The 57,671-nt window shown below is 43.6% G+C and carries 37 protein-coding genes and 3 tRNA genes (2 of these 40 cut by a window edge); 16 read left to right on the top strand and 24 right to left on the bottom strand.

Features of this window, described 5'->3' with window-relative positions:
• On the bottom strand, positions 1–879 hold the 5' portion of the coding sequence (locus tag IEY67_RS15680; RefSeq protein WP_183668625.1) for a sugar phosphate isomerase/epimerase family protein. Its footprint begins 114 nt before the window's first position; only the first 879 of its 993 coding nucleotides appear in the window; its start codon is at positions 877–879; the stop codon falls past the left edge of the window.
• Between the two features lie 155 nt (positions 880–1,034).
• Between IEY67_RS15680 and IEY67_RS15675 the strand changes: the two genes are divergently transcribed.
• The 8 genes from IEY67_RS15675 to IEY67_RS15640 all read left to right on the top strand — a co-directional run bounded on the left by IEY67_RS15675 (position 1,035) and on the right by IEY67_RS15640 (position 11,502).
• Positions 1,035–1,982: a FimB/Mfa2 family fimbrial subunit gene (locus IEY67_RS15675; RefSeq protein WP_183668623.1), complete on the top strand. Its 948-nt coding sequence runs from the start codon at positions 1,035–1,037 to the stop codon at positions 1,980–1,982.
• Positions 1,983–2,373: 391 nt separating this feature from the next.
• Positions 2,374–2,790: a hypothetical protein gene (locus tag IEY67_RS15670; protein WP_122356447.1), complete on the top strand. Its 417-nt coding sequence runs from the start codon at positions 2,374–2,376 to the stop codon at positions 2,788–2,790.
• A 197-nt stretch (positions 2,791–2,987) separates the two neighbouring features.
• Positions 2,988–3,569: a DUF3575 domain-containing protein gene (locus IEY67_RS15665; protein WP_122373655.1), complete on the top strand. Its 582-nt coding sequence runs from the start codon at positions 2,988–2,990 to the stop codon at positions 3,567–3,569.
• A gap of 153 nt (positions 3,570–3,722) precedes the next feature.
• Entirely contained in the window at positions 3,723–4,943 is a 1,221-nt protein-coding gene (locus IEY67_RS15660; protein WP_183668621.1) for a hypothetical protein, read from the top strand.
• Positions 4,944–4,979: 36 nt separating this feature from the next.
• Positions 4,980–5,858, top strand: a complete 879-nt coding sequence (locus IEY67_RS15655; RefSeq protein ID WP_229801090.1) for a FimB/Mfa2 family fimbrial subunit — start codon at positions 4,980–4,982, stop codon at positions 5,856–5,858.
• Positions 5,859–5,871: 13 nt separating this feature from the next.
• The gene (locus IEY67_RS15650) at positions 5,872–7,341 is read left to right on the top strand and encodes a DUF4906 domain-containing protein (RefSeq protein ID WP_122373657.1); all 1,470 of its coding nucleotides are present in this window, start codon (positions 5,872–5,874) and stop codon (positions 7,339–7,341) included.
• Positions 7,342–7,356: 15 nt separating this feature from the next.
• Positions 7,357–9,342, top strand: a complete 1,986-nt coding sequence (gene fimD / locus IEY67_RS15645; RefSeq protein WP_183668619.1) for a fimbrial tip adhesin FimD — start codon at positions 7,357–7,359, stop codon at positions 9,340–9,342.
• 15 nt (positions 9,343–9,357) lie between these two features.
• Positions 9,358–11,502 (top strand): FimE-like fimbrial tip protein, encoded by a 2,145-nt coding sequence (locus IEY67_RS15640; protein ID WP_183668612.1) that lies wholly within the window; start codon positions 9,358–9,360, stop codon positions 11,500–11,502.
• Positions 11,503–11,594: 92 nt separating this feature from the next.
• On the opposite strand, the gene IEY67_RS15635 is transcribed toward IEY67_RS15640, so the two are convergent.
• Positions 11,595–11,669 (bottom strand) — tRNA-Arg (locus IEY67_RS15635).
• Positions 11,670–11,740: 71 nt separating this feature from the next.
• Positions 11,741–12,466: a DNA repair protein RecO gene (recO, locus tag IEY67_RS15630; protein WP_122373659.1), complete on the bottom strand. Its 726-nt coding sequence runs from the start codon at positions 12,464–12,466 to the stop codon at positions 11,741–11,743.
• Positions 12,467–12,555: 89 nt separating this feature from the next.
• Between recO and IEY67_RS15625 the strand changes: the two genes are divergently transcribed.
• The 8 genes from IEY67_RS15625 to IEY67_RS15590 all read left to right on the top strand — a co-directional run bounded on the left by IEY67_RS15625 (position 12,556) and on the right by IEY67_RS15590 (position 19,035).
• Positions 12,556–12,945 (top strand): DUF2721 domain-containing protein, encoded by a 390-nt coding sequence (locus tag IEY67_RS15625; RefSeq protein WP_122356459.1) that lies wholly within the window; start codon positions 12,556–12,558, stop codon positions 12,943–12,945.
• Between the two features lie 132 nt (positions 12,946–13,077).
• Positions 13,078–13,149 (top strand) — tRNA-Glu (locus tag IEY67_RS15620).
• A 41-nt stretch (positions 13,150–13,190) separates the two neighbouring features.
• On the top strand, positions 13,191–13,445 hold the full coding sequence (rpsT, locus tag IEY67_RS15615; protein ID WP_122356461.1) for a 30S ribosomal protein S20: 255 nt from the start codon (positions 13,191–13,193) through the stop codon (positions 13,443–13,445).
• Between the two features lie 63 nt (positions 13,446–13,508).
• Positions 13,509–13,580 (top strand) — tRNA-Glu (locus IEY67_RS15610).
• 172 nt (positions 13,581–13,752) lie between these two features.
• Positions 13,753–15,708: a DNA topoisomerase (ATP-hydrolyzing) subunit B gene (gene gyrB / locus IEY67_RS15605; protein WP_122373660.1), complete on the top strand. Its 1,956-nt coding sequence runs from the start codon at positions 13,753–13,755 to the stop codon at positions 15,706–15,708.
• A gap of 93 nt (positions 15,709–15,801) precedes the next feature.
• Positions 15,802–17,580 carry a gamma-glutamyl-gamma-aminobutyrate hydrolase family protein gene (locus IEY67_RS15600; protein ID WP_183668609.1) on the top strand — a complete coding sequence of 593 codons (1,779 nt, stop codon included), beginning with the start codon at positions 15,802–15,804 and terminating at the stop codon, positions 17,578–17,580.
• Between the two features lie 19 nt (positions 17,581–17,599).
• Complete coding sequence (locus IEY67_RS15595; RefSeq protein WP_370450058.1) at positions 17,600–18,601, top strand: M20 family metallopeptidase; 1,002 nt, start codon at positions 17,600–17,602, stop codon at positions 18,599–18,601.
• An 8-nt stretch (positions 18,602–18,609) separates the two neighbouring features.
• The gene (locus IEY67_RS15590; RefSeq protein WP_122356467.1) at positions 18,610–19,035 is read left to right on the top strand and encodes a SufE family protein; all 426 of its coding nucleotides are present in this window, start codon (positions 18,610–18,612) and stop codon (positions 19,033–19,035) included.
• 652 nt (positions 19,036–19,687) lie between these two features.
• Here IEY67_RS15590 and IEY67_RS15585 read toward each other — a convergent pair.
• From IEY67_RS15585 to IEY67_RS15485, 21 genes are all read right to left on the bottom strand, one after another.
• Positions 19,688–21,577, bottom strand: a complete 1,890-nt coding sequence (locus IEY67_RS15585) for a RagB/SusD family nutrient uptake outer membrane protein (protein WP_183668607.1) — start codon at positions 21,575–21,577, stop codon at positions 19,688–19,690.
• A gap of 19 nt (positions 21,578–21,596) precedes the next feature.
• Complete coding sequence (locus tag IEY67_RS15580) at positions 21,597–24,923, bottom strand: SusC/RagA family TonB-linked outer membrane protein (protein ID WP_183668605.1); 3,327 nt, start codon at positions 24,921–24,923, stop codon at positions 21,597–21,599.
• A gap of 636 nt (positions 24,924–25,559) precedes the next feature.
• Positions 25,560–27,449 carry a RagB/SusD family nutrient uptake outer membrane protein gene (locus IEY67_RS15575; protein ID WP_122373665.1) on the bottom strand — a complete coding sequence of 630 codons (1,890 nt, stop codon included), beginning with the start codon at positions 27,447–27,449 and terminating at the stop codon, positions 25,560–25,562.
• A gap of 19 nt (positions 27,450–27,468) precedes the next feature.
• Positions 27,469–30,768 (bottom strand): SusC/RagA family TonB-linked outer membrane protein, encoded by a 3,300-nt coding sequence (locus IEY67_RS15570; protein WP_183668603.1) that lies wholly within the window; start codon positions 30,766–30,768, stop codon positions 27,469–27,471.
• A 664-nt stretch (positions 30,769–31,432) separates the two neighbouring features.
• A complete protein-coding gene (gene rnhB, locus IEY67_RS15565; RefSeq protein ID WP_122356529.1) occupies positions 31,433–32,032 on the bottom strand; it encodes a ribonuclease HII in 600 nt (199 codons plus the stop codon).
• Positions 32,033–32,056: 24 nt separating this feature from the next.
• Positions 32,057–32,458, bottom strand: a complete 402-nt coding sequence (locus IEY67_RS15560; RefSeq protein WP_183668601.1) for a VanZ family protein — start codon at positions 32,456–32,458, stop codon at positions 32,057–32,059.
• A 10-nt stretch (positions 32,459–32,468) separates the two neighbouring features.
• Entirely contained in the window at positions 32,469–33,683 is a 1,215-nt protein-coding gene (locus IEY67_RS15555) for an aminotransferase class V-fold PLP-dependent enzyme (protein WP_183668599.1), read from the bottom strand.
• A gap of 147 nt (positions 33,684–33,830) precedes the next feature.
• The gene (locus tag IEY67_RS15550) at positions 33,831–34,166 is read right to left on the bottom strand and encodes a DUF5684 domain-containing protein (RefSeq protein ID WP_122356481.1); all 336 of its coding nucleotides are present in this window, start codon (positions 34,164–34,166) and stop codon (positions 33,831–33,833) included.
• A gap of 101 nt (positions 34,167–34,267) precedes the next feature.
• Complete coding sequence (locus IEY67_RS15545; RefSeq protein WP_183668597.1) at positions 34,268–35,056, bottom strand: glycoside hydrolase family 16 protein; 789 nt, start codon at positions 35,054–35,056, stop codon at positions 34,268–34,270.
• A 24-nt stretch (positions 35,057–35,080) separates the two neighbouring features.
• On the bottom strand, positions 35,081–36,682 hold the full coding sequence (locus IEY67_RS15540; RefSeq protein WP_183668595.1) for a YfcC family protein: 1,602 nt from the start codon (positions 36,680–36,682) through the stop codon (positions 35,081–35,083).
• 85 nt (positions 36,683–36,767) lie between these two features.
• Positions 36,768–39,434: a glycoside hydrolase family 2 protein gene (locus tag IEY67_RS15535; protein ID WP_183668593.1), complete on the bottom strand. Its 2,667-nt coding sequence runs from the start codon at positions 39,432–39,434 to the stop codon at positions 36,768–36,770.
• Positions 39,435–39,453: 19 nt separating this feature from the next.
• On the bottom strand, positions 39,454–40,854 hold the full coding sequence (locus IEY67_RS15530; protein ID WP_183668591.1) for an arylsulfatase: 1,401 nt from the start codon (positions 40,852–40,854) through the stop codon (positions 39,454–39,456).
• 90 nt (positions 40,855–40,944) lie between these two features.
• Complete coding sequence (locus tag IEY67_RS15525) at positions 40,945–42,600, bottom strand: glycoside hydrolase 5 family protein (RefSeq protein ID WP_183668588.1); 1,656 nt, start codon at positions 42,598–42,600, stop codon at positions 40,945–40,947.
• Between the two features lie 111 nt (positions 42,601–42,711).
• Entirely contained in the window at positions 42,712–44,673 is a 1,962-nt protein-coding gene (locus tag IEY67_RS15520; protein ID WP_183668586.1) for a RagB/SusD family nutrient uptake outer membrane protein, read from the bottom strand.
• Between the two features lie 13 nt (positions 44,674–44,686).
• Positions 44,687–48,139, bottom strand: coding sequence for a TonB-dependent receptor (locus tag IEY67_RS15515; RefSeq protein WP_183668584.1), 3,453 nt, complete (start codon positions 48,137–48,139; stop codon positions 44,687–44,689).
• A gap of 111 nt (positions 48,140–48,250) precedes the next feature.
• Positions 48,251–49,240 (bottom strand): FecR family protein, encoded by a 990-nt coding sequence (locus IEY67_RS15510; RefSeq protein WP_183668582.1) that lies wholly within the window; start codon positions 49,238–49,240, stop codon positions 48,251–48,253.
• Positions 49,241–49,318: 78 nt separating this feature from the next.
• Positions 49,319–49,873: an RNA polymerase sigma-70 factor gene (locus IEY67_RS15505; RefSeq protein WP_122373677.1), complete on the bottom strand. Its 555-nt coding sequence runs from the start codon at positions 49,871–49,873 to the stop codon at positions 49,319–49,321.
• Between the two features lie 186 nt (positions 49,874–50,059).
• The gene (locus IEY67_RS15500; protein ID WP_183668580.1) at positions 50,060–51,877 is read right to left on the bottom strand and encodes a DUF4091 domain-containing protein; all 1,818 of its coding nucleotides are present in this window, start codon (positions 51,875–51,877) and stop codon (positions 50,060–50,062) included.
• 84 nt (positions 51,878–51,961) lie between these two features.
• Positions 51,962–53,470: a RagB/SusD family nutrient uptake outer membrane protein gene (locus tag IEY67_RS15495; RefSeq protein ID WP_183668578.1), complete on the bottom strand. Its 1,509-nt coding sequence runs from the start codon at positions 53,468–53,470 to the stop codon at positions 51,962–51,964.
• Positions 53,471–53,484: 14 nt separating this feature from the next.
• Positions 53,485–56,844, bottom strand: a complete 3,360-nt coding sequence (locus IEY67_RS15490) for a TonB-dependent receptor (RefSeq protein ID WP_183668575.1) — start codon at positions 56,842–56,844, stop codon at positions 53,485–53,487.
• Between the two features lie 157 nt (positions 56,845–57,001).
• Positions 57,002–57,671, bottom strand: the 3' portion of a protein-coding gene (locus tag IEY67_RS15485) for a FecR family protein (protein ID WP_183668573.1). The gene runs 275 nt beyond the window's last position; only the last 670 of its 945 coding nucleotides appear in the window; the start codon falls outside the window, past its right edge; the stop codon is at positions 57,002–57,004.

Genomic DNA, 57,671 nt, shown 5'->3' with positions numbered 1-57,671 from the left:
CCATTCAACCGACAGCGGTCCCTGATAACCGATATCGTTCAGAGCACGGATAATCTCTTCGAAACCGATCCGGCCGCGTCCCATACTGCGGAAATTCCAATAACGGCAGGAATCGCCAAAAGTGGAATGACCTCCGAACACCCCGATCTGTTTCGGGGTATCACTCCAATAAACATCTTTCATATGTACATGGAAGATACGGTCGGAGAACTGATAAATAAAATCGACATAATCGACGCCCTGATAACCCATATGGCTCGGGTCGTAATTGAAACCGAAGGCCGGATGGTTGTTCAATGCTTCGAGCGCCTTACGGGCAGAATACGTATCGAAAGCAATTTCCGTCGGATGAACTTCCAGACCATAACGGATACCCAATTTCTGATACTCGTCCATAATTGGTATGAAACGACGGGCAAAATCGGCATAGCCGTCTTCAATCATCTGATCCGTAACAGGAGGAAAAGAGTAAAGCCAGTGCCAGATAGGACTACCTGTAAATCCGGCAACCACATCAATGCCTAATGCTTTAGCGGCATGAGCCGTTTGTACCATATATTCGGCTGCACGCCGGCGTACGCCTTCAGGTTCTCCATCTCCCCAGATACAATCGGGCAGAACTGCTTTATGTCGCTGGTCGATATTATCGCAGACAGCCTGGCTGATCAGATGGATCGATATACAATAAAGTTTCAGGTCATATTTACCCAGCAGTTCTTTTATGCCGTCGTAATAGGCCTGATCCGTACGACGAACATCCAGATGGTTGGGTAATCCCAGTTCCAATCCGTCATATCCGAACGCTTTCGCTTTTTCACAAACTGTTTCAAGGGGTAAATCTCCCCATTGAAGGGTACATAAAGTTACTGGACGTGCCATTTTCTTTTTAATTTTAAGGTTATTACATTGAGTCTGTTTTCTACAAATCTAGAAAAAGTTCTGCTCATAACCGGCAAGTTCTCTCCTTAATATTTTTTAAATTCCGAAATTAGTATTTCCTTTGTGTAGATTTTATCATTAATAACTCCTTTGCTATGAAAAAGAAAGAATTATGTGCAGTTGCCTGCCTGTTTTGGCTCGCAGGTTGTAATGATCCGGCTTCGGACGAGGTTGAAATTGTAAAGAATTTATTTCCCGTACAATTCAGTGTTCAACTTCAAAAAGAGGTACTTCCGTTCCCTTCTACCCGCAGTATGCCGTCCAACGCGTTCCCTGAACCGACAGTCCCGGATAAAGAAAACCCGGATAAAGAACTAAAGGACTTCTGCTCGACAATCGAATATCTGGTTTATGATAAAAACGACCTGGAGGAACCGGTAAAACACCATATATATAATGTAGAGACCGATAATGATTTCAGTATTGTATATGACACATTGCCTGCCGGTAACTATCAGGTCTACTTTTTAGCTCATCAATCAGAGAAGTCTTCATTTGTGAAAAATACGTTTTCGTTCGACAAGCTATCCGATACTTTCTATGGCACAAAAGTCTTCAATGTGGAAAAGACAGAAGAAACGAATATGGATATTGACCTGGAGCGGATTGTAAGCAGGATAGAGTTTAAGGCTATTGATCCTGTACCGGATGTAATAAAACAATTCGATATTTCGGTAAAAAATTATCCGGCCAAGCTGAATATACTGACCAAAGAAGGACTCGCTTCCTCCGAAGAACAAAGTTTCACTTATTTATTTAAATCAGAAGATAAAGGACAAACCGGAAAGACTCATTCCTTCTACACATTCGTAGCATCCGGCAGCAAAAGAATATCTGCCACACTTACCTCAACCGACATAGACGGACAGGTTATGCGTTGTAGGACAGTGACTGATATTCTACCCATCGCTAATAAAGTAATCCGTTATACCGGCATTCTATATACACCACCCAAACCCGATGACTCGGAAAACACCTTCAATCTGATCATTGGAAACAATGGGGAATGGAGCGAATCGGTGGAAAATGAGTTGCCGGAATAAAGGTTGTAAGGTTCAAAACTTATCAATAATGAGCTATCCCTTTATCAAAGTGACTTAGCCATTACAGGTTTATTTGCCGTCAGTTTTAACTGACGGTTTACAAGTTGCTTCTCTTTATTGGCTTCAGCCACATTTCTCTTTACATAGAGAGACTCTTTAAATGGGACTAAAGTCCAAAGAGATAGAGCATTTACTTATCCGTCGGTTAAAACCGACGGCAAATAGACCTGTAACTATACCAGCCCTATTGATGACTGATGGTTTATAGATGAATAGTTCAAATCTTTCTAAATTTGACATATTTATCCTATCATATATTATACTGATCTGCCTACATTTTAATTTTATTAAAACATAAACTATCTTTGTATCTTCACAAAAGAGAATCGTTATGAAAAAGAAAAGCATATTTAGTCTTATTTTATTACTTACCATCCTTTGCGGATTCAACAGTTGTCAGGATAAACCGTTCGATCCTGTTGATGAAAATCCTGAATATCTGTTGTGTAACGGTTCCGGATGGTATGATGAATATATAGACTCCAACGGTTATCCCTGCACGCAACGCCTCATCTTCTATTCCGATGGTAGCGGCAAAGAAACGATCGTACGCTCTTTCAGCGATTTTCCGGGAGACTTTGAAGAACTTCGCAACTCGTTTTATTGGGAATGGGATGATGATTATTACGGATCCATTTATATGGAATATCCGAACGGTGATTATCTGTTTTTCGACCAGTTATTTATAAGTCCGTACGAATTATCCGGTTTGCTGGATGGCGAAGAAGTAGTCTTCGAACCCTTTTAACCTTAAATTGTATCATCAAAAGTAAATATTATGCCAAAATTTCTTATTCTACATACTTTCTAAAACTTATCTGAATTATAGTTGTTTCATTCATAAAGAGAGCAAGAATCTCATAGGGTAAAAATCAGGGCGTAAGGCGTCTGAAACAATAAGGGAGGTTCTTCTTGGATGTTTAACAATTTGTGAGTAAAAGTACGATGAGAAGAGGAATATTGATAATATGCATTATTTATGCATTTGTCAGTGGCATAGCAGCACAAGTAAAAGATAATAGAAACCATTTACCGGCTTATGCAATCAAAACAAATGCATTATATTGGGCAACGACAACCCCGAATCTGGGGTTTGAAATAGGGCTATCCGATAAATTTACACTCGACCTGTCGGGGAATTATAATCCATGGACATTTTCCGACAGCAAGAAACTCAAACACTGGCTGGTTCAACCCGAACTACGCTACTGGACCTGCGAACGATTCAACGGACATTTCTTCGGACTCCATGCACATTATGCCGAGTACAACGTTGGCGGCATCAAGATGCTGGGACTCAAAGACCACCGTTATCAGGGCAACCTCTACGGAGCCGGTGTTTCCTATGGTTATCATTGGATACTCAATAAGCGCCTTAGCATAGAGGCGACGATCGGAGTTGGTTATGCTTATCTGGATTACGATAAATATCCCTGCGGCCAATGTGGTAGTAAAATAAAAGACGGCCACAGGAATTATTTCGGTCCCACCAAAGCTGGTCTGAGCCTCATCTATATCCTCAAATAAACAAAAAAAGAGTATTACAAATTAAGAAACATTTTACATATATTTTTATATGTACAGCCACTCTTATGCCTCATAAACGCATAAGAAACCACTAATGACAGACAGGAGGGAAAGACTTCCACACAGAGTATTAATCATTAATAACAGAGAGTTATGAATTTCAGAAATTTATTTACAGCTTTATTTGCTGTAGCCACTTTATTTGCATGTAGCAATGACGATGAATCCCCGGTTCCCGATGCGGGTGGTCCTAAATCCATTTCCGTATCATTGGCAGGAATGCCGGGAATCCAGACAAGAGCCTCAGAAGCCGGGAATTTCCTGACTAAAGATACTATAAATGTCAACAGCGTACTTATCAATCTGACAGATGCCAGCAACAGTGTCGTTGTATCAAAGACAGTAAATAAAGATGTTGCAGCCGATTCCGATTGGAGCAAACTGACCGGCACAGGAGAAGGATCTGGTTTAAAATTCATCAATGTACCTCAAACCGTTTCCAAAGTATATATCTATGGCAACCCGGGTAGTGCGGTGGTAGATAACCAGGTAACAACTACACTCGACCAGCAGCAGGGATCAGGCGTATTGTATTCCGGTGTCGATGAAGACCTGACACCGATCGTCGCCGAACCGGTCGAACCGGACCCGACTTCAGGACAAACCTATACGGCCAATGTGACCATTAAACCGATCCTTGCCCGTATACAGATTAACAGGATCTATTTCACTGACAAGAAAGAATTTACATTCACACGTCTTGTCGGAGGAAAAACAGAAGAAGCCAAAGTCACCTGGACAGACTTTACTGCAGACCTGAAAGGTATCTACCTGAATAAATTCTTCAACACCTATCATGATTCGACAAATGTAGAAGACCTGTACAGCAACGCTTCAGCCGTGAACAATATCCTGGAAGGCAAATGGTTGTTCAATCAGCCTACTCCCAACGATGCTGCATCGTATGCCAGCTACAACAACTATTCAGGAGGAGCTTATCAAACAATAAATATGGTTCCTGCGACAGGAAAGAGCTATGCATTCAACTTCTTCCCGGGATCAGTGGTACCGACAATACATCTCGACCTGACAAATATCAATGTAGAAGGTATGCAGTCTACCAATACGACAGCATTCAACCCGTCGCTGGCCAACAAGGCACGCTTCGCCAACATCGTGAAGTATTTCAAAGCACCGGATGTTGAAATGACGGCTGCCGACTTCAAACCGGGTACGATCTATAATATGGAGGTCGAACTGATACCGATGCTCGATAATGACCTGGAAAATATCCAGTTTAACGTATTGGTTCATGTAACGATTGCTCCTTGGGCAGAAGAAACGATCACTCCGGGATTCGACCTGGATCAGTAATTTCCAATTTCAATATAATTTCAACATACAGAACAAATGAAACGAATTATATATTTCAGCATCATGTTATGGGTTGTCCTGATGACCGGTTGTATCAAAGAAGATTTGGCTAGTTGTGACACCAACCTGGTCTTCAAATACTTCGGAGACGGGACAAAGGATATATTCCCTGAAAAAATAGAGAAAGTGGATCTGTATGTATATGGCGAAAACGGAGCACTAGTACAAACGATCGGACTGGATCAGGGTGATTTAAGACGCGTTCAGGGAACTCCCCTCAATCTTCCGGCAGGCAAATACCGGATCATTTGCTGGGGTAATTCCCGGAACGACACCCGGATCGACCAGGCTTCAACTTTAAACACAGCTTTGGTTGCAGCCCCTCACTATTTTACAAAAGAATTGATCACCACTAATGACAGCCTGTACATTGGAAGCAGAGACATTGAAATATTTCAGGATAACTCAAGTGAAGATACCGTTTATTTCAGCAGCTCGCACATAAAAATGTATATTGAACTGGTTGGACTGGAAGAGGCTGCTCTGGCAGATGCCACATCACCGATCGACATCGAGATCGGTAATCTGAGCCCGACAGTCGACTTTACGAAAACATTCTCTTCGGAGAATGTTTCGTACAGGCCGGTTGCCCGTAAAGAGGAAAATTCACCCGCTTTCGACACAAAGTTCAATGTTTTGCGATTCAACGACGATAACGGCATCTATATCAATCTGATAAGAAAAGAGACTAATAAAACAATATATACATTGAAGCTAAAGGATTTCATGCAAGATAACCGGATCACGGTCAACGGGATCAACGAAGTGACGGTAGGGATCCGCTTCCGTTTCAATGGGACCTCGGTCACAGTCAAACCCTGGGATGAAGAGGTGATAATACCGGGCCTCGGATAAGCCCCATAAAGATATGAAAATCAAGAACAAATATATAGCGACAATAGGTGTTTTCATTGTCGCCCTGCTGGCTACATCCTGTACTGAAGACCAGGATACGAATCAGACCTCGGCGAAAATGGATGCACGACTGAACATGACTATCTCCACTCGCGCAACAGCAGACAACCTGAGCAAAGGGGGGGACGGTAAGTTTTCAAGCCTGGCTCTCTATGTATTCAACAAAGCCGACGGCAGTCGTGAATACACCGAACTGGTTCCAGTCATAACTCCGCAATATACGGATGAGTTAATCCGGTCGGTCCAGGTTTCACCACAGACAAAGATTATCTATACCATAGGGAATTATAACGATCCGGACAAGGTCTTTTCAATTCCGTCAAAAGGAGAAATCGCTTTACAAGAATTAGGTGACCTGACTTTACAGGAACTGGAAAACCTGACCATTTCGAACCGGAACGGTTTCAGCGATACTAATATCCTGATGGTCGGTAGGAAAGAAACGCCCATAGAAGATTTTCTGACAGAGGTAACCGTGCCAATGGAACGACTGGTTTCACGACTGGACATTTACATGTTCAAAAACAGTAAGTATACGGACAGTGAAGTAGTCGTGAACTCAATCGAGCTGGTCAATCAAGTTACCAATACGCTCGGCAAATATCAAAATGAGGTCATGGTTTCGCCAGTCGAAAAAAGACAGGAGAGCCGGACGATCAGTTCCGATAATACGCTGGAACGTGTACCCGAAGACCTCTCCGTTATCACACCGGATAAGGCGGTGGCTTCTTTCTACAGTTATCAGAACATAGCCGGTCCGGGGGCGCCCGATTCGCTGATCACACCTTATTTACGTATTTCTGTGACAGTAGACGGAGAACTTTATAAATACAAAGGTTACATAACCGACAACGGGCAGACGGATAATAAATACAGCCTGAAACGGAATACGGTATATACGGTCATGGGGATCATCGATCATCCGGACAATATACTGGAGCTTAAAACTATCACTCTCCCCTGGACCAAATCTGTTTCAGAGATCGGTCACGTGGTAAAGGATGGAGATTATGAATTCAGTGCAAACAATACGAGTGCCACTGACGGGATCATACAATATCCTTATGTACAGAATGGGGAGCCACAAAATAAAACGTCCTATGTCAGCTATAACTTCCGCCTGACAGGTCCGGCAGGAGCTATCTGGACAGCGACATTAACGAACGGTTTGGAATTTACTTTCGGGAAAGAAGGATCGACTGCCGGGAAACTGGCTATTTCAAAAGGGATCGCAGGAGATAATATCTACGAAATAAAAGTCGGGGCAACAAAGCCGTGGGGAGGTTCTCAACGCGAAGTACGGTTGTATATCACCGTCGAAGGGGAAAAACTCAAGATCAATCCGCTCCAGAGTAACGGATCACGAAAATTCCCGGGTGACAATGATACAGATATTCTGATCACACAAACAGAATATAAATAAAAGGAGAAAAGGGTTATGAAACGAAATAAGAATTATATCATATTATGCTTATCGGTGCTTACTTTATTGCTTTCTTCCTGTAGCCAGGAAGAGCTAGAGAATAAGCCTTTTGCCGATTCCGGTAAAATAGCGATCCGGTTATCATTGGCGCAACCCGGCATCACAAAAGCAGATACGGAAACCGGTGAAGACAACCTGAATGAAAACCTGGTGAAGACACTGGATGTGTTCATTTACGGGGAAGGAGAAGACGCCTGCTTTTTCTATCAACATATAAACTTAGCCTCCGGAAAAGCGGTAAGCGGAGAATACACAGTGACTCTGAACGCCAAGCAAGAACAGTTCAACCGGGATAAGACATATAATACATATGTTGTAGCAAACTATTCACAAACTGTTCCGGCGAATGGTCTTACCCTTTCCGAACTGAAAGCACAAGCCGTTTCAACCCTGGACCCCGATAAAATACAGGATAGCTTTTTGATGGATGGCACGTCCGCCCAGATCCTGAACGATGGTGTGATAATGAACAAAGAAATTACTGTGCCATTGAAAAGGGCTGCTGCTAAAATACGGGTGTCAACAGCTTATACAAATAGTTTTTCAGCTTTGAAAAGCGAAAATATCAGCAAAAAGCTGTACCGGTATGCAACCAATGCATCCGTACTCGAAACAGCAACACCGGCTACCCCGCAGCTACAGAGCATGTCAGGTTTTACGGATATCGCCTCCGGTGCAGGCTCGGACAAGACGGTCGTCTATTCATATCCGAACGATTGGAGCCAGGATCAACAGAACGAAACATATCTGATCATGAATATTCCGATAACCGGCCCGGATGGAAAAGAATATACGCAGAATTACTATAAGGTGCCTGTCAATTTCCGGTTACCGTCCGATGATACGGCTAATCCGTCCGAAGAACAGGAAGCCGAACGGGACGCTATCTATAAACTGGAACGTAACCATTTATACGATATTACGATCCTGGTAGACAAACCAGGGTCTGAAACACCGGAATCTGCCAAAGAGATCAGTGCCAACTATACGATCAAAGACTGGACAACGAAAGAGGTATTGGTTTCGGTAGAAGGATTCAACTTTCTCTACGTGGAACAGACAACGATCACGTTACCGAACCGTACGAGTTATACAACGACATTCCAGTCATCCACCCCGGACGTCGAAATAACGGATATCACTGTCAACGGAACAACTGTCACAAACGGGGCTAACGGAGTCGATATAACCTGTTCGCAAGGAGTTAAGTCAGGAGACATTGTAATAAACAGTACGCTTCCCGGAAACTTTGTTGCGAAAGAGATCGAATTCACAGTAAAGAACGGAATCGGTTTTACACAGAAGGTCACGGTTACACAGTATCCGGCCTTGTACCTTAGTTCCGATATCTCAGCGGAAACACCAGGCGGCAGCCAGGGACAGAATAATAAAAAGATGTACGTGATCGGTTCTTTTGTTGCCGACTTCTCCTCGTTGCCCGATCCGGATGAATTCGATGAAGATTTCGGTAGCGGATATACACATTATGCTGCCAATCCTGCACTGGGACGATCGTATGCCGAATACATCAGGAATAATGCAGTTCTGGGTTACCCGCTGAGAGATGCAAACAACGAGACGATCGATACGGAGGAAAATAACCGGCGTATCTCTCCCCGCGTGATGCTGGCTTCACAGTTCGGAGTAACGACATCGGACAGTTATCTGAATTCCAGAAATAAATGCTCTACCTATGTTGAAAGAGATGAAACGACCGGTGAGACTTATTCGGACTGGCGTATGCCTACACTGGCAGAAGTATATCTGATCGACGTACTCCAGAACATCAAGGCGGCCGAAGTAAAAAAGATTCTGGAAGGAAGCTGGTACTGGAGTGCCAGAGCCAGTAGTACCGTACAATTTATGGACCCCAGGGTCGGAGGCGGTAACGGTTTCAATCCGCTACGTTCTTCCGTACGTTGCGTGAGAGATGTTAAATAGTAAAAGATGAAAGTTATGAAAAATGTTATCATATATTTAATTGCTTCATTCGCTTTATTCGCCTGCCAGGACGAATATGAAGTGGAGAAGCCCGGTATTCCCGGTAAAGCGACCTTGAAGATTTCCGTGAATATCCCGGAATACAGGATTGCCACACGTGCTGCCTCTTTCGAAAATAATCTTTCGGACGTATGGTTGCTGACTTTCGACATGAACGGACTCTTCATCGGACGTGTCCATGCGACCGACCTCGACAGCCAGGAGACGAATGGCGTCGGCAACGGCTCTTTCAAAGCGGAAGTATCCGAAGAAACCAGGATCGTCCATGTAGTTGCCAATTACGACAACTGGTCTTCATTCGACGACAAGGCTTTCGCCGAAAAAGATGAAAAAGAACTTATGCCTGCTTTATACGGCAGCAAGATGGTTTTCTGGGGAAGAAGTGAAGTTTCTTCCCTGACCTCGCCTTTGAGCGTAACCCTGTTCCGTAACCAGGCAAAGGTGACGGTTCAGAATGAAACAGACAATTTCACTGTCACCGGCTACGCCTTGGCGAATATAGTTTCAACAGGAACAGTAGCTCCTTTCATTCCGAATATGGAACCGAACCCGTTCGCCATCCAGGATGATATCACAACTTTACCTCTGGAAACCCTGTCAAGAACAGACCAAAGCGATACCGATTGTAATCTGGAAGATAAGTATATGTTCGAAAATCCGAACTATTACGAAAATCAGTCTTTCCTTATTATCAAGGGACGCCTGAAAGACGGCTCGGAATTATATTATAAGATACAATTCCTTGACAACAATAAAAGACCTTATACAATCGTCAGGAACTTTCAGTACAAAGTGATCATCAAATCTTTCAGCGAAGATGCAAAGGGTAGTAATTCTTTTGAGGATGCCAAGAAGGCAGAGGTATCCAACAATATCTATGCCGATATATTCAAAGATTCACCCTCCATCTCCGACAGCGATAACAACCGGCTTACCGTCAGCAACCTGAACTTCCTGTACACGCAGGGAGGTACCTTGAACGTGACCGCCCATTATACGGAAAATGAAGTTCCGAACGACAAAGAGATCAGCGTATCTATCCAGGAAGACAGAGGCAACATCATCAGCGGCCTGTCGTACGACGGAAATGGAAATATAACAGCACGTATTGCCCGGGTATATGCCGGACAGAATGAAGCTACAATCTCGGTGAAAGCAGGCAAGCTCTCTCGTACGATCACAGTCACATCGAGTACGTTGTACAGTTTCAGCCCGGCAGCTTTCACTCCGGAGTTATACACAGGCAAGGACCAGGATATCACATTATCTTTCCGGATACCGGATGGAATACCTAATTACCTCTATCCGCTGAAGTGTGAGATCACAACTCAATATTTATATCCGACCGATCCGAATAAAGATCTACAGATCAACTTCATCAACGGAGTATATAAATATGTATACTGGGCAGAAAGTCCGGGTGCCAAAACACTTAATTTCAAAACAAGCCTGGATAACAGCAATGAGACTGTCACCATAGAGAACGACTATTTTAAGACGGCAGAGATCAATCTGGTATCACGCCAGTTTGAAAATGTATCTGTCAATAACAATAACATGATCGTTTATGGTAAAGGAAATACTGCGACACTCAGGTTTACTATTCCCGGATATGCTGATTATCCACCGGAATATCCGCTCACCGTCTTCGTCGCCACAACAAAGCTAACGACGTCGCAAGCCGGATGGACAGCCGTGAATGGCGGTTACAGTTACACCTATAATCAGGTTCCTACCGGAGAACAAACCGTAGCGTTCACTTCTACGCAGGATGATAGCGGCGAGCAGGTAACGGTCAGTGCACCAGGATTCAGTAATGCGACAATAAATGTTGAAAATCTGGTGAATAAAAACACTTCAACATCGGGAGAGATACGCGTTATTATAAACGGAAGGACATATACAATACCGAACTATACGATCTCATCGTCCGACAGAAGTATACTCGATTCATTCAGGGCCAATAATGCCAGCAATTACAATATTTCCGTCAAATCCGGATGCAAATTATCCGACACTGTTTCACTGACAACAAGTTCCTATACAGGTACATTCACCGTCAGGGAGCTACTATCCGGACAACGTCTGAATCTACAATAAGAAATAGAATATTATAAAAGGAGTATTTCCGGTTAAAAAGAAGGACCGTATCTGAAGCTGATGCTTAGATACAGTCCTTCAACACTTTAACCTGGTAGTCTCGCCGGGAATCGAACCCGGATCTAAAGTTTAGGAAACTTCTATTCTATCCATTGAACTACAAGACCAACTTTTGTATAAGGTGTGGCAAAAGTATAATCTTTTCCGCAAACTGGCAAGTATTCAGCCGGTAATCTGATCAATCAAAAAGACTTTGCATCACCGAAAGTGATTTTATTTCGGGAAATTCCGGCAAATGCAACCGATAATATTCAACAATACGATTGATAACCCCTACCCTGTCCTGCCGGGAAAATGAGTATAATGACATATTTTCAAAGCTAATTTTCAGTAACCGGGCAAAAAAGAGGCTCTCTTCACGGGTCAGGTAATGCCGGTGCATAGGGACACGGTCCACAAAGACCCCGTTCTGCATATCAAAATAGCAACCGGCCGAATAAGAATCGGCATTCGGATAGATACCCAGGTAATGAAGCAGACGCAGCAGGAATACCAGATGAAAATTTGCCACCCCTTTATCGGCATATTCCAGCAAACGGATCGATTCATACAGATAATCGAAAAGCCGCTGGTCCGGTTCAGTATCCTTCACCACTCGCAACAACACCTCCGCCAGAAACAGTGCCAGTACATTCTTCACCGGATTGCAGAACACTTCGGTGAGCGGATAACACAGTTTCGTTTCACGTATCCGGTGCAGGTCGCGCTTATTCAGATGCTCCACTTCCATTTCCAACACCGACAGAGGCATGAACAAGGCCCTGGATACGGTCGACTTCTTTCCCCGGCTGCGTGCAACCAGATAAGAAGCGCGTCCGAACGCCTCCGTATACATATATATAATAGAGTACTTATCGTTATATGGAATAGCATGCAGGACGATCCCGCGTGTTTTACATAACATATCTTCACCGCTTTATGGCAGACAAAGATACAAAACAACAAACTATTTACGATATTTGTAGGTTATAATAGTATAAATACATTTGAGTTATGTTAGATCTTACTACCCCGTCGCTTTTGTTTTCAGCCATATCATTGATACTATTGGCCTACACCAACCGTTTTCTTTCATACGCCAGCGTAGTCCGCGCGTTAAAGGAAAAGCACCAGCAGACACACGATCCGAAAGATATTGCCCAGATCGCCAACCTCCGCAAACGGCTTTACCTGACCCGCTCGATGCAGATACTCGGTATACTCAGCCTGTTGCTTTGCGTGATTTCCATGTTCTTCATCTATATTTCATGGCAAATCATCGCCGCCTGGATATTCGGTATCGCCCTGCTGCTCCTGGCAGCTTCGCTATGCGTATGTATCTGGGAAATAAACATTTCCGTGAAGGCTTTAGAAATACATTTGCAGGATATAAGTTCTAAATAGAAGTTAAAACGAGAAATACTATTAAATTTTCCCATGAAATGTTTTGGTAGTTCAGAGAGAACATCTATCTTTGCACTCGCAATCGGGAAATCAACAATCCCAGAGCGCTGAAAGTGAGAACTTTGACATGATGGCCCATTCGTCTATCGGTTAGGACGCAAGATTTTCATTCTTGAAAGAGGGGTTCGATTCCCCTATGGGCTACAATAAACAAGATTAAAAATTCAATAAAGAATAGCTAAGAAATGGCAAATCACAAGTCATCAATCAAAAGAATCAGACAGACAAACACAAAACGTCTGCGCAACAGATATCATGCAAAAACTGCAAGAAATGCAATGCGTGTACTGCGTGCAACTGAAGACAAGAATGAAGCTCAGGTTCTGTTACCTAAGGTGTGCTCTATGCTGGATAAGCTTGCTAAGAAAAACGTTATTCATAAGAATAAAGCTGGCAACCTGAAATCCAAACTGACAAAGCACGTCAACAAACTTGCTTAAGGAATAGGTTATACTATATATAGTATAAGCCGGACTCAACAGCCCGGCTTTTTTAACCCAGATGGCCCATTCGTCTATCGGTTAGGACGCAAGATTTTCATTCTTGAAAGAGGGGTTCGATTCCCCTATGGGCTACTTTACAAGAGGTCGGATTAGTGATAATTCGACCTCTTTTCGTTTATACTCCCACCAGCCGTATTTTTTGCTATTTTCACATCACTTTTACCTTCTAAGTCGATTATTTTCACTACATTTGTTAGCATTTTTAGATATATAGAAATTTAGTGATTTTAAAGGATAGAAACTCATGAGTGAAGAAATGAAGAATACTTCCGGAGAATACTCTGCGGACAGTATTCAGGTACTTGAAGGGTTAGAAGCAGTACGTAAAAGGCCGTCCATGTACATTGGCGACACCAGTGAAAAAGGTCTCCATCATCTCGTATACGAAGTTGTTGACAACTCGATCGATGAAGCGTTAGCCGGATTTTGTTCCCAGATCGATGTGGTAATTAACGAAGACAATTCGATCACAGTATCGGACGATGGTCGTGGTATCCCTGTAGATTTTCATGAGAAAGAAGGTAAATCAGCTCTGGAAGTAGTTTTAACAATCTTACATGCCGGAGGAAAATTCGACAAAGGGACCTACAAAGTATCCGGAGGATTACACGGAGTCGGCGTATCTTGTGTGAACGCCCTTTCCACTTACCTGAAAGCTGAAGTTCGCAAAGGCGGGAAACTATACATGCAGGATTATTCCTGTGGTAAACCGCTCCATGGCGTGGAAGTGATCGGCGAGGCCACTACTACCGGAACAACCATCTCTTTCAAGCCGGATGCAACCATTTTTACTGTAACGGAATATAAATACGAAATACTGGCAACACGTTTACGTGAACTGGCATTCCTGAATGCAGGTATCAATCTGACATTAACAGACAAACGCGTTCAGAAAGAAGACGGAACTTACAAATCGGATCTATTCCATTCGGAAGAAGGTCTGAAGGAGTTCGTTCGTTACGTAGACCGTTCCAAAGAATCCCTGATCCCCGATGTGATCCATATCGTAACGGAAAAACAGGGTATTCCTGTAGAAGTTGCTATGACATACAACACATCTTTCAACGAAAGCGTGTTCTCGTATGTAAATGACATCAACACAATTGAAGGTGGTACGCACCTGGCTGGTTTCCGCCGTGGTCTGACACGTACACTGAAAAAATATGCAGAAGATTCCAAACTACTGGAAAAGGCCAAAGTAGAGATCCAGGGCGATGACTTCCGTGAAGGTCTGACAGCCGTTATCTCTATCAAGGTTGCCGAGCCGCAGTTTGAAGGACAGACCAAGACGAAGCTGGGTAACAGCGAAGTGACGGGTGCTGTAGACCAGGCAATCGGTGAAGCCCTCTCCTATTATCTGGAAGAGCATCCGAAAGAGGCGAAGATTATCGTTGAAAAAGTTGTCCTGGCTGCCCAGGCACGTCAGGCTGCCCGTAAAGCACGCGAACTGGTTCAGCGTAAATCGCCGATGACCGGTGGAGGACTTCCCGGCAAGCTGGCCGACTGTTCATCGAAAGACGCTTCTATCTGCGAGTTGTTCCTGGTCGAAGGGGACTCTGCAGGCGGTACGGCTAAACAGGGCCGCGACCGTGTGTTCCAGGCAATCCTGCCGCTCCGCGGTAAGATCCTGAACGTGGAGAAAGCAATGGACCATAAAGTATTCGAAAGTGAAGAAATCCAGAACATCTTCCGTGCTATGGGTGTTACTATCGGTACAGAAGAAGATCCGAAGGAATTGAACCTGAGCAAGCTCCGCTACCATAAGGTGATCATCATGACCGATGCCGACGTGGACGGAAGCCACATTGCCACTTTGATTCTTACTTTCTTCTTCCGCAGAATGCGTGCCCTGATCGAGAACGGATATGTTTATCTGGCAACCCCTCCTCTCTACCTCTGTAAGAAAGGTAAAGTGGAAGAATATTGCTGGACAGAACAACAACGTCAGGCATTCATCGACAGATTCGGTGGAGGTAATGAAAACCAGATTCACACGCAACGATACAAAGGTTTGGGAGAAATGAACGACCACCAGCTGTGGGATACGACCATGAATCCTGATAACCGTACATTAAAGCAGATCACGATCGACAGCGCAGCAGAAGCTGACCAGATCTTCTCCATGTTGATGGGTGAAGACGTAGGTCCGCGCCGCGAGTTCATCGAAGAAAATGCTACATACGCAAATATTGACGCTTAATAAGTGGACAGGTGACAGATGACAGTGGACAGATAACAAAGAAAAAGAACTGTCAACTGTCACTTGTCAACTATCAACTAAAATAGTTTTGTTATGAATAATCAAGTCCGCCGTCCGAGTTTAGAAGCCTTATTCAGGGAAGTTGACAATTTCAATCCGAAAAAAGAAAAACTTCAGCCCCCCCGCATAGGAATATCTTCAAACCGGAAAGACGGACTTTCCTGTATAGCCGAGACTTATGTACAGTCTGTTCTGATGGCTGGGGGTGCTCCGGTGCTGATCCCGGTTATAACCGACCTGGAAGCTCTCACAGCGATTGTTTCCAGCCTGGACGGATTACTGATGAGTGGCGGTGGAGATATCAATCCGCTCTATATCAGAGAAGAACCGATACCGCAGTTACAGGATGTGGATACCTTCCGCGATGAGTTCGACCTGATCCTGCTCCGGTTGGCTACCAATCGCCAGTTGCCTGTCATGGGTATCTGTCGCGGGCACCAGCTTATCAATGTGGCATTCGGCGGCTCCGTCTATCAGGATATTTATTCGCAACATACAGGCGGCGTATTCAAACACAGTCAGGCAATGCCCCGTGAACAGGCTTCACATTCCGTCCGTATCTCCGATACCTCTTCCCGTCTTTTTGAAATACTGAAAAAGGAACCGGATGTACTGGTCAACTCGGTACACCACCAGGCAGTCAAAGAGGTTGCTCCCGAATTCAAGGAAACAGCCGTTGCTCCCGATGGCATCAACGAGGCGATGGAACATCCCGAAAGAGAGATATTCAGTATTCAATGGCATCCCGAAGCAATGGCATCCAATGGCGACAAGTTGATGCTCGAATTATTCAGGCATCATGTAGAAGCGGCACGTCTGTTCAAAGAAGCCAAACGTATCCACAGCCGGAATGTTATACTCGACTCCCACACCGACACACCGATGATCTTCCCCGGCCAGTTCAATATCGGCCAGAAAGAGGGCGGTAAAGTGAATCTTCCGCTTATGGAGGAAGGCATGGTAGATGCAGCCATCATGGTTGCTTATATCCCTCAGGGAAAACGGGATGACGCATCATTGCAACAGGCAACGGCGTTTGCCATGAACCGATTGAACGAGATACATCGCCAGATGGAAATAAACCGCGGCAGAATGAACATCGCCCATACCCCTCAGGAAGTATGGGTAACGAAAGCTGCCGGCAAGAAAGCAATCATGCTGGGTGTAGAAAACGGTTATGCCATCGGTAAAGATATCAGGAATATAGCCCGTTTCAAAGAACTGGGTGTCAGCTATATCACGCTCTGCCACAATGGTAGCAACGATATCTGCGACTCTGCACGCGGAGAAGCCGAATGGGGCGGCCTTAGCCCGTTCGGAAAAGAAGTGATTGCCGAAATGAACCGGCTGGGTATTCTGGTAGACGTATCGCATGCTGCAGAAAGCACATTCTATGATGCACTGGAAATAAGCACACAGCCGATCATCGCTTCGCATTCTTCGGCACGTGCTTTATGCGACCATCCGCGTAACCTGACCGACGACCAGTTGAAAGCATTGGCCGCCAAACAGGGTGTCGTACAGGTCTGCCTTTATAAGGGATTTATCAATGAAGATGCTGAAAAAGCATCGCTCACCGATGCCGTACGCCACATCAATCATATCGTGGACCTGATCGGCATCGATCATGTAGGCATCGGTTCCGATTTCGACGGCGACGGCGAACTGATCGGATGCCGGGCTAGTAATGAACTGATTAACATCACCGTACGCCTTCTGAAAGACGGATACAGTGAAAATGATATAGCAAAGATATGGGGAGGCAATCTGCTGCGTGTCATGTCACGTGTGCAGTCAGCCTATAATGGATAAACAAAAAACAAAAACAGATATGATGCACATTCTGTATATCGCCCTGCTGGCATGTTCATTAGCAGCATGCAGTCAGGCCAAAAACCAACAAAAAGAGAATACAACGGTGAGCCAGGCAGTACCTCAAACAAATACGCCGACATTCGATGCCGACAGTGCCTACACATACGTAGAGAACCAGGTTAAATTCGGTCCGCGTGTACCTAACACCCAGGCCCATAAAGATTGTGGCAATTACCTGGCTTCCGAACTGAGACGTTTCGGAGCAAAGGTATATGAGCAGGAAGCAACCCTCACTGCTTATGACAATACGGGACTGGAAGCTAAAAATATTATCGGCTCCTATAACCCGGATAGCGACAAGCGCATCCTGTTGTTCGCCCATTGGGATTCCCGTCCTTATTCAGATGAAGATCCTGATCCCGCCAACCATCATAAGCCGATAGACGGTGCCGACGACGGAGGCAGCGGTGTCGGTGTTTTATTGGAGATCGCCCGCCAGCTCAGTATAACCAATCCCGGTATCGGTGTCGATATCATCTTCTTTGATGCGGAAGATTACGGTGTACCCGAATTCAGCAGAAACAAATACAATGAACCGACCAGTACGACCTGGTGCCTGGGTTCGCAGTTCTGGGCAAAGAATCCTCACATACCCAATTACAAAGCAGAATTCGGTATCCTGCTGGATATGGTAGGATCGAAGAATGCCGTATTCTATAAAGAAATGACCTCCATGCGTTATGCAGCACGCTATGTCGATGAAGTATGGAATACTGCGCGTAACCTGGGATACGGAAAGTATTTCATCAATGCGAACGGCGGAGGTGTCACCGATGACCACGAATTTGTAATCGAAGGGCGTAATATTCCATGCCTCGACATTATCAATTACAGTGAGGATGGTTTCGGATGGTACTGGCACACACAGAAAGACAATATGGACAATATCGACCGCGAAACCCTCAAAGCTGTAGGGCAAACGGTTCTGGAAGTAATATATAACCGACAAAAGAAATAATACGAACGATGACTATCAACGAACTTCAGGACAATGTTATTGAAGAGTTCTCAGCCTTCGACGACTGGATGGACAAGTATGCGTTGCTGATCGACTTAGGCAACTCCCTTCCCCCGCTGGAAGAAAAGTATAAAACAGAAAGTAACCTGATCGAAGGTTGCCAGAGCCGTGTATGGCTGCAGGCGGACTATAAAGACGGTAAAATTATATTCAAAGGTGAAAGTGATGCAGTGATCGTGAAAGGTATCGTTTCGCTGCTGATCAATATCATGTCGGACCATACACCGCAGGAGATACTGGACACCGACCTCTATTTCATAGAGAAGATCGGTTTGAAAGAACATCTTTCCCCTACTCGCTCAAACGGTTTGGTGGCTATGGTCAAACAGATGCGTATGTATGCGTTGGCTTTCCGGACAAAAGAACAAGGATAATTTATAAGAGCATTTCAACAAAAGTTTTCAGAAACAAGTCCTTCATTCCTTCATCTGTAATATAACTAACTAATTATTTGTTATTTACAGATGAAGGATTTTTAGTGTAATGAAGGAAACAGTCTTCTTTTCGGATTAATACATCATTATCCTTCCAGATATTGATGTCTGTTTAGGTTTAATTCTTCAGGCAAGAAGTGAAGCTTAGGTAATAAGCAATAACGAATCTTATAACTACTTGTTATCTAAAACATTATCTCTTCTTTCTTATTTGTCAGTTGTCAAACGCTTATATCACAGCTATCGAACAAGCGTTTGACATCTGACAAACAAACGTTCGATAATTGACAAACAGAAAAGAAGAAAGGATAATTGACCTAAGGAGTCACTGGCTATGTACTAAAATAGAATAGGCAAACTGATAGCCTACCGGTGAATACCTAGCCTTTTCATTGTATAGGATGCGATCATTTATGAACTAAAAAATATAAAACACAAGAAAAATCCTTCATATATATAATATTCCTTCATCCATAGAATAACCACAATCAAGCGATTAGTCATACAGATGAAGGAATGAAGGATTTATTTACGAAAACTTTTATTGTATAGAAGTTCTGTCATCCCGGGACAAACCCGTCAGGACAGGCTCTTATTCGGTTATCTCAGTTCCATAATACGGTCGGAAATCATCGTTCGACTTATATACGTAATAAGTCGTCGGATTCGTATACGGATTATTGTAATGGAAAATGGCAGGATTGGCATTCAGCTCTGCCTGATTCCAACCCGGAGTCCAACCGACAAATACACCGTCCATGTCGAGACAATGCTGGTAACGTTCGCAGTTCGTTCCTTTATAAGCACGGTGGATACCCAGTTCCAGACGCTTAGCGTCAAAGTAGTTGACGCCTTCACCCCAGAACTCGACACCTTTCTGGAAAACATACTCATCCAGAAGCGCATCGGCAGTCGTTGCCGTGCAGGTATAAGACGGATTACGGGTCTTCACGATATCCTCCAAAATGGCCGCTGCTGCCGGTACACCCGATGTATGAAGTGCCGCTTCGGCTTTCAGGAAATACATTTCTTCAATACGCATGATCGGGCAATCGACGGCACCACCGATCGAGTGTGTCCGGTAATCACCGTTGTGCGGACGGAACTTCATATTGACGTACAACCATGGCCATGACTGGTAACCGTTGGATGAATTAATACGTGAACGAATCCACGACGCAGAACTGTTATACTTATATTGATACTTATCAGGTCCGAATCCGGAATAGTCGTCATTCCAGTCACTCTGGGTCGTACTTGTGCTTATGTCGTTGACCGACCATTTATTGTTGACGAACTTGCCGTCTGCACTTCTTTCCACCAGATACGGCTCACCTTCTTTCTGGTTCTTCGACTCGTAGAAGAAGTTAGGAGCCAGCCACGATTTCTTGCGGAAGTCGTTGTCTGAAAGACGTTCGTACCATTTACGGTCGAGCGAACGACCGACACGCCAACCATACACACTGAAGGTCGTCTCTGTCCCGAAGATCATGGCGAAAGAGAATGACTGATTATTGCCGGTAGCAGCAGTGGTGTTACCTTCCGAAATGGAAGTTGCCCACATCCATGAGTTCTGCGAGTTACGATTGTTGAAGCCGTTCACCGGATCCGTCCATTCACTTTCCGTCAACGGAGTACAACCGGCTACAGAAATAGCCCTGTCCGCATATTCGCCGGATTTCTGCCAGTAAGAGGCTTCATCCTTATAGGAAGCTGATGTTTTCACACGGGAAGCCAGGTTAGCATATGTACGGGCATACAAACCATAGACAGCCGCCAGATTAGGCTGGGTTTTATCGGTGCGGGTATATCCTTCGAGATAGGTTTCAGCCTGCTGCAAGTCACTCAATATCAAATCATAGGCTGCATCCACCGTCGCACGTGGGTTGTTGGAAGCCTCTTCCGATGTGGTCTTTTCCGTTACGATAGGCACGCCCAGGTTGGTCAGGTCGTTTTCAGGCGCCACATAGTTGTAGCGGCTATCCGTGGGTTTCTTATATTCCATGATCTGTACCAGGTCGAGATAATAAAGGGCACGGTAGGCATAACTGATTCCCAGATAAGACTTCTTCGTATCATCCATATCGTTCACATCGATCATGCCGATGATGTCGTTTACATTCTTTATGTAAGAATAATACAGGTAAGAAGGGTACAGTCCGCGGTTAGATCCGGTAGCACTTATCGCCCCATAACAATAGGCGCCCATCGTGTTATAACCGTTACCTCCGGAACAAACAAACTGGCCTGTACTATGTTCCAGCATGGCACGCATACTGGCGTAGGAGATCATTTCTATACCGCCGTCTTCATTTATATATCCTCCCATCGAGGTATAAATAGAGTTTACCATTCCCTGCAATGCCGATTCCGACGCCTGTATCTGGTCATTCAGCACGTATTGCGTCGGTAATGTTTCTTCAATACAGCTACTTAACCCCAGAAGAGCCGCTGCAGCCAATAAAATCTTATATTTCTTCATGATGTTTTCTTTTTAGTGTTTAGAATGTCAATGAAATACCGCCCGAGATAGTACGTATCGGAGAATAAAGTTCCGGGTTAGTATATCCTTTCAACGTATAGCGAGGGTCGAATCCCTGGCGTGCCGAGAAGTAGAACAGGTTTTCACCCGAGAAGTAAACACGTATGTTCTGTATTTTATACTGTTGTGTCAAACTGGATGGCAATGTATAACCCAGATTGATGTTCTGGATGTTCAGGTAGCTTGCATTGGTGATGAAACGGTCTGAACGCGAATTCTGCGAATATGTTTCTGCAAACTGCAAACGTGGAACACTTGAACCTCTATTCTCCGGCGACCAGGCATTCAGCATGTCTGTATGCCAGGTTGAAGAAGTGGCTGTACTGGTGTGCATCAATGTCGAGTAGGTATAATCGTATGCCTTACCTCCCAACTGATAGTTGAGGTTGATGGAGAAGTCGAAACCGCGATAGCTCAAAGATGTACCCAAACCACCATAGAAAGCCGGAAGCGCATCGCCGATCAGGTAATCGGTAGCCTGGTTGACATCCTTGGTCATTTCTTGTCCCGTCACATTTCCTGCATCGTCGAGGATATCTTTATGGAACAAGGATTCTCCTGTTTCAGGATCAAGACCGGCAAACTTAGGTAAGTACCATGTGTAGAGAGAAAGACCTTCAGCCACGAAATATTTGTACTTGGATACGAACGACTTATCCAGGTTGACGTAACCGTCATGACCGTCCACCTTGGTTGTCTTGATTTCATCCGGTAAAGTCAGTACTTTGTTCTTCACATGGGAGATATTGAAATTAACATCCCACTTGAAGTCCTTATTCCGGATCAGCGTGCCTTGCAATACCAACTCAAGACCAGCATTACGCATATCCCCCATGTTAATGAAATAACTGGTGTAACCGATAGAAGGAGGTGTATTCAGGGAGAAGAGCATATCACTGGTTTTCCGGTAGAAATAATCGAGGCTACCGCTTAGGCGTCCGTTGAACAGGTCGAATTCGGTACCCACATTCCAGTTTGTATTGGTTTCCCAGGTGATATCGCCGGAGCCTTTCTGACGCCATTGGAAAGCAGGCTGGTCATCGTTGTTCACTACCGTATAAGAGTCGGCATACAAATAATCGCCGATATTGTCGTTACCCTGTGAGCCGACAGAAGCCTTCAGTTTCAAAGAATTCACCCAAGGCACATTGAAGAACGACTCCTTCGAGATAAGCCAGGCACCGCCGACCGACCAGAAGTTACCCCAACGGTGGTCTTTCGCGAAACGGGAAGAAGCATCACGACGGTAAGAGACCGAACCGAAATATTTTGCATCGTAGTTGTACATCGCACGGAAGAAATACCCTTCGTTATTATACGTATTGGAATAAGAATTCGGAGTATTGTTCAGATTCAGAAGTGTCGCCAGCTCCCAAGAGTTATCGATACCGAAATTACGTCCGGAAGCGCTCAGTGACTCATATTTGTAATTGTAATATTCATGACCGACCATCGCGCTCACGTCATGCTTGCCGAACTGTTTGCCGTAATTCAGCAACTGTTGCGTATTATAAGTAAAAGTACGGTAAGAGGCCTTATAGAGGGTACCGTTATCGGACGAACTGGTGTAATAATCGACAAAAGGACTTTTTGCCTCCGTATAACGCCGGTCGTAATCATACGCATTGGCATTGAACGTGAATGTCAGGTCCTTGGTCAGATTTACATCTACATAACCACTGGCGATAAACGAGTTACCGGTTGTTTCATTTACATTATACTTGTTATTGAAGATACAGTTGCCACCCACACCACCTGCACGGTTCAAGTCGTAGGCCTGAGCGAAGTCATACATATTCTCTCCCCATTTATCGACCATGATGTTCTTGTTTTCATCACGGAAATAAACAGGATAGACAGGAGCCTGGGTCTTTATCGTACTCCAGATGGTACCGGTACCGATCGTACCTTCGGATGTCTTGCTGTAATCATATTTGGAGTAGTTGAAATTCGCACCGACTTTCAGCCATGTCTTTGCCTGGTAATCCAGTTTTGCACGCGCCGTCAAACGTTTCTGCGTGGAACCTTCCTGGATACCATCCTGATCCAGATAACCGACAGAGGTATAATAATTAACACGTTCGGAAGCACCGGAAACCGACACGTTATATTCCTGGCGGAAACCGTTCTGCAAACCGATATCCTCCCAGTCGTCGGCCTGCAACCAGAATTTCTGTCCGTTATAGTTATAAAGAGACCCCATAGTCGCTCCCGGGTTCATGGTTCCCCCCTGTTGAATGAAATCCTGTCCGTCGGGAACGGTATAGACCATATAACCCGGGCCTACCCCACTGGAAGAGCTGGTCAGATGCTGGTTTGCCAGAGCATGAGCATCGGTAGCCGACATACCTCCACCGCCTTCTGTTATATAATAGTTATACAACATCTTGTAATATGTTTCGTAGAACTGCTGGGAATTCGTCGTCTTATAGTTCCGAAGACCATTGGAGTTCGATCCCCATTTAGCATCTACAGACACTTTGGCTTCTCCGCTTTTCCCTTTCTTGGTCGTGATCATGATCACACCGTTGGCACCACGGGCACCATACAGCGCGTTGGAAGCAGCATCTTTCAAGACAGTCATCGACTCGATATCGTTGGAGTTGATCAGGTTCAGGTCACCGTCGAAAGGCATACCGTCCACTACGATCAGCGGTTCCGTATCCGAAGAAATAGAACCGAAACCACGGATAGTTATAGAGGGCGAACTACCCGGCTGTGAAGAAGCGTTGCTCAACTGAACACCGGCAACACGTCCGGCTAACGCCTGGGCTGGGTTACTTACCTGTGCTTTCAAAAGATCGTCCGCCTTCATTATACCGGCAGAACCGGTAAAGGCTTCTTTTGTACTTTTACCGAAAGCAACCACTACAACTTCATCCAGTGCCTGGCTGTCTTCCTGTAATACGACTTGGATATTGTTCCGGTTCCCCGGCCGGATAGTCTGGGTAACATAACCCACATAAGAGATTTGCAGCGAACTGCCTGACGGGATAGATAACTCGAACTTACCGTCGAGATCTGTCATGATACCGTTGGTAGTACCTACCTCAACAACACTGGCGCCGATCACCGGTTCACCGTTTTCGTCTTTCACTACCCCTGTTACTCTACGGGTATTCTGAGCCGTCGATGTTGCTTCATGCACCGCAATTGCGGAATGGCTACCATTTGCACTTAATTCTGTCATTGCCTGTTTTGCAGAGACATTACTCTCGGCAGCCAACGGCAACCCCAGACAAAATAAAGCCATAGGTACAAAAATGACTTTCTTAGTGTAATTCATAACTTAAATAATTAGTGATTATAACTCATAAATCAAATACGAAGAGAAGATACTAAGCATATATGCATACGGGTATGGCGAATATTGCCGATGCATGTAACTTCATCCATTTAGTGTTTGTCGTCATGTTAAAAATTAATTAATGGTTTTTACTATAAAAAAAAGACCACAAAGGCTATATTTCATAGCCTGCCCAAAAGCACAATCTGACAAATCAGACTGTTTGTTATCCACAATTTCTCCTAACTTCTTAAACCTGTATTCATTAGTGTAATAGATATTTTGAGCATAGTTCACGTAGGACTCTATCTAAATATCAGTATACAAATATACTATTTTTTATAAAACGAGCGCGGTTTAGTATAAAAAATAAATAAAAAAAACATATTGTTGCCAATTTATGTATTAAAAGACTTCGTCTCATCCTTTAATTGCTGGAGTCCTACGTGAACTCCGGTCATAAGAGAAAACCCAACAAAAATATTTATTCCAACTACTCTAAACCCAGGTATCCGGTACCTCTTTTTACTTTACTTCCTGTACTTTTACAACCAAGGATAAGTGAATCTTCTTTTCAGAAATAAAAAAAGGTATGCCGAAAATCGACATACCCTTTTCTATTTCAATCAATTCCGATTACTCGGTGATTTCAGTACCATAATACGGCTTTATCTCATCATTAGACTTATAGACATAATAGGTCGTCGGATTTGTATACGGATTATTATAATGATAAATAGCAGGATTAGCATTCAACTCTGCCTGGTTCCAGCCCGGAGTCCAGCCAACATATACGCCGTCCATATCAATACAATGCTGATAACGTTCACAGTTCGTTCCTTTATAAGCACGATGGATACCTACTTCCAGACGCTTAGCATCAAAATAGTTGATACCTTCACCCCAGAACTCAATACCTTTTTGAAATACATATTCATCCAGGAATGCATCAGTAGTCGTTGCCGTACAGGTATAGGTAGAATTACGTGTCTTCACAATTTCTTCCAAAATTGTAGCAGCTGCCGGAACACCCGATGTATGAAGAGCAGCTTCCGCTTTTAGGAAATACATTTCTTCAATACGCATGATCGGATAATCGACTGCACCACCAACCGTATGAGTCCGGTAATCGCCGTTATGCGGACGGAACTTCATATTAACATATAACCACGGCCATGACAGGAACCCATTAGACGAATTTATACGTGAACGGATCCAGGACGCAGAACTGTTATACTTATACTGATACTTATCAGGTCCGAATCCGGAATAGTCGTCATTCCAGTCACTCTGGGTCGTACTTGTACTTACGTCATTTACCGACCACTTATTATTGATAAACTTACCATCAGCATCTCTTTCCACCAGATATGGCTCTCCTTCTTTCTGATTCTTCGATTCATAGAAGAAGCTAGGATCCAACCATGATTTCTTACGGAAGTCGTTATCCGAAAGACGTTCGTACCATTTACGATCGAGCGAACGGCCGACACGCCAGCCATACACACTAAAAGTCGTTTCTGTTCCGAAGATCATCGCAAAAGAGAACGATTCATTATTTCCCGTGGCAGCCGTAGTATTACCTTCAGAAATAGAAGTTGCCCACATCCATGAATTCTGAGAGTTACGGTTATTGAATCCGTTTACCGGATCGGTCCATTCTGCCTCCGTCAGCGGGGTACAACCGGCTACAGAAATTGCCTTATCCGCATATTCACCGGATTTTTGCCAGTAGGAAGCTTCATCCTTATAGGTTGCCGATATTTTTACACGAGAAGCCAGGTTGGCATACGTACGGGCATACAAACCATACACAGCGGCCAGGTTAGGCTGGGTTTTATCCGTACGGGTATAGCCGTCCAGATAAGTTTCCGCCTGTTGAAGATCGCTCAGAATCAGGTCATAAACAGCATCTACCGTTGCACGCGGATTGTTGGAAGCCTCTTCAGATGTCGTCTTCTCCGTTACAATAGGTACCCCCAAATTAGTAAGATCGTTCTCCGGAGTTACATAGCTGTAACGGCTGTCAGTAGGTTTCTTATATTCCATTATCTGAACCAAGTCCAGATAATAAAGAGCACGATAAGCGTAACTAACTCCCAGATATCCCTTTTTAGTATCATCCAGATCATTCACATCGATCATACCGATGATGTCGTTTACATTCTTAATATAAGAATAGTAGAGATAAGAAGGATACAGTCCGCGATTGGAACCTGTTGCACTGATCGCTCCATAACAATAGGCCCCCATTGTGTTATAACCGTTCGCTCCCGAGCAAACAAACTGGGTCGTACTATGCTCCAGCATGGCACGCATGCCACCATAAGAAATCATTTCTATACCACCATCTTCATTCTTGTATCCACCCATCGAGGTATAAATGGAGTTAACCATTCCTTGCAATGCCGACTCCGATGCCTGGATCTGGTCATTCAGTACATATTCTGTCGGCAATGTTTCTTCAATACAGCTACTAAAACCCACAAGAGTCGCCGCAGCCAATAAAATCTTATATTTCTTCATGATGTTTTCTTTTTAATGTTTAGAATGTCAATGAAATACCACCAGAGATAGTACGTATCGGAGAATAGAGTTCCGGATTACTATATCCCTTCAACGTATAACGAGGATCGAATCCCTGGCGTGCCGAGAAGTAAAACAGGTTTTCACCGGAGAAGTAAACACGTATATTCTGGATATTATACTTCTGTGTCAAGCTTGAGGGCAATGTATATCCCAGGTTGATATTCTGTACATTCAGATAGCTCGCATTAGTAATAAAGCGGTCTGAACGAGGATTCTGTGAATACTTTTCAGCAAATTGCAAACGTGGAATATTTGAACCTGTATTCTCCGGAGACCAGGCATTCAATATGTCCTTATGCCATGTTGTAGACGAAGTTGTACTGGTATGCATCAATGTCTGATAAGTATAATCGTATGCCTTTCCACCCAACTGATAGTTCAGATTGATGGAGAAGTCGAAACCACGATAGGTCAAAGATGTTCCCAAACCGCCATAGAAAGACGGAAGAGCATCGCCAATCAGATAGTCGGTTGCCTGACTCGAATCTTTAGTTGTCTCCTGTCCGGTTACATTTCCTGCATCATCGAGGATATCTTTATAGAACAATGATTCTCCCGTTTCAGGATCCAGACCGGCAAACTTAGGTAAGTACCATGTGTAGAGAGAAAGCCCTTCGGCTACGAAATATTTATATTTGGAAACAAACGACTTATCCAGGTTAACATAACCGTTATGTCCGTCTACCTTTGTCGTTTTTATTGCATCCGGCAAGGTCAGTACCTTATTCTTTACATGAGAGATATTGAAATTAACATCCCACTTGAAATCTTTATTTCTAATCAACGTACCCTGCAATACTAACTCGAGACCGGCATTTCGCATGTCACCCAGATTAATGAAATAACTGGTATAACCGATAGAAGGAGGTGTATTCAGCGAGAACAACATATCACTGGTCTTCCGGTAGAAATAATCCAGGCTACCACTCAGACGTCCATCGAAAAGATCGAATTCGGCACCCACATTCCAGTTCGTATTAGTTTCCCAGGTAATATCACTAGAGCCTTTCTGGCGCCATTGATAAGCAGCTTGGTCGTCATTATTTACCACTTTGTAGGAATCGGCATATAAATAATCCCCGATATTGTCGTTACCTTGTGAGCCGACAGATGCTTTCAGTTTCAAAGAATTCACCCAAGGTGCATTAAAGAAAGCTTCCTTCGAAATAAGCCAAGCACCACCGACCGACCAGAAGTTACCCCAACGGTGGTCTTTTGCGAAGCGTGAAGAAGCATCACGGCGATAAGACACCGAACCGAAATACTTTGCATCATAGTTATACATGGCGCGGAAGAAATAACCTTCGTTATTATAAGAATTGGAATAAGAATACGGATTATTATTCAGATTCAAAAGAGTTGCTAACTCGCGCGTATTATCGATTCCGAAATTACGCCCGGAGGCACTCAACGATTCATATTTGTAATTATAGTATTCATGACCGATCATAGCACCTACATCATGCTTACCAAATTGTTTGTTGTAATTCAATAACTGTTGTGTATTATAAGTAAAGGTACGGTAAGATGCTTTTGACAGATAACCGTTATCGGATGAACTGGTGTAGTAATCGACAAAAGGACTGGTAGCATAGGTATAACGGCGGTCGTAATCATAGGCATTGGCATTAAATGTGAATGTCAAATCATTAGTCAGATTTATATCTGCATAACCACTAGCAATAAACGAGTTACCTGTTGTTTCATCCGATCGGTATTTATTAGAAAAAATACAGTTACCACCAACACCTCCTGCACGACTCAGATCATAAGCTTGTGCGAAGTCATACATTTTCTCTCCCCATTTATCGATCATGATATTCTTATTTTCATCACGGAAATAAACCGGATAAATAGGCGCCTGAGTTTTGATTGTACTCCAAATCGTTCCGGTACCGATCGTACCTTCAGATGTCTGGCTGTAATTGTACTTGGAATAATTGAAGTTTGCACCGACTTTTAACCATTTCTTCGCTTGATAGTCCAGTTTGGCACGTGCTGTCAAACGTTTCTGCGATGAACCTTCCTGGATACCATCCTGATCCAGATACCCCACAGAGGTATAATAATTAATACGTTCAGAGGCACCGGATACCGAGACATTATATTCCTGACGGAAACCGTTTTTCAATCCGATTTCTTCCCAATCGTCGGCTTGCAGCCAAAGTTTCTGACCGTTATAATTATAAAGAGTTCCCATAGTCGCTCCCGGATTCATTGTTCCGCCCTGCTGGATAAAATCTTGTCCCTCCGGAACTGAATAAACCATATATCCCGGACCAACACCACTTGACGAATTTGTCAGATGTTGATTTGCCAATGCATGGGCATCAGTAGCAGACATACCGCCACCAGCTTCCGTTATATAATAGTTATACAGCATTTTATAATAAGTTTCATAAAACTGCTGAGCATTTGTTGTCTTATAATTTTGAAGGCCATTGGAGTTTGCTCCCCATTTAGCATCTACAGACACTTTGGCGTCTCCATTCTTACCTTTCTTTGTTGTGATCATAATCACACCATTGGCTCCACGGGCACCATACAAGGCATTCGAGGCAGCATCCTTCAATACGGTCATCGACTCGATATCGTTGGAGTTGATCAGGTTCAGGTCACCATCGAAAGGCATACCGTCCACTACGATTAAAGGCTCCGTATCCGAAGAAATAGAACCAAAACCACGGATAGTAATAGAGGGCGAACTACCCGGCTGTGAAGAAGCGTTACTCAACTGTACACCGGCAACACGTCCGGCCAAAGCCTGAGCCGGATTCGACACCTGTGCTTTCAGAAGATCGTCTGCCTTCATTATACCGGCAGAACCGGTGAAAGCTTCTTTTGTACTTTTACCGAAAGCTACAACCACAACTTCATCCAAAGCTTGGTTATCTTCCTGTAAAACGATCTGGAGATTATTTTTATTTCCCGGTTTCATTGTCTGGGTAACAAAACCGACATAAGAGATTTGTAATGAGCCATTAGCACTCATGGACAGTTCAAATTTACCATCCATATCTGTCATAATACCATTCGTCGTGCCTACTTCTACAACACTGGCACCAATTACCGGTTCTCCGTTTTCGTCTTTAACAATACCTGTTACTTTGCGGATACTCTGATTAACAGAAGCTGCCTCTACTACTACAGCCTTCTGGACATCAAAATCTGAAATAGTGTTTTCAGCCACCATGGTCAAATTAAGACAAAACAAAGGAATAGCCATGCAGGCAACTTTCTTTGTGCAATTATTCATAACTTAATTATTTAATGATTAGAACTTGAATAAAAAACCATTCACTGATTAGGTTAAAAAAGAAATATTTCTTCTATCCCTTCTACTAGCTGCTATTGTTCCTCATACCTGACCTGAATCAAAAATTAGACTTTTTATAGAAATTATTTAGCGTTTATCTACAGCAGAAATTAGCATTTCTTTTCTAAAATAAATAACGACAGCTTATTAGCTTCCAAAGAGGACAATCCAACAATAAATTATTGAATCGATTTACCTGCATATTTCTTCAAACTAAGTTTTTCAAAATATCAACACTAGTGGAATTATTAACACAGTTCACATAGAACTAATGTTTTGAGGAGGAATTAGTTCACATAGAACTAATGTTTTGAGGAGGAATTAATGGGTATATTCGTATAAAAAGAATAAAATTATAGCGTTATTTTGCTAATTTTAGCGTTAAAGTATCTTGTTTTTGCAAAAAATACTATATTTGCAGACGGATTATTGATATAGTTCTATGTGAACTATGTCAAGTAAAAAAGAAATATCCAAGAAAAGTAAAAGTGTTTTTCATTGAACGACAAATCCAGACTGCCCACCCGAACAGCCAATCATTCACCTAGAAAAAGGTTAACGAACAAAGCCTACAGACCAAGAAATGAAGAATGAAGATAAAAGTCTAAAAATCCAATGTTAGTTGTTCCGGTAATAATGTGAAGGTTTTACGATGATAAGGAGTGATACCGACTGCACGGATCGCTTCGCGATGGGCTTTAGTCGGATAACCTTTATTTTCAGTCCAATGGTAATCCGGATATTCTTTAGCCAGTTCATCCATATAATCGTCACGATATGTTTTAGCCAGGATGGAAGCGGCAGCAATACTCAGGTACTTCCCATCCCCCTTTACAACCGTCGTATGTTTTATATCCCGATAGGGAGTAAAACGATTTCCGTCTATCAGCAGATGTTCCGGTCTTACCGTCAACTGGTCGATGGCACGATGCATAGCCAGGAAAGAAGCTTTCAGTATATTTATTTTATCAATCTCCTCCGGAGTCACAATACCTACAGCCCAGGCAATTGCTTCCCGTTCTATTATCGGACGCAGGGCGTAACGTTTCTTTTCACTGAGTTGTTTACTGTCATTCAAATCATCGTTTTTAAAATCAGGAGGCAGAATAACCGCAGCAGCAAAAACGGATCCGGCAAGACATCCGCGTCCCGCTTCATCACAACCGGCTTCTATCCGGTTCGCTTCTAAATAAGGTAACAACATAGAGTCTGATATGTAAGTTTGTTATCATTCTATTATCTTCTTTCTCAACATCCAGGGACGCAATACGAAATAAGAGAACAAGGTAGCCAATGCTACTCCTGTTATGTTTGCCAGAAAATCGAACCAGTCACCACCCCGGTAAGAGGTACAATATTCCTGCAACAGCTCAATCGCCCCACTCATCAGGATCGGACAAAGTACGGCTCCTACCCAGGCATGCCATAACACCTCGTCATATTTCCGGTGATTACGCAAAAACTCAATCCACAGCATTCCCGATAATCCGGCATACATACAGATATGGGCCACCTTATCTATTCCCGGGATCTTTCCGATCTCCACAGAAGGCGGTTTGAAAAATGACAAGTAAATAACAACCAGAATGATTGTCAGAGATATCGGATATTTTTTCAGATAATACAACATAAGCTACTGATCAAAACATTTTTTTAACACGTTCTATCCCGGCGGCAAAAGTATCGATTTCTTCTTTCGTATTATAGAAAGAAAAAGAAGCACGTACAGTACCTTCAATCCCCAATGCCTGCATCAAAGGCTGTGCACAATGATGCCCGGTACGGACAGCGATCCCCAAACGATCTAACAACATCCCCATATCATAATGATGAATATTTCCCACCAGAAAAGACAGGACAGCGCCTTTATGATCCGCCTGACCGAAAATACGCATACCATCTATATCGTTCAACTTTTCAGTTGCATAGCGCAATAACTCGTCCTCATAAGCAGCAATATTCTGCATGCCCAGCCGATTCACATAACGTAAGGCTTCCGCCAATGCTGTACTACCGATATAATCGGGTGTACCGGCTTCGAACTTAAACGGTAATTCATTAAAAACAGTCTTCTCGAACGAGACAGTCGCAATCATCTCGCCACCACCCTGGTAAGGAGGTAATTTATCCAGCCATTCTTCTTTCCCATATAATACACCGATACCTGTCGGACCATACACCTTATGTCCGGAAAAAACATAAAACTCAGCATCCAGGTCCTGCACATCGACTGTCAGATGAGGAACAGCCTGCGCCCCGTCGATCAATACCGGCACCTCATGGTTATGCGCTTCTTCGATGATCTCTTTCACCGGATTAATAGTCCCCAGCACATTCGATACATGTGTAACGGAAACCAACCTCGTACGTTCAGAAAATAACCCACGGAATGCTTCCATATCCAGTTCTCCCTTTTCATTCATCGGAATGACCTTCAATACAATTCCTTTGCGTGCCGCCTGTATCTGCCAGGGTACGATATTGGAATGATGCTCCATTACCGAAACGATCACTTCATCTCCTGCCGACATACATTCATCAGTAAAACTGGAAGCTATCAGGTTGATCGCTTCTGTTGTACCACGTGTGAAAATGATCTCGTTAGATGAACGTGCGTTCAGGAAAGACTGGACGGTTTTACGTGCATCTTCATGTGCTTCGGTTGCCGCCTGGCTCAAAAAATGTACCCCGCGGTGAATGTTGGCATTTACATTATAATAACCGCTTTCAATCTTTTCCACTACCTGGCGAGGCTTTTGCGTAGTAGCACCGTTATCGAAGTAAATGAGCGGCTTATCGTATATTTTATGTTCCAGTATTGGAAAATCTTTCCGGATAGACTGTATATCTAACATAGCAATTGTATCTTTAGTCGTATAACAAACGCCAAAGATACGATGTTTTATTTAACAACGGCGATTTATTCTTTTATACAGATATAAGAATATAAAAAAAGCCTTTCATCCGAGACGAAAGGCTTTTCTGTACCCTCAAATACTTCTTTACTCTACAGTTTCCGCAATCGGAGTTTCTTTGAACGCCAGTAATGGGAAGAAAATAAACGGTAACAAAAGTAAACCTACAGCGTACGCATTGTCACCTTTACCATACTTTGCAGCTATATCTCTATACAGCAGAAAGGAGAGATAAATGTTATAAATAGGAATCAGGAAAAACCAGAATTTAACCGGTTCCCATTTTACAATACGCAACATCACGATGATGTTGTAGAACGGAATGATGCAAGCCCATCCCTTTTGGCCGAAAGTTTCAAAAATCTTCCACATACTGACAATCATCAGTACACTCAATGCCAATTGAATAATAGATCCAATCATTACAGTAAAATTTTATACATTTAAATATTATTTGCGCACTAAAGGTAAACTTTTTATACAACAATACTGTTGTCTTACGCCAAATAATTAACTAAAAACTTTCACTGCTTTTGATAGAAACGAACCCAATCTATCTCCATTTCTACCGGCAAGTCTTCCGGATCAACGGCACCAACCCAACTTCCGCCAAGCTGCATATCCAACAACAAATAGAACTGACTGTCATTGAACGGATACTGTCCTTCCTTTTCTGTTTCGATCCGCGGATAAGCGAATGTACGGGTATCATTGATAAAAAACACCAGGCTGTCCGCATACATTTCTACCGTGTAGGTATTGAAATCATTCGGGTCGATAACGCCGGTACTTCCTTGTTTGGGATTGTCTTTGATCCCCAGATTAAATGTATAATGAGAATGGACTGTCTGATAAGCGATACTATCATTATTCAGACGTTCCATGATATCGATCTCACCACCTCCGGGCCATTTGGCATCCTGCGGCAATAACCAGAAAGCAGGCCAGGCACCGGTCGCTCCATTCAGTTTGGCATGGATTTCGAGGCGGCCGTTATTGAATCCGACCTTATCTTTTGTATAAACGCCACCGGTCACATACGGTGCCGTATCGGTCGGCAGGCTATAATTGACCAGTCCTCGCAATACCAACTTACCGTCACGCATCGCATAACAGGAATCGAAGTCAGACATATAATTATTCCAGTCGGATGTACCCCGGGGAATCTTACTCCAGGAGGCAGGATCAAAACTATCAGCCTGGTCGAAATTATCTTCCCAAACTAATTTCCATTCGGCAGGCGACGGTTCGCAACACGGTAAGGCAATCATCATGCCCAGGCAGGCTAACAGCCCTAAAAAGCTTTTTTTCATATCGCAGTATTTTAGAATAAGTGATTAGAATCCATCCAAAGGTATCAAAACCGTAGGAATTAACAATAACATTCCCAGCAAAATAAACAGTATAAGAATACGGAAGAACCACTTCACCCATATTTCATAAGGGATGCGAGCCAAACCAAGCGCCCCCATCAAAACACCGGAAGTAGGTGTGATCATATTGGTAAACCCGTCACCGAACTGAAACGCCAGCACTGTTGCCTGACGGGAAATACCGATCACATCCGAGAATGGTGCCATAATCGGCATAGTCAATGCCGCCTTCGCCGAACCGGAAGGAATAATAATATTGATCGTTGTCTGGATCAGATACATAACACCCAGAGAAGCAATCTTTCCAGCCTCCCCCATCAAAGCCGCCATACTATGCAGGATCGGATCGATAATATGCCCATCCTGCAAAATCTGGATAATTCCACCTGCCAGCCCGACTACCAGGGCAGCCGAAAGCATATCTTTGGCTCCGGTAAGAAACTGGCTAATGATCCCGTCAGCTCCCTCGTTATTGGCAAATCCGGATAGAAGTCCCATTGCCAGGAAGATTGCGGATATTTCCATCAGATACCATCCATACCCCATCACACCTACTACCAGAAAGACAATGGTATAACCAAGCAGATTCAAAATAAAGAACTGATTCGATTTGCGCAATCCCAACCAGCCGGTCAAAGCAAAAAAGGCGGTAAACACCGGTACTGCCGGAAAACTAACAGCACTCTCTCCGACTTCAAAGGTGGTAGAAGGATAATATATCGAAAAGCCGATCAATGAAAGTAATAATAACAAGTAGACAATCCAGGCCGAACGGGTTGTCTTTTCCTCCGGAACCTCTTCGGAAGAAACTTCACCTTTCTCCCTCCAGTAAGCATCCGCCTCATACATAGGAGACAATTTCGGGTTCTTTTTCACCCTGGCTGCATAACGAAGAACGATAACGATCAGAATGGAAGTGAGCACCACCCAGCAAAACAACCGGTAACCGAAACCGGAAAACAGCGGCAAGTCCGACAAACCCTGTGCTATACCGATTGTAAACGGATTCAGGATTGCTCCCGAAAACCCCACATGTGCTGCCACATAGACCATACAAAGTCCCGTAATAGAATCATATCCCATCGAAATGGCAAGCGGCACAATAATTATAACAAATGCAAGCGTCTCCTCACTCATGCCGAATACGGCTCCGAACAAACTGAATAGGATTATAATCAAGGATATCACCACATTATTCACTCCGACCATGCGAAACAGCCCATATTTCTCCACTTTACGCGAACTCCGTAAAAAAGATAGTATCCCGGTATCGATTGCCCGGCTACTGTTCATAATCTGGAAAGCTCCTCCGATAATCAACAGAAAAGCTATGATACCTGCCTGTTTCTCGAATCCTTCCAGTAACACACCGAAAACCTGCCAGCTCTGCGGGGCGGGATCGACTGCATGAAAGGAGTTATCTACAATAACCGTACGTTCCGTACCGTTGACCACCCGTATTTCCCGGGAGTATTCACCAGCAGGAATAATCCAGGAAAGGGCGGCACATATCAGGATTACAACAGATATAATTGTATAAGTATGCGGAATCTTATTCAGTTTCATTCGTTCTCTGGTATAAAAAAGTTTGCCTTTATTTGTTGCTACAAAATTAAGGCAAACTTTTGATAAATTTCATACTTTATATCAATTACCTCTTTTCTCCAAATTCGGTCTGCTGTCTTTCAACCTCCTTCAGTTTCAAAGCATTCAGTTCTTTCTGAAGACGTTCTACTTCACGTTCGGCTGATGATTTGCTCATTTGTACATCTGTTTTACCGGTTACAGTCAGAGGTATAAGAACGGCTTCCGATTGATTATAGACTAAGGGATAAACAGCCGGAGTACTTTCCAGTTCAAGCTCTGCGCTGATCGGCATCTGGGAGCCTTCCATCAGAACACTGGCCATCACTTTGATCTTCCCCGGTTTCAAAGTAGACTGTACCAGTACCGGGGCAGTTCCCCATTTCACCGGAGCCGGATTCGCCATAATATCGGCACTTCCCAAAATACGTCCTTCACCTTCGATATGGAACTTGATGAAATAATTGTTCAAACGCTTAATGTTACCTTGTTTATCGGCAATAGCTGCAACTACTGTTACAAAGTCAGAGCCGTTTGCCTCCAGGTTCGTACCCTCGTTATCTACCCAGAGCAACAGTTTCTCCGCGCGGCGGGCAGGCGTTACTTTATGGGTAGCAACCACTTTTCCATCTATCAGACCTTCTGCCAGTAAATAGACATCCTCCTGTTTCCTGTCTCTCGACAGAGCCTTGTCTACCATAAAATCATACATATCGGGGAAAGTGATTACCGGCGACGGCATTCCTTGCCATCCCTTGTCTCTCTTATAAGTGGATGTTTTGCCATCTTTATTAAAGGTCAGACGTACCTCATCACAGTTGGAATAAACCATGACATCTTTACCTGAGAACGGAGTCATTTCATTGGCAATAAATACCATCGGCCCAGTTTCTGCGATCAGGTCGCTTTTAACAGGCGGACGTTGAGCCTTGAACATATAGTATGAATACTTGGGCTGACGAAACACATCCATGATACCTCCGTAAAAAGGATCGGGATGATAACCGCGCTGATGATCGAACGAATGCCAGAGGCAACCGCCTACATGCTGACGGGAAGTCTGAAACAACGCATCATAACTGGTATAAGGATAGGAAGGTGAAGCATAATGCTGCGCCTGTATCAACATCGCCTGTTCACCCCAGTTACGGGCAACACGACTGGGAGAGTTATGCGAATTCCAGTCATCCACATTATCTCCCCATTCGCGGGTAAAATAGGTTTTTGACGGATCCAATTCTTTTATCGCCCATTCCTTATCTGCATTCTGAGGATGAGCAAAAAGTACCGGAAAGACTTCGTGACCACGTGCCTCACTGTCACTACCGCAATAGCAGGATGGGTAAGGATATTCAGCATGTACGATATCGTTAGTATTCTTGGCAAAGTCAGCCGGATACCAGGTCTCATTCAGGATCGGTTCCCACAACCAGACACAAGCATAGTTACGGTCACGGCGCACCAGATTACGGATATCGCTATAGACACGTTGCGCAAATTCGGGTGCATCGTTCCAGAATTGCCAACCCGGCGTATTGACGATCACGAACAATCCCAGCTCGTCGCAGGCATCCATAAAGGCGGGATCTTGCGGGCAATGGGCATTACGGATCACTTCCATGCCGACATCTTTCAGCTTTTTTGCATCCCGCCAATGAATACTGTTGGCAACCGCATTGCCGACAACGGCAAAGTCCTGATGGCGGTTCGCTCCGATCAACGGCTTCTCATACGGTTTACCGTTCAGCCAGAAACCGTCTTTTCCTTTGAACTCGATACTACGGATACCGATACGGCGACGATAACCGTCAATCACATTCCCTTGTTCGTCACGCACACGCACCAATAAGTTATATAAGGTCGGTGTAGAGGGTGTCCATAACATCGGTTGCTGTACCAACAGTTTATCGGAGCTGGTTACAGTTTTGCCCGGTTTGATCTTCACTTTATCATTCAGAAAAGCAACCTGTTTACCGTCCGGTTGCTGCAATTCGTATTCTACCACACCTGTAAACGCTTTCTTCGTCTCGTTACGTACCTGCAATTGCAGCAAAACCTCAGCAGATGTATCTGAAACCTTATCGAAAGCGACAAATAAACCTCCTCCAGCTATTTCATTTTCATAATTCGGATCGGTTATAAAAATATTATTATGAGACACCAGCCAACAATCACGGTAGATCCCTCCGAAATAGGTATAGTCCAATACATCCTGCGCTTTTCCGGGAGGATAGGACGGATCGTCGCTATTGTCTGTCCATACGGCAATCACATTCTCACCGCTCCAGTCTAATGCGTCTGTCACATCGACTATGACCGGCAGGTAACCTCCGAAATGTTCCGTCAGCAGTTTACCGTTTACGAAGACTTTACTTTTCCCCATGATCGCTTCAAAATGCAGGAAAAGTTTCTTTCCTTTCAAAGCTGCATCGGGTGTAAAATGCTTACGATACCACACTTCCCCCTGATAGTTAATGCAACCGCTTGCCTCTGTCGGGAGGTATTCAATACCGTGCGGCAAAGATACGACTGTCCAGTCTTTATCATTAAACTCTTTCGCATCCGCCCCCTCAGCAGCCCCTTTGTAAAATCGCCATGCCGGATTCATGGAATAAACGTCACGTCCGGAGTTTTTCATCCGGAAGAAACCGGCTGTTGAAAACTCAGGTTGATAAGCAGCCAATACCGGCAGGCAGATCAGACTTAATAAAATATAACCAATTAATTTTCTCATTTGTATTTTAGTTTGTTCTTTATTTTCCGAAATTAAATAATGGTGATTCTGTCCGTGCACCGTCCATTAACACTTCCAATTCTTTCACTTTCTCCGGATTCTGCTGAGACAGGTTATTATCCTCATGGATATCTGAACTCAAATCATAGAGTTCCAGGATGGTTTCGCCAACAACCGGTTGACGGATCAGTTTCCAGTTTCCACTGCGTAAAGCTTCGCGCCCATTCAGTTCATGAAATTCCCAATATAAATAATCGTGTTGCTTCTGTTCCCCTTCCGACAATAAGGTTGGCAGGAAAGAGATTCCGTCGCCAGCCTCCGGTAAGGTTACCCCTGTCAGCTCTGCCAAGGTCGGCATTACATCCCAGAATGCACTGATATGCTCACTTTTCACGCCAGCTTTGATCTTTTCAGGCCCCCAGGCTATCATCGGCACCCGGATACCTCCTTCGTAAACATCCCTTTTTACACCTTTCAGCGGACCGTAACTCCGGAAATAATCAGGATTTGCACCACCTTCCCTGTGAGGACCATTATCGCTGGTAAAAATAACAATTGTATTCTTATCCAGCCCCAGTTCTTTCAACTCTGCCATCACATCACCGACATATTTATCCAGTCTCGTGACCATAGCGGCAAAGGAAGCATAAGGTTTTTCCGACGGATGATATCCCATCTTCCCATCATAAGGGACTTCTTCAAATGCATTTTCATACATTTGATAAATAGAATCATGCGGCAAATTCAATTCCGCATGCGGTAAGGTGTAAGTAAGCATTGCATAGAAAGGTTTATCCTTATTATCCCGGATAAACTTTAAAGCCTGTTCATGGATCAAATCCTGTGAATAGATTTTTCTTCCTTCATTATCGTTCTCATGCAGAAATACAGTGTCGTTGTTATGCCACAGATGGTCCGGATAATAAGAATGTGCCTGACGCTGGCAGTTATAACCGAAAAACTCATCGAACCCCATATTTGCCGGAACAGAGGTCGAACCGGGATAGCCCAGTCCCCATTTACCAAAAATCCCGGTCGTATATCCTGCCGACTTCATCAGTTTCCCCAAAGTATAAGTATCTTCAGTCATCGGTTGCTGTCCTTCCGGTTTGATCTCTTTATTACCGCGGATCTGCGAATGGCCGGTATGCAACCCCGTCATCAAGGAACAACGGGAAGGGGCACTAACCGTACAACCGGCATAATGCTGGGTAAACAACATACCTTCCTGTGCCATCCTGTCGATATTAGGAGTCTTGATCTTTTGCTGTCCGTAACAGCCTATATCTCCGTAGCCCAGGTCATCAGCCAGGATATAGATAACATTCACAGGCCTCCCCTCCGCCGGTGCTTCTTTTTTACAGGCAGAAAATCCGGTCAACAAAGTTCCGCCTATGCATAATACGAGTTGTGTTTTCATTTCTTACAGTTATTTTAAATCTAATGTTATTTTTCAACCCAAAGATACGTTATTTAGACCATATAGAATGATATAAGAATTCAAATCCGTCTAGTTCAAAGGAAAATGTTCCCGGACCGAGATAAAAAGAATATCTTCTTTTCTCACATCCTTAATTTCCATCGACTCAGAATCAGCTTCCTGTAACGAAATAGAAAGATCATTTATATTTTCTCCATTCTTATAAACCTGAATCTTATAGGTTCCCGATACTCGGGCCGTACAATCCAGTTTAATTTTCATAGTTTCCATAGATGCCAATTCACTGTCTGCAAAAGATTTTGCTTCCGGGAAATAAACCATCGCCAAAGTCTCCCGACCATCCACATTCAAATGGCTGACCTGTACACCCGGAATACCGACCTCACAACGCACAAATCCCGGCCCCGGTAATCCTTCATAAATAATATCCTCATTCCGGGATATGGCTTCAAACATCCCGACAAGATCATCCCTGACCGGTTTCAATTCCATCAGTTCTTTCCTTACTTCCCCGTAACAGTAGACCCCAAAACCCTGTGCCGCCCTTTCCAGGGAATGAATTACAAAGTGACGAAAATTGACAGATGTATTGAAATGTCCTATACCGATCTCGGAAGGGATCAATATGGGCAGTTTATAATTATACGAATCATTATAGCGATGATCGATCCCAGCTATCGCTTTATACCCCCAGTTTTTATAAAACATCGTACCGATCGCATCCAGGTTTCCGTCCGCATAGGTAGCCGCACTCGTTCCCGTCATTCGAACACGCTCCGGATCACCGGCTTCTGCCTGTCCGGCATCCAGGTTGAAAGATAATATCTTATAGGGATCTCCTTCATGGTAAGCGGAAGTAAACTGTTGCCACCACCAGTCGATGGCCTCCTTTTTAAACTGTACATAATCGGTTTTGTTGGTTTTCAGTTTCCACTCTTCAAATAATTCAGCCGTTACCGGATTGAAATCACTCTCATCCAGAAAACTGAAACCTTCCTCATTCCCCAGTTGTACCCCGATAACCGTCTCATCATCTTTATAATGGACAGCCAGATTATAAAGCATTCTTCTTATCCGGTAAAAAACCTCCTTATGACCATATACATGAAGGGGACGGACACCGTAGGTCAGTATATCCCGGATATTCGAATAAAGTACGCCATCCCGTTTCACCCATTGCATCGTATAATTGGAAGAATCCCTGTCGTCCAGATGAAATGTCCAGGCCGTTTCGGGATTGAGGGTCGGCACTCTCTCCTTCTGTGCATGTAAAAACAATACCCAACCGATTTTCAATTCCTGTCTTTGGGCGGCAGCAACAATTTCATCGGCGAAACGGTAGTCAAACCGATTATCTGCCGGCTCGATGTCTTCCCAATGCAACATCACATAAGCCGTATTAGCTCCCATCTCCTTCATATCAGCGAAGACAGAATCATAATTTGTCTCTTTTTCATAACGGGTATCCCAATACCCGGTCTCTATCGCTTTCAGGAAAAATGGAGCCAACCGACCATTCTGCCGGACCATATAAGCTATTTTCCGGTTCGGCAGACGGATTAATGCTGCCGGAGCGGTCACTGTATCTTTCATCTCATAGTCTACTATTCTCGCTGCTACCGGAGAAGAAGTAGTCATAAATGGCAACGGTTCACTCAATTGAGCCTGCAACGGATAGACCAATGCAAATAACGCGGCAAAAATCAATATCCAATATTTGATCATACACTTTCTATTTTATACAAATTACTCAATAAAAAACCAGTTTGGTAATCCGGCAAATAAATGCTTCTCACCAAACTGGTCTTAATTAAATCCTATTTTTATTCCTATTTATCAATAACCGATTGCACCGGCATTTGCTTTCAACGGCCATCCCGGGTTCTGATAGATCACAGAAGTTTCTCCGTTTTCAGGATCAGTAGCCGTAATGCGGAAATGTTGCATGGCGATCGGGCTCAGGTAATGAGCATCACACCAATTATATCCGTCGTAAACAAGGTTGGACGTTTTAATGATCTGGTAAGGACGTAAATAGAAACTGTTCTTCTGGCTGGAAACATTAGCCGTCTTTCCTTCCGTACCTTCCGGTATCAAAGTCGAATTTCCCTGGTTATCCACATATTCATGCTGCATAGATCCCCACAATTTGAAACCTTCCACCTGATAATTTTTTACCTGGTCTAATGCTCTCCAGCGTTTCAAATCGTTCATACGGAAGCCTTCTTCCATTAATTCACAACGACGTTCACGACGGATATTGTACAGCAATTTAGAAACAGGCTGACCACCGGAATATACAGCCCAGTCCTTTTCCTTTACCAGGTCAGTAGCTGCTACTGTCTGCTGATAATTCACCGGAAGACCAACACGTTCACGAATAGCTTTCCAGTAAGAATCCGCTTTGCTGTCGATACTACTTCCGCCGTTCTTCATGCAGGAAGCCTCGATATAATTAAGATAGGCTTCTACCGCACGGAATACATGTGACCCTTCCACACAATAATCCCCGTCACGATACCATGTATGCGGCATCCCCTTACGCAGGCAATAACCGGTTACGGCACGAACCTCCTGTTTGGCCAGAATATCCGGATACCCGAATGTATCGACATCCGACAACTCACTCAACAACTCGCCCGGCTCTTTCATAAACAATTGCAAACGGAAATCACGGTTCGCCTTCACATCTGCGATCGTATTATCACCCACATATTTGGAAGAAGCATAAATCGGAAGGCCATCCTCACAAAGGAATGTTTCCACGAAATCCCTGGTAAAACCCGAATTTCCTCCTCCACGCTGCAAATAATAACCGGCTGAATGCTTCTCCTTATATTCCATATCATAAGCCCGCCAGAGTAATATCTCCTCGTATCCTTCCATATTTTCCGCAGCAAACTGTGCATAATACGGATTATCCAGCTTTTCTCCGAAATTATTCATGGTCAAAGAAACATTATCGGCCACCTCCTCAGCTGCTTTCATCGCCTCATCCAGGAAATAAGAGATTTCACTATCGATATTAATTGTATAATCTTTCAAATAAGCAGTAGAAGCTCCGGGCCAACCAGGTCCACCGGGAACGCGGTTCGTCCCTTTATGGTAAGTTTCCCAACTTGCTTCAAAGAGCGCTGCTCTCGATTTTACCAATAAAGCGGCATTACGGGTAATCCGGTTTTTACCTCCGACCGGGCTATTATTCATCAGCATGATCGCAGAATCCAGATCAGAAATAATAAAGCGGGCTACTTCATTTCTCGGACGCCGGTAACTGGCTTCCGTCAAAGCCTGTTGTTCGTCCGGCAACGTGTTACGGACAATCGGAAAATCACCCAATGTCTGAAGTTTGCTCAGATACTGCCAGGCACGCATAAAATAAGCCTCCCCGATATAATGTTTGATATTGGTTTCCGTCCCGTTTATTTCACCGTTTTTCCAGCGGGGTACCGCTATTTCAAGGAAATAATTCAGATTCCTTATTTTATCGAAATTCCACGGATCGTCACCCCGGGTAGAAAAAGATTCGTTCACTCTCCATTCGCCAGGAACCCAACGGCTGTTGAAAGAACCTGTCACCTGATTATCGGTATCGTTATCATTTTTCCATGTACCCAGATTCCAGCCGTCATGTGTGGTAAAACTATATTGTTTGATCGTATAGGCAGCCAGATCGCTTTCGCTCCAGAAAAAAGCTTCAGGCGTAATATTGTCCAGCGGTTCCCTGTCCAGGAAATCATTACATGATGTCATGGAAAACGCACTTATCAATACGGGTAAGATATATTTCAGTTTCATATTCTATTACTATTTAAAAGGTTACACTTAATCCGGTTGAGACAGTTCTCGATAAAGGATATGATTTGGCGGATTCTGTTACCGAACCGTTCCAGTTTCCATATCCTGATCCTAATGTTTCTGGATCAAAGCTATCAGGTAAGCCACTGATCGTAAATAAGTTCTCTACAGAGAGGAAGATCCGTAATTTTGATAAGCCGGCTTTACTTGTCAGATGTGCAGGTAATGTATAACCTATTTGCAGGTTTTTCATACGCAAATAAGCAGCATTCTGCAAATAGCGAGTCTGTTTTTTCTGGTTCTTTCCACCATCCAGTATCGGGCGCGGGAAATAAGCATTCGGATTAGCTCCCCACTCATCTCCTTCCGAACGGAAGAAGTCCAGGTGATCCGTAAAACAGGTGCTCTGCCATAATCCGCCACTTGCACCCCAGAACATGTTGTCACCCAACCAATAGTCTCTTTTTGCTACACCCTGGAAAAACATACGGATATCAAATCCTTTCCAGGAAGCATCCAGATCGATACCGAATTTATAACGCGGACTCGAATTTCCGATTATTTTCTTATCTCCCGGATCCGTAATCGTATTACTACCTTCGTTCACTTCGCCGTCACCGTTCAGATCTTCGTACATGACATCACCGGCTGCCCAGTTATTACCAAACGATTGTTTGTGGTTCGCAAGCCAGCTCTGCATTTCTTCGTCTGTTTTTGCAATACCGTGAGTTACATATCCCCATATTTCCCCGGCATATTGTCCCTCATACCAGGTATTCAGGGTTCCGGTCGGATTCGAATAACGGGTTACCCGCTGACGGTCGTCCGACAGCATAATATGTGCACCGTAACTTACTTTGCCAATCTGGTCTCTCCAGGCCACGTCCAGTTCAAAGCCTTTCGATTCCATGTCGGCATTATTCGTTTTGGGAACAGTAGCACCCAGGATCACAGGTAGTTCCGGTGCCGGTCCAACCATATCCAACGTTTTACGGTTGAAATAATCAAAACTGAAAGTCAGGCGATTCTGCAATGCACCTACATCGATACCTATATTCCAGGAGCGCATTGTTTCCCAGGATAATAAAGCGGAAATCAAATCCGGCGCATTAGCCGTATTCGGCTTTACCCCATTCAGTAACCAATGACTATCAGCATCATTCGCCGCAAATTTGAGTAACTGATAATAAGGATACAGGTTCGTTGTGTTCTGATTTCCCAACTCACCCCATGAGCCTCTCAGTTTCAAATTATTTACAATATCGGAATAAGGTTCCCAGAATGCTTCACGCGCTACATTCCAACCGGCAGAAACGGAAGGGAATACATTCCATCGATGATCTCTTGAAAAACGGGAAGTACCGTCATAACGGGCATTTACTTCCAGCAAATAGCGTTCTTTATAGTTGTAATTGATACGGCCGAAAAAACCAGCTGTAGCCCAATGGCTATATCCCCCTTTTGTAATCTTATCAGTACCGGTCGATGTATTCAACGTCGGTAAATTGGAGGTGATCATATCTGTTCTCGATGCACCTAACTCCCTGTATTTATTAAGTTCCGCCTGAAAACCGACCATGACCTTCAAGGCATGACCTTCGTTGAACTCCCTGAAATATTCCGAATAAACGTTCGGATTGAAGAAGTTATTCTTGGTAGCCTGTTCCAGTACGGACGATTGCTCTGCCGGATTTGTCCACGGATTATCACTTACATCATATTTGGTTACAGGATTTATATCTTTATGCAAAAACTCCGTCGTAGTCCGGTAATTCAGTTCGCCGAAGATCTTCCAGTCTTTGATCGGTTCCAGGATCAACTGAAATTGCTGGTACAGATTATCTTTCTGAGTCTTATAATCACCGCCTTGCAACAATCCTTCCGCCATACTCATTCCATGTCCGTTAGGATCGAGAAAAGGTTCCATAGGCCAGCGTTTTGCAATATTGTGATAGAACACATTATCATCCACAGAAGACGGTTTCTTGTAATCATTACGGATAAACTTGGAGCTATAATTAAAGCTCAACCAGTCCGTCGGCTTGGCATTGATCTTACCGGTAACCGTATAACGTTGCATCTTATCCGTATTGAACTTCAGGAGACCACTCTGGTCCAGGTAATTAGCAGACACATAGAACTGATACTTTTCACTTCCGCCATTGGCACTTACTGAATGCTCCTGTGAAAAAGCGGCATTATTAAAATATATGTCATACCAGTCATTATTGGAGTTACCCTGCCAGTCCCAACGACTCGGATTATTGGGATCAGGAACAGTTGTCGGGAGGAAAGTTCCTTCCTGATACGCTTTAATACGTTCCAGCCATTCCGGTGTAAAGCGTCCGGTTTCTCCCATATTTTCTGCTGCCCGGTTAAAATACTGGGCATACGTGTATGAATCGGCAATATCAGGAGTATTGATCGCTGAAGACCAACGGAAACTATTGTTATAGTTCACGGCGATTTTCCCGGCCGTTCCTTTTTTAGTCGTGATCAATATAACCCCGAAAGGTGCTCTCGATCCGTAGATAGAGGAAGCTGCTGCATCTTTCAATACTGAAACACTTTCGATATCTTGAGGATTCAACGCATTCATATCGCCTTCCATCCCATCGATCAGTACCAACGGAGATGATTTCGAACCGTCGCCGATCGTACCGCCACCACGGATATTCAGTTTCATTTCATTGTTCAGCTCACCACCGTTCCCGGAACCTGCATATGAAAAGTTCAAACCCGGAACCAACCCCTGGAGCGCCTGACTCACATTCATAACAGGTCTCGACTCCAACGCCTTCGATGCAACCGTCGAAACCGATCCCGTCAGATTCACTTTTTTCTGTGTACCGAAACCGACAACTACCACTTCACTCAATGTCTGCGAATCTTCCTGCAAAACGACATTGATCGAAGTCTGATTACCGACTTTCTGCATGATCGTTTTCGAACCGATAAAAGAAAATTGCAGAACAGCATTCGGATCACTCAGTTCAAGAGAGTAGTTCCCGTTCATATCTGTGATCGTACCATTGGTTGTTCCTTGCTCAACGACATTCACACCTGCCAACGGCTGGTTATTTTCATCGGTAACAACACCTTTTACCACTTTCTTTTGTGAACTCCCTGCAGAGACACTCCGGCTTTCTTTAGAAATACGGATACTCTTACCTACAATCTCGATCGAAACCGGCTGCCCTTCAAACACCTTATAAAGAACATCTTTGATCGATTCGTCCGTGACATCCACAGAAGTCTTTTTCTGCATATCCAGCTCGGAGCTTTTTATCACATACGAATAGCCATTTTGTTTCGTGATCTGTTCCAACACCTGTTCTATCGTGAGATTTGTCAACTTCATCGAAATCTTTTCGGCACCTTGTGCCATCACTGTAGAAGAAACAAAGATCATCAACAGGAAAAACAGTAGAAGCGGTTTTTCATAAAAGGACTGTCTTGTTCTCATGTTAATTAATTTAATTGTTTATACAAAGTTTACATTCATGCATAGAAATATCCGTCAGCCGACCGTACGCTTCAGCTTAATACTAGTATTTCTATTAAATAAATTGAATATTTATTTTCTCTTCCTTATCTCGACCGTATCCCTGTTATACGTTATAACCAACTTTTTATCATTGTTGATCGCATCCAGCATTTCAGGCAACGTTTCTTGATTTACAAACGATATATGATATTTATGCTGCCCTATATCAGCATCCTCTATTTTTATACGGACATCGAAAACACGTTCCAGTTCCGCAGAAATTTCTTCCAGCGAATTGTCTGTAAAATGGTAATATCCATCTTTCCATGACAGGTTATCCAAATGCAATAATTTGTCTTTCTTAATGGCATTAGTCGTTTTATCATAGCTGACTTTTTCACCCGGCTCCATATAAATCCCATCCTCTTCATCGATCGAAGGTGTGGATAAACAGACAGAACCTTCATAAAGGCGGACTTCCATTGTCGGATCTTCCCGATAAGCTTTTACATTGAATACCGTCCCTTTGACATGTACCCCGCATCCGGCAGAATTAACGACAAACTCTTTCCCTCCCTGTTTAGTCACTTCAAAATATCCTTCTCCGTTCAGCGTAACATTCCGGTTATTCTTATTAAAGTAATTGGAATATGTCAACTGCGATCCGGCATTCAACCAGACTATTGTTCCGTCGGGTAATGTCAGTTTACTTTTTTCACCTAACGGAGCTTCTACAATATAAAAAGACTCCGCTTCCTGCCTGTCTTTCAGGTTCCAGGTCAACCAACTCGTCCCTATCAGCAACAGGAATACAGCGGCAACAGCTGCTACTCTCTTTAGTGCATACTGCTTGTTCCTTCCCTGAACGACATCGATACGAGTATTCAACTGAACAAATTTCCGGCGTGTCGTATCATCCGCTTTCACATCTATCTCACTCCAGATCTCATGAAGCACCTCTTCTTTCTCCAACATATTTTCCGGTTGCAGGAACCAATGCTGGAAACGAGCCTGAATATCTTTCGGCATATCATTACCGAAAAATTTCGTTATTACGGAATTTATATAATTTGTCTTCATTTTAATCGGTGTTACATATATAAGACAGCTAAGACGCCGAGCACACGGTGTCCCTAATCAAAAAAAAATCATTTTATCCTACAGAAAAGTTATTACGTACAGGACAAGCAGTTTTCTTAAATCAGCCAGAGCCTGTGAAATATGAGACTCGACAGTACGTTTACTTATATTCAATAGTGTTGCAATTTCATCATTAGATAAGTTCTCCAACCTACTCATTTTAAATATTTTCTTTCTCTGAGGGGGCATTTTCTCGATTGACATTATGATCAGCAACTCCAGATCTTCCGCATAAATTTTCTCTTCTACCAAATCCTCATATGGTTGTATGTTCTTTTGAATTTCGATATAATTTTCTTTTATCAGAAGATGGGAATAGTGGTTATATACAGCATTCTTCGCCATGCGGAACAAGTAAGACTTAAATGAATCCACCTGGGCTATCGTTTCATGATTACTCCATACTTTATAAAATATATCTTGTGTTATATCTTCGGCTTCAAGATCATTTTTCAGCAGGCCACGCAAAAAATATTCCACACGAGGAGCATAGATCATATAAATAGCTTCAAAGGCTTTACGGCTACCTTTTACAAGTTCTTTCAAGTATTTTTCTTCAATTCCTCTATCCATTCCTACTATTTACCAAATATCATACTTAAGGTACTCCGAAGTCTCCCGTCCCTAAATGTCTTTTACAAACATAGGAAAATTTTCCGTAAATAAATAGAGCCTTCCGTTTTTTTATACGCATACTTGAGCAAAGAAAAAAGGGGAAAGCTTATAAACTATCCCCTCTGTTCTGCTATTTTAATAAGATCAAAAACTATTAATTATTTTATTCGCCTCCTCTATGACCACAGCGGCAGGAATAGTCTCCAATGTATTTTCATCGAACCGCCCCAGCGTTTTCTCTATCTTCTTTATCGCCCGTTGATTTCCAGAAGCCTTAAATTCTTTTTTCAATATTCTTATCTTTTCAAAAGCCTGTATCCCGGCTATCAAACGTTCATAACGCATGGAAGTTCTTGCGCCCGGATAGATCAGATAGGTATCGCCACCCGGCCAGGTATAAAAACGACTATCCAGCAACGGCTCGATCACCCAACTGTTGAGCGCCCAACGGGAATAACCGTCGAGATCCTCTTTTGCCGCATACCAGCTGAACCACTCACATTCGGCAGGCGGATTGAAGGTGAACGTATTTGGACGCGGTTCTTCACAACTCGTATAGAAAGTCGTTATCTTTCCTTCCTCCCGACGTTTTTTCTTCGTTTCTTCGGAGTATTTCATCCGTAAAGCTACACAGTAATCGTCCAGATCGTCCGACAATTCTTCATGCAAAGCTCCTGCCAGAGATACCTTGAAATCAGGATCAGCTTTACGGATTACTTTCAATGTTTCCTGCATGACAGGCATAGGGCGTTCATCCATCGATATATGTGTAATATCAAACCATCCTTTTTCCTTCAGATGAGCTGCAAATGATTTGAGTAAAGCGACCCACACCTTCTCATATTCCGGATCTCCGGGTTTCGTATCCAACTGTTTCAGACTATTGGTTGCTTGGTCGAAATATTGAAAAGAAAGCCGCCACGGCACCATCGAATAACAATTTATCTCCTGAGTGATACCGACATTCATCATAAATCCGATCCAACGATCGAATACGGCATAATCGAAAGACCAGCTACCATCCATTTTCTTCATCCATGTAACCATAGACTCGAAATAGTCATAGGTTTGTCCGTTCCAGGGCTTATGCATGATAGAGGCAGTAATAACTGTACCGCCAGCCTGCCGGTACATTTCCATATACGGACGCATACATTCCAGATGAGCGTCACTCCAGGGTTCCACCTGATGATAACGGGCTATGGCATACGGATTCTGCCACAGGTCGAGATGGTACGACCAATCGGACGGCAGAGGCAAGGTACGATCTTTCACCTGTACGGTCAAAGCTAAAGTCTCCAATATTTTTTCCCCGTCTTTTACAGTCACTGTCCCTTCATAAAGGCCGGGCAGACTTTCCTGAGGAACCCATACACGCACCCATCCGCCTTGTGTACACCGGGCAGGTAAAGACAAAGTATGCGTCAGATGGTCTATCGGATCTGCTACAAGCGACGAATCGAAAGCAGCCGCATCAGGACGGTCGCCACATCCTCCTTTTCCATCCTTATTCAATTCATCTGTCATGACATAACGGACAAAACCGCATAAGAGCCGACTATTGCCGATTGTGTATTTTCCATTTTTATAAACCAGGTCACTTACCGAAAAAGAAAGATCTGTGAGCGGCTGATCCCCCCAGACAACAAATTGTGAAGCGACACGTTCCCCTTTCCAGGCAGTTAATGCTATTTCCTTTTTTATCGATCCCACCGGAGCCGGTTCTTCTTTCTTGTAACGGATATCCGTCGACCCCCAACTGACTTTCGTCCCTTTCACTTTTTCCCACAAGTCGAGGTTTGTCACGGCCGGATTCGGTAATTCCATATAAGATGTCACGGGGAAAGGCGGTTGACCGGTAGACTGTCCGGAATGTGTTACGCCATTCACTGATTGCGCATAACCTTGTACAGCCAGGCAAAAGCCCGCGGTTATTAGCGCGATTACACTGTTATATTTCATACAATCTATTTTTACATTAATGATCAGAGACAAATAAGGCCGTCGCCAAACGGTAACGGCCTTATCTTTATAATATACAATTTATTACCAGTCGCTATTTTGAGTACATAGTAAATTCGTCTGTATTTCTTTAGCCGGGATCGGTAAATAATAATGACGCTTCTGGAAGCTGGCGAAACGGATCGGATCCTGCGATTTCAATTCCTGTTCCAGTAATCCCCAACGACGAAGATCGTAGAAACGCTCCCCTTCCTTAAAGAACTCGATAGCACGTTGATGAACCAACTCATTCTTAACTGATGCCGCATCGGTTTTACCGGAATAAGGAAGCAGGTTACCGCCACGGGTACGGATCTGATCGATATAACTGATAGCTTGTGCCGTATTGTTCAGGTTCAGTTCACATTCTGCCAGCAGAAGGATCACATCCGCAAAACGCATAGCCCGTTCATTGATATAAGAAGGAATTGTTTCCACTTCCTGTTCACGGGTTTTGGAGTTCTGATATTTAAGAATCCAATAGGAATTCAGATCGTCACCGGATAGTACCTCCTGAATAGGTTTCATATAATACATACATCCCGGATAATTCCAGGCGACAGATGTCAGAGCACGATAATCGTACTCGCCATTAGCCGCTTTTTCCTGCAGGAAAATATCCATCATTTTCTGTGTCGGTTTAGCTTCAAACCATCCGCCTACAGCACCGGCCGCATATTCAACTGCGATAGTGGTAGACTGTGCCGAGTTGGCCGTTTCGCCATTATCCCACTGGTCAGATCCGCCGACCGGTTCATACAGGATCTCAAAAATACTTTCCGCATTATTTTCATGTTCCTCATCAAAATTCCAGGTAAAATCATCGACTAACTTATAAGTATAAGGTGCTTTTGTCAATGGTTCCAAGGTATTTTTAGCATCCTGCCATTTCTCTGTATATACATACAATTTACCCAAATAAGCATAAGACGTACCTTTTGTCGGTTTTCCCTTATCATTCGATACAGGAAGTAAATTGGCCGACTCAATAAAATCTTTTGCCGCCTGTGCATAAACATCTGCCTGGCTCGACTTGGCCAACTGGAATGTCACCGGATCCTGGGATGCTTCCAATCTCAAAGGCACATCTCCAAACTCTTTTGCCAGTTGGAAATAATACATGCCTCTGATAAATAAAGCTTCACCGCGGGTCTTCTTTATAAAATCTTCCGGAAAATCTTTTCCTTCGATTTCCTGCAAAATAGAATTTGCACGATAGATAGCATTATAGAACTGATAGAAGATATTATGTGCCACCGAATTGTTCGGGTCGTTCGTAAAACGGTGCATCGAATAGATATCAGCGATATCATTACGAAATTCGATATCGTCGGCACGGGAAATACGAGTCATCAGTCCGCGGGTTCCATAGTAACCGCCGTTCCAGTTTTTCAACGGAGTATAACAGGAAGCCATCGCCTGCTTAAAGTCGGCTTCCGTCTTCCAGAATGTAGCACCGGTCGGCTTGTTCGGATTAGTCAGATCCAGCTTGCCTTCACAACTGTTTAATGCAACGGCAATAAATACGAATATGATTAATTTTATTGTTTTCATAACTATATGGTATTTTAGAATGTAAGATTAAGTCCCAGCATAAAGACTCTGTTTGTCGGATAAACGAAATTATCGAAACCGCGTGATGTTGCATTGTCGCTATTGTTGATATCGGGTGTATAACCACTATATCCGGTAATCGTAAACAGATTTTCAGCATTGACATACACACGTAATTTCTGAATTTTATCCTGGAACAAGCGGTTAGGGAATGTATATCCCAACTGCACATTACGCAAGCGGAAGAATGAACCGTTCTCCAGGAAGCGGTCACTCTGCGGACGGGTATTCTGATTCGGGTCATCCCATACCAGACGCGGATGCGAAGCTCCTGTATTCTCCGGTGTCCAATAATCCAGTGTAGTAGCCAGGAAGTTTGTACCTTTGTTCACTCCTTCCAGTTCCAGGCGCGTACCATTATAAATTTTATTACCGAAAACACCCTGCATTCCCAACAACAGGTCAAAACCCTTATAGCTTGCATTGAAGTTCAATCCCAATGTTACTTTCGGGAACGGACTGCCGCAATATTCACGATCGTCATCCGTGATCTTTCCGTCGTTATTAGAATCTTTGAAACGGATATCCCCTGGTTTTGCATTCGGCTGGATCAGGTTACCGTCTTTCACATACGCATCGATTTCCGCCTGGTTCTGAAAAATACCTTCTGTCGGAATCAGCCAGAAACCACCGATCGGATATCCGGCCAATGTTCTGGTTGTCGGAACATTCGTACGGTTTGTTCCACCCTCGATCACCCCGTTGGCAGTACCCATTGCAACCACTTCATTCTTCATTGCATTTCCTGTAAACGTTACGCCATAGGCAAAGTCTTTTGAAGGCGCATCATTCCAGCCTACGGTCCATTCTACACCGGTATTCTTGATTTTCCCCGCATTAAGCACAGGGTCGTTTGCACCACCCGTAGAGACAGGAATAGGAACTTTCAGCAAAATATCTTTTGTATTTTTGCGGTACCAATCGGCCGTAACCATCAAACGCGAATTTAAGAAAGCCAGATCCACACCAATATTAGTCATCTCTGTTTCTTCCCATTTAATAGCCGGACTAGCGAAATCTTTCGGGAAAGCACCGCTGATCACCCCACCGTTTCCGTCAGGATAGTTGATATTGGAAGTTACAACGCTGGTATACATATAGTCATCGATTTCCTGATTACCCAGGATACCGTAACCGCCTCTTAACTTCAACTGATCCAGCCAGCTTCTTGAATTTTCCATGAAATGTTCTTCTGCCACGTTCCAACCGACAGAAACGGAAGGGAAATGACCGTAGCGATTTTCTTTCGCAAACTTAGAAGAACCGTCACGACGATAAGTCGCAGTGATCAGATAACGATTATCGTACGAATAGAAAACACGGGAGATAATGGAAGTCAACGCACTTTCTTTCGACCAGGCATCATTCATACGATCCTGTGTAGCCGCTCCGACCTCCGTTATTCCTTCGGGCAGTCCTTTACCGGAAGCCATGATATAACGTGTACGGTAGTTCTGGTAAGAATATCCCAACAAGGCGCTGATCTTATGTTTCCCAAATGTCTGATCGAATGTCAACAAGTTCTCGATCAGGAAATTATTTTTACGATAACGATATTCGGTCATATTGGAAACCGCATTATTACGCAAACCGAAATCATAAATATTCTCGTAAGAAGTATTCCGTTCAAAGGAGAAGTCAGGCGTTGCATTCAGGCGATATTTCAATCCCAACGGCAATTTTACCTCCGCATACAGATTGATATAAGCGTTGTACGAATCCCAGGTTCTGCGGGTCAAGTTCTCGTCCAGAATACCCAGCGGGTTCGGGATATCTGTTGCATCGCCATAGACTTTCCCATAGCCGCCCTTCTCGTTGGTCGGATCATATTGCTGTAAAGAAGGAATCGACTGGAGGATAATTCCCAGATAACCGCCACGGGCAAATCCATACAACGGATTGTTCTGCTGTGAACTGAACACGACATTATTACCGAATGTAAACCAACCTCTCTTATATTCAGATTTGAACTGGGCATTGTAGCGTTCATAGTTGGTACCCTTGATCGTACCGTCCTGATTGACATACCCCAGACCGGTATAATAAGTAAAGTATTTCGTTCCGCCACGCACTGTCAGGTTATAGTTCTGCATCAGTGCCGGTCCCATCATAATATCCTGCCAATCATTATTTTCTTTCATGTCTATTCCCATTTCCAGCGGCTTGGCTCCGATCGCTTCACGGGAAACAGTTGTCAGACGTGCCCAGTCGTTAGCACCGAGCATATCAAGATATTTAGAAGGAGTCTGTACACCGATGTTGGCGGAAGCATCGATAATCGGCTTACCTTCCGTGTTCGTACCCGATTTGGTTGTGACAATGATCACACCGTTAGCGGCTCTCGAACCATAAATAGCTGCAGAAGAAGCATCTTTCAATACGTCGATACTCTCGATATCATTCGGATTCAGATGATCCATACTGCTCATATACATACCATCTACAATATATAACGGATTGGCGTTGTTCAACGTTCCGATACCACGAACCATGATACGGCTACTTTGTCCCGGAGCACCTCCCTGGGATACGATATCCACACCGGCGATCTTGCCCTGAAGTGCCTGGCCGATATTCACATTACTCTGTGTACTCAGTTTCTCCGTGCTGATATTCGCAACAGAACCAGTAAGGTCAGCTTTCTTCTGAGTACCATATCCGATCACGACAACTTCGTCCAGCGCTTTGGTATCTTCCACCAATACCACACGGATATTCGTTTCATTTCCAACCGGCATTTCTTTTGTCAAATAACCGATATAAGAAATATTCAAAGTAGAACCCGCTTCCGCTTCGATCGAAAATTCACCGTTTATATCCGTAACCGTTCCGTTGGTAGTTCCTTTTACAACGACGTTCGCTCCGATTATCGGATCGCCGTTGGAGTCGAGGATCGTGCCGTCAATTTTACGGGCTTGCTGCTGTGCCGCTGCGACAGCAGTTTCGTCTGTCTTGGTAAGTACGATATGAGTACCTTCCATTGCATAATTAACCCCCGAGTTTTTCAGTATATCACTGAGTAGTGCAGAAACAGGTTGGTTCTTTGCTTTCACTGACACTCTACGGTTTACATCTACCTGATTGTTATAGATGAACAAATAGTCTGTCTGATTCTCTATTTCGCTAAGAACCTCGTCCAGTTGCGCATTACGTTTACTAATACTTACCCGGGCATTCTGAGAATGTGTATTTTCCGCGAAAGAGCAAAAAACACAAACTAATAACAGGAATGTGGTGATTCGCATAATTCTAAAGATTTGTTTAAGTTGCGGGGATTTAGGATAATACCTACCCGACAAAGAGTTTTTTTTCATACCTTTGTTGATGATTTGAAGTTAATACAGTTTTTAATTGAATTGTGTTGATTGAATGCCGGTAATTGCCCCCCAGCGTTTGCCGGCATTTTTTGTTTTCATGTATATTCCATAAGCTCCTTTTTTAAGGTTAATAAATTATGATATTATATTCTTCTCACTCTATGTAGATTATCTGATTTTCATCATCCCGTTGATAACTAAACTTTATATCCTTCTGCAAGACTCTCAACGCATAATCTATGCCATCCGTCTGACGAAATTTACCGGTGTAAACGTATTTAAGTACTTCTTTATTCCGTACCTGAATCGTTAATCCGTAATATTTTTCAAAATCTTTCATAATGGATGTAAACGATTCATTTTTAAAACAAATCAGTCCTTCTTTCCATCTGTAAGGATTAAAATCGTCTACCACGGAAACATGCAATTCGCCGTCCTGTAAATAGACCTTATTGTTCGGTTTCAACGTCAAATTCTGCGCCGGATCACTGGTGGAAGCTACCCTTACGCTACCTGACATCAATGTTGTTTCAAATTCACCCGTTTCAGAATAAGCGTTCACATCGAATTTAGTTCCCAGTACTTCTACATTGTATTTATTCGTTTGTACGATGAAGGGTTTGGTTTTATCTTTCGCCACTTCGAAATAAGCCTCACCATCCAATATCACCTGACGGTTCTTTTTACTGAACTTTACCGGATAGGTAAGTGAAGTTCTGGCATTTAGCCAAACATTCGTACCATCAGTCAAAGTCATATTGATCCGCTGTCCTGCCGGAACACTGATTGTATTCGTTGCCATCAATTCTTTTTCAAACGAATAC

The sequence above is a fragment of the Parabacteroides faecis genome (genome assembly GCF_014647375.1).
In the GTDB taxonomy this organism is placed as follows: Bacteria; Bacteroidota; Bacteroidia; order Bacteroidales; family Tannerellaceae; genus Parabacteroides; species Parabacteroides faecis.
The sequence above is the reverse complement of the archived record's forward strand: the minus strand, read 5'-3'. Positions and strand labels throughout refer to the sequence as shown.

Coding starts and splice junctions, on each gene's coding strand:
- fimD (WP_183668619.1), top strand. CDS start 7,357: ATGAAACGAAATAAGAATTATATCATATTATGCTTATCGGTGCTTACT.
- IEY67_RS15585 (WP_183668607.1), bottom strand. CDS start 21,577: ATGAAGAAATATAAGATTTTATTGGCTGCAGCGGCTCTTCTGGGGTTA.
- IEY67_RS15510 (WP_183668582.1), bottom strand. CDS start 49,240: ATGAAGACAAATTATATAAATTCCGTAATAACGAAATTTTTCGGTAAT.
- IEY67_RS15550 (WP_122356481.1), bottom strand. CDS start 34,166: ATGATTGGATCTATTATTCAATTGGCATTGAGTGTACTGATGATTGTC.
- IEY67_RS15530 (WP_183668591.1), bottom strand. CDS start 40,854: ATGAAAACACAACTCGTATTATGCATAGGCGGAACTTTGTTGACCGGA.
- IEY67_RS15540 (WP_183668595.1), bottom strand. CDS start 36,682: ATGAAACTGAATAAGATTCCGCATACTTATACAATTATATCTGTTGTA.
- IEY67_RS15520 (WP_183668586.1), bottom strand. CDS start 44,673: ATGAAACTGAAATATATCTTACCCGTATTGATAAGTGCGTTTTCCATG.
- IEY67_RS15590 (WP_122356467.1), top strand. CDS start 18,610: ATGACTATCAACGAACTTCAGGACAATGTTATTGAAGAGTTCTCAGCC.
- rpsT (WP_122356461.1), top strand. CDS start 13,191: ATGGCAAATCACAAGTCATCAATCAAAAGAATCAGACAGACAAACACA.
- IEY67_RS15655 (WP_229801090.1), top strand. CDS start 4,980: ATGAAACGAATTATATATTTCAGCATCATGTTATGGGTTGTCCTGATG.
- IEY67_RS15545 (WP_183668597.1), bottom strand. CDS start 35,056: ATGAAAAAAAGCTTTTTAGGGCTGTTAGCCTGCCTGGGCATGATGATT.
- IEY67_RS15665 (WP_122373655.1), top strand. CDS start 2,988: ATGAGAAGAGGAATATTGATAATATGCATTATTTATGCATTTGTCAGT.
- IEY67_RS15560 (WP_183668601.1), bottom strand. CDS start 32,458: ATGTTGTATTATCTGAAAAAATATCCGATATCTCTGACAATCATTCTG.
- IEY67_RS15595 (WP_370450058.1), top strand. CDS start 17,600: ATGATGCACATTCTGTATATCGCCCTGCTGGCATGTTCATTAGCAGCA.
- recO (WP_122373659.1), bottom strand. CDS start 12,466: ATGTTATGTAAAACACGCGGGATCGTCCTGCATGCTATTCCATATAAC.
- IEY67_RS15575 (WP_122373665.1), bottom strand. CDS start 27,449: ATGAAGAAATATAAGATTTTATTGGCTGCGGCGACTCTTGTGGGTTTT.
- rnhB (WP_122356529.1), bottom strand. CDS start 32,032: ATGTTGTTACCTTATTTAGAAGCGAACCGGATAGAAGCCGGTTGTGAT.
- IEY67_RS15675 (WP_183668623.1), top strand. CDS start 1,035: ATGAAAAAGAAAGAATTATGTGCAGTTGCCTGCCTGTTTTGGCTCGCA.
- IEY67_RS15555 (WP_183668599.1), bottom strand. CDS start 33,683: ATGTTAGATATACAGTCTATCCGGAAAGATTTTCCAATACTGGAACAT.
- IEY67_RS15535 (WP_183668593.1), bottom strand. CDS start 39,434: ATGAGAAAATTAATTGGTTATATTTTATTAAGTCTGATCTGCCTGCCG.
- IEY67_RS15670 (WP_122356447.1), top strand. CDS start 2,374: ATGAAAAAGAAAAGCATATTTAGTCTTATTTTATTACTTACCATCCTT.
- IEY67_RS15600 (WP_183668609.1), top strand. CDS start 15,802: ATGAATAATCAAGTCCGCCGTCCGAGTTTAGAAGCCTTATTCAGGGAA.
- IEY67_RS15515 (WP_183668584.1), bottom strand. CDS start 48,139: ATGAGAACAAGACAGTCCTTTTATGAAAAACCGCTTCTACTGTTTTTC.
- IEY67_RS15490 (WP_183668575.1), bottom strand. CDS start 56,844: ATGAAAAAAAACTCTTTGTCGGGTAGGTATTATCCTAAATCCCCGCAA.
- IEY67_RS15660 (WP_183668621.1), top strand. CDS start 3,723: ATGAATTTCAGAAATTTATTTACAGCTTTATTTGCTGTAGCCACTTTA.
- IEY67_RS15500 (WP_183668580.1), bottom strand. CDS start 51,877: ATGAAATATAACAGTGTAATCGCGCTAATAACCGCGGGCTTTTGCCTG.
- IEY67_RS15495 (WP_183668578.1), bottom strand. CDS start 53,470: ATGAAAACAATAAAATTAATCATATTCGTATTTATTGCCGTTGCATTA.
- IEY67_RS15580 (WP_183668605.1), bottom strand. CDS start 24,923: ATGAATTACACTAAGAAAGTCATTTTTGTACCTATGGCTTTATTTTGT.
- IEY67_RS15505 (WP_122373677.1), bottom strand. CDS start 49,873: ATGGATAGAGGAATTGAAGAAAAATACTTGAAAGAACTTGTAAAAGGT.
- IEY67_RS15570 (WP_183668603.1), bottom strand. CDS start 30,768: ATGAATAATTGCACAAAGAAAGTTGCCTGCATGGCTATTCCTTTGTTT.
- IEY67_RS15650 (WP_122373657.1), top strand. CDS start 5,872: ATGAAAATCAAGAACAAATATATAGCGACAATAGGTGTTTTCATTGTC.
- IEY67_RS15625 (WP_122356459.1), top strand. CDS start 12,556: ATGTTAGATCTTACTACCCCGTCGCTTTTGTTTTCAGCCATATCATTG.
- IEY67_RS15640 (WP_183668612.1), top strand. CDS start 9,358: ATGAAAAATGTTATCATATATTTAATTGCTTCATTCGCTTTATTCGCC.
- gyrB (WP_122373660.1), top strand. CDS start 13,753: ATGAGTGAAGAAATGAAGAATACTTCCGGAGAATACTCTGCGGACAGT.
- IEY67_RS15525 (WP_183668588.1), bottom strand. CDS start 42,600: ATGATCAAATATTGGATATTGATTTTTGCCGCGTTATTTGCATTGGTC.